The sequence below is a fragment of the Flavobacterium sp. UM26 genome (assembly GCF_057922445.1).
Window position 1 is genome coordinate 403700 of record NZ_JBVHCY010000002.1, and the last position, 57671, is coordinate 461370.

The 57671-nt window shown below is 35.0% G+C and carries 45 protein-coding genes (2 of these 45 running past the window's edge); 22 read left to right on the forward strand and 23 right to left on the reverse strand.

The genetic code is table 11. The annotated features are described in order from the left end of the window. Window positions 1–829 carry the 5' portion of a peptide chain release factor 1 gene (gene prfA, locus ACZ1AQ_RS04130; RefSeq protein WP_489631681.1) on the reverse strand. The gene continues 248 nt to the left of window position 1, outside the view, so only the first 829 of its 1077 coding nucleotides appear in the window; its start codon is at window positions 827–829; the stop codon falls past the left edge of the window. Window positions 830–1347: 518 nt separating this feature from the next. Between prfA and ACZ1AQ_RS04135 the strand changes: the two genes are divergently transcribed. From ACZ1AQ_RS04135 to ACZ1AQ_RS04175, 9 genes are all read left to right on the forward strand, one after another. Continuing rightward, on the forward strand, window positions 1348–2019 hold the full coding sequence (locus ACZ1AQ_RS04135; RefSeq protein ID WP_489631682.1) for a HEPN domain-containing protein: 672 nt from the start codon (window positions 1348–1350) through the stop codon (window positions 2017–2019). A 23-nt stretch (window positions 2020–2042) separates the two neighbouring features. Then, a complete protein-coding gene (locus ACZ1AQ_RS04140) occupies window positions 2043–2375 on the forward strand; it encodes a YegP family protein (protein ID WP_489631683.1) in 333 nt (110 codons plus the stop codon). A gap of 169 nt (window positions 2376–2544) precedes the next feature. Next, the gene (locus tag ACZ1AQ_RS04145) at window positions 2545–3150 is read left to right on the forward strand and encodes a hypothetical protein (protein ID WP_489631684.1); all 606 of its coding nucleotides are present in this window, start codon (window positions 2545–2547) and stop codon (window positions 3148–3150) included. A gap of 297 nt (window positions 3151–3447) precedes the next feature. Then, on the forward strand, window positions 3448–3924 hold the full coding sequence (locus ACZ1AQ_RS04150; protein WP_489631685.1) for a DUF6265 family protein: 477 nt from the start codon (window positions 3448–3450) through the stop codon (window positions 3922–3924). Between the two features lie 190 nt (window positions 3925–4114). Next, window positions 4115–5626 carry an ankyrin repeat domain-containing protein gene (locus ACZ1AQ_RS04155; RefSeq protein WP_489631686.1) on the forward strand — a complete coding sequence of 504 codons (1512 nt, stop codon included), beginning with the start codon at window positions 4115–4117 and terminating at the stop codon, window positions 5624–5626. 107 nt (window positions 5627–5733) lie between these two features. Further along, on the forward strand, window positions 5734–6213 hold the full coding sequence (locus ACZ1AQ_RS04160; RefSeq protein WP_315171575.1) for a DUF2271 domain-containing protein: 480 nt from the start codon (window positions 5734–5736) through the stop codon (window positions 6211–6213). A gap of 114 nt (window positions 6214–6327) precedes the next feature. After that, window positions 6328–8511, forward strand: a complete 2184-nt coding sequence (locus ACZ1AQ_RS04165) for a PepSY domain-containing protein (protein WP_489631687.1) — start codon at window positions 6328–6330, stop codon at window positions 8509–8511. A 401-nt stretch (window positions 8512–8912) separates the two neighbouring features. After that, window positions 8913–9905 carry an FAD:protein FMN transferase gene (locus ACZ1AQ_RS04170; protein WP_489631688.1) on the forward strand — a complete coding sequence of 331 codons (993 nt, stop codon included), beginning with the start codon at window positions 8913–8915 and terminating at the stop codon, window positions 9903–9905. A 230-nt stretch (window positions 9906–10135) separates the two neighbouring features. After that, entirely contained in the window at window positions 10136–12487 is a 2352-nt protein-coding gene (locus ACZ1AQ_RS04175) for a TonB-dependent siderophore receptor (protein ID WP_489631689.1), read from the forward strand. 73 nt (window positions 12488–12560) lie between these two features. On the opposite strand, the gene ACZ1AQ_RS04180 is transcribed toward ACZ1AQ_RS04175, so the two are convergent. Then, the gene (locus ACZ1AQ_RS04180) at window positions 12561–15194 is read right to left on the reverse strand and encodes a valine--tRNA ligase (RefSeq protein ID WP_489631690.1); all 2634 of its coding nucleotides are present in this window, start codon (window positions 15192–15194) and stop codon (window positions 12561–12563) included. Between the two features lie 217 nt (window positions 15195–15411). Here ACZ1AQ_RS04180 and ACZ1AQ_RS04185 point away from each other — a divergent pair, with 217 nt between their 5' ends. Then, entirely contained in the window at window positions 15412–15795 is a 384-nt protein-coding gene (locus ACZ1AQ_RS04185; protein WP_489631691.1) for a DUF1573 domain-containing protein, read from the forward strand. A gap of 6 nt (window positions 15796–15801) precedes the next feature. On the opposite strand, the gene ACZ1AQ_RS04190 is transcribed toward ACZ1AQ_RS04185, so the two are convergent. Continuing rightward, window positions 15802–17139, reverse strand: coding sequence for a retropepsin-like aspartic protease (locus ACZ1AQ_RS04190; protein WP_489631692.1), 1338 nt, complete (start codon window positions 17137–17139; stop codon window positions 15802–15804). A 126-nt stretch (window positions 17140–17265) separates the two neighbouring features. On the opposite strand from ACZ1AQ_RS04190, the gene ACZ1AQ_RS04195 reads away from it, so the two are divergent. From ACZ1AQ_RS04195 to lgt, 5 genes are all read left to right on the forward strand, one after another. Next, window positions 17266–18465, forward strand: coding sequence for a pyridoxal phosphate-dependent aminotransferase (locus ACZ1AQ_RS04195; protein WP_489631693.1), 1200 nt, complete (start codon window positions 17266–17268; stop codon window positions 18463–18465). 182 nt (window positions 18466–18647) lie between these two features. After that, window positions 18648–19319 (forward strand): GTP cyclohydrolase I FolE, encoded by a 672-nt coding sequence (gene folE, locus ACZ1AQ_RS04200; protein WP_489631694.1) that lies wholly within the window; start codon window positions 18648–18650, stop codon window positions 19317–19319. A 148-nt stretch (window positions 19320–19467) separates the two neighbouring features. Then, window positions 19468–20946 (forward strand): cysteine--tRNA ligase, encoded by a 1479-nt coding sequence (cysS, locus tag ACZ1AQ_RS04205; protein WP_489631695.1) that lies wholly within the window; start codon window positions 19468–19470, stop codon window positions 20944–20946. A 197-nt stretch (window positions 20947–21143) separates the two neighbouring features. Continuing rightward, the gene (gene yidD / locus ACZ1AQ_RS04210) at window positions 21144–21389 is read left to right on the forward strand and encodes a membrane protein insertion efficiency factor YidD (protein ID WP_159690806.1); all 246 of its coding nucleotides are present in this window, start codon (window positions 21144–21146) and stop codon (window positions 21387–21389) included. 58 nt (window positions 21390–21447) lie between these two features. Then, window positions 21448–22371 (forward strand): prolipoprotein diacylglyceryl transferase, encoded by a 924-nt coding sequence (lgt, locus tag ACZ1AQ_RS04215; RefSeq protein ID WP_489631696.1) that lies wholly within the window; start codon window positions 21448–21450, stop codon window positions 22369–22371. A 50-nt stretch (window positions 22372–22421) separates the two neighbouring features. On the opposite strand, the gene ACZ1AQ_RS04220 is transcribed toward lgt, so the two are convergent. The 7 genes from ACZ1AQ_RS04220 to ACZ1AQ_RS04250 form a co-directional block, all read right to left on the reverse strand. After that, on the reverse strand, window positions 22422–23030 hold the full coding sequence (locus ACZ1AQ_RS04220) for an acyloxyacyl hydrolase (protein ID WP_489631697.1): 609 nt from the start codon (window positions 23028–23030) through the stop codon (window positions 22422–22424). Window positions 23031–23106: 76 nt separating this feature from the next. Next, entirely contained in the window at window positions 23107–25215 is a 2109-nt protein-coding gene (locus ACZ1AQ_RS04225) for a prolyl oligopeptidase family serine peptidase (protein WP_489631698.1), read from the reverse strand. A gap of 300 nt (window positions 25216–25515) precedes the next feature. After that, window positions 25516–28494, reverse strand: a complete 2979-nt coding sequence (gene secDF / locus ACZ1AQ_RS04230) for a protein translocase subunit SecDF (protein ID WP_489631699.1) — start codon at window positions 28492–28494, stop codon at window positions 25516–25518. 227 nt (window positions 28495–28721) lie between these two features. After that, on the reverse strand, window positions 28722–29657 hold the full coding sequence (gene mdh, locus ACZ1AQ_RS04235) for a malate dehydrogenase (protein WP_489631700.1): 936 nt from the start codon (window positions 29655–29657) through the stop codon (window positions 28722–28724). Window positions 29658–29710: 53 nt separating this feature from the next. Then, a complete protein-coding gene (gene gyrB, locus ACZ1AQ_RS04240) occupies window positions 29711–31654 on the reverse strand; it encodes a DNA topoisomerase (ATP-hydrolyzing) subunit B (protein WP_489631701.1) in 1944 nt (647 codons plus the stop codon). A gap of 192 nt (window positions 31655–31846) precedes the next feature. Beyond that, on the reverse strand, window positions 31847–33523 hold the full coding sequence (asnB, locus tag ACZ1AQ_RS04245; protein WP_489631702.1) for an asparagine synthase B: 1677 nt from the start codon (window positions 33521–33523) through the stop codon (window positions 31847–31849). 196 nt (window positions 33524–33719) lie between these two features. Then, window positions 33720–35345, reverse strand: coding sequence for an amidohydrolase (locus ACZ1AQ_RS04250; protein WP_489631703.1), 1626 nt, complete (start codon window positions 35343–35345; stop codon window positions 33720–33722). Window positions 35346–35720: 375 nt separating this feature from the next. On the opposite strand from ACZ1AQ_RS04250, the gene ACZ1AQ_RS04255 reads away from it, so the two are divergent. Beyond that, window positions 35721–36257, forward strand: coding sequence for a hypothetical protein (locus ACZ1AQ_RS04255; RefSeq protein WP_489631704.1), 537 nt, complete (start codon window positions 35721–35723; stop codon window positions 36255–36257). 208 nt (window positions 36258–36465) lie between these two features. Here ACZ1AQ_RS04255 and ACZ1AQ_RS04260 read toward each other — a convergent pair whose 3' ends face one another. The 5 genes from ACZ1AQ_RS04260 to ACZ1AQ_RS04280 all read right to left on the reverse strand — a co-directional run bounded on the left by ACZ1AQ_RS04260 (window position 36466) and on the right by ACZ1AQ_RS04280 (window position 42790). Further along, window positions 36466–36786 (reverse strand): type II toxin-antitoxin system RelE/ParE family toxin, encoded by a 321-nt coding sequence (locus ACZ1AQ_RS04260; RefSeq protein WP_489631705.1) that lies wholly within the window; start codon window positions 36784–36786, stop codon window positions 36466–36468. Beyond that, the gene (locus ACZ1AQ_RS04265) at window positions 36771–36983 is read right to left on the reverse strand and encodes a hypothetical protein (RefSeq protein ID WP_489631706.1); all 213 of its coding nucleotides are present in this window, start codon (window positions 36981–36983) and stop codon (window positions 36771–36773) included. Before ACZ1AQ_RS04265 ends, ACZ1AQ_RS04260 begins: the two co-directional genes overlap by 16 nt. A gap of 203 nt (window positions 36984–37186) precedes the next feature. Then, window positions 37187–37636 carry a hypothetical protein gene (locus tag ACZ1AQ_RS04270; RefSeq protein ID WP_489631707.1) on the reverse strand — a complete coding sequence of 150 codons (450 nt, stop codon included), beginning with the start codon at window positions 37634–37636 and terminating at the stop codon, window positions 37187–37189. 237 nt (window positions 37637–37873) lie between these two features. Then, window positions 37874–39649, reverse strand: a complete 1776-nt coding sequence (locus ACZ1AQ_RS04275; protein ID WP_489631708.1) for a TonB-dependent receptor — start codon at window positions 39647–39649, stop codon at window positions 37874–37876. Between the two features lie 126 nt (window positions 39650–39775). Beyond that, window positions 39776–42790 carry a tetratricopeptide repeat protein gene (locus tag ACZ1AQ_RS04280; RefSeq protein WP_489631709.1) on the reverse strand — a complete coding sequence of 1005 codons (3015 nt, stop codon included), beginning with the start codon at window positions 42788–42790 and terminating at the stop codon, window positions 39776–39778. A gap of 392 nt (window positions 42791–43182) precedes the next feature. Between ACZ1AQ_RS04280 and ACZ1AQ_RS04285 the strand changes: the two genes are divergently transcribed. Further along, window positions 43183–43866, forward strand: a complete 684-nt coding sequence (locus tag ACZ1AQ_RS04285; RefSeq protein WP_489631710.1) for a cell division ATP-binding protein FtsE — start codon at window positions 43183–43185, stop codon at window positions 43864–43866. Next, entirely contained in the window at window positions 43866–44759 is an 894-nt protein-coding gene (locus tag ACZ1AQ_RS04290; protein ID WP_489631711.1) for a glycosyltransferase family 2 protein, read from the forward strand. The genes ACZ1AQ_RS04285 and ACZ1AQ_RS04290 overlap by 1 nt, the downstream gene beginning before the upstream one ends. On the opposite strand, the gene ACZ1AQ_RS04295 is transcribed toward ACZ1AQ_RS04290, so the two are convergent. Genes ACZ1AQ_RS04295 through ACZ1AQ_RS04305 form a run of 3 tightly spaced genes read right to left on the reverse strand, consistent with a single transcriptional unit; the run spans window position 44739 to window position 47336 of the window. Continuing rightward, window positions 44739–45833, reverse strand: a complete 1095-nt coding sequence (locus ACZ1AQ_RS04295; RefSeq protein WP_489631712.1) for a glycosyltransferase family 4 protein — start codon at window positions 45831–45833, stop codon at window positions 44739–44741. The two genes, ACZ1AQ_RS04290 and ACZ1AQ_RS04295, sit on opposite strands and share 21 nt — an antisense overlap. Further along, a complete protein-coding gene (locus ACZ1AQ_RS04300; protein ID WP_489631713.1) occupies window positions 45830–46228 on the reverse strand; it encodes a sugar 3,4-ketoisomerase in 399 nt (132 codons plus the stop codon). Before ACZ1AQ_RS04300 ends, ACZ1AQ_RS04295 begins: the two co-directional genes overlap by 4 nt. Next, window positions 46218–47336 (reverse strand): glycosyltransferase, encoded by a 1119-nt coding sequence (locus ACZ1AQ_RS04305; RefSeq protein WP_489631714.1) that lies wholly within the window; start codon window positions 47334–47336, stop codon window positions 46218–46220. Before ACZ1AQ_RS04305 ends, ACZ1AQ_RS04300 begins: the two co-directional genes overlap by 11 nt. 44 nt (window positions 47337–47380) lie before the next feature. Between ACZ1AQ_RS04305 and ACZ1AQ_RS04310 the strand changes: the two genes are divergently transcribed. Beyond that, a complete protein-coding gene (locus ACZ1AQ_RS04310; RefSeq protein ID WP_489631715.1) occupies window positions 47381–48283 on the forward strand; it encodes a glycosyltransferase family 2 protein in 903 nt (300 codons plus the stop codon). Between the two features lie 270 nt (window positions 48284–48553). On the opposite strand, the gene ACZ1AQ_RS04315 is transcribed toward ACZ1AQ_RS04310, so the two are convergent. Genes ACZ1AQ_RS04315 through ACZ1AQ_RS04335 form a run of 5 tightly spaced genes read right to left on the reverse strand, consistent with a single transcriptional unit; the run spans window position 48554 to window position 53061 of the window. Then, entirely contained in the window at window positions 48554–49768 is a 1215-nt protein-coding gene (locus ACZ1AQ_RS04315) for an O-antigen translocase (protein WP_489631716.1), read from the reverse strand. A 53-nt stretch (window positions 49769–49821) separates the two neighbouring features. Beyond that, a complete protein-coding gene (locus tag ACZ1AQ_RS04320) occupies window positions 49822–50394 on the reverse strand; it encodes an acyltransferase (protein WP_489631717.1) in 573 nt (190 codons plus the stop codon). After that, window positions 50394–51503 (reverse strand): DegT/DnrJ/EryC1/StrS family aminotransferase, encoded by a 1110-nt coding sequence (locus tag ACZ1AQ_RS04325; protein ID WP_489631718.1) that lies wholly within the window; start codon window positions 51501–51503, stop codon window positions 50394–50396. Before ACZ1AQ_RS04325 ends, ACZ1AQ_RS04320 begins: the two co-directional genes overlap by 1 nt. Further along, a complete protein-coding gene (locus ACZ1AQ_RS04330; RefSeq protein ID WP_489631719.1) occupies window positions 51500–52450 on the reverse strand; it encodes a FemAB family protein in 951 nt (316 codons plus the stop codon). The genes ACZ1AQ_RS04325 and ACZ1AQ_RS04330 overlap by 4 nt, the downstream gene beginning before the upstream one ends. 2 nt (window positions 52451–52452) lie before the next feature. Continuing rightward, the gene (locus ACZ1AQ_RS04335; RefSeq protein WP_489631720.1) at window positions 52453–53061 is read right to left on the reverse strand and encodes a trimeric intracellular cation channel family protein; all 609 of its coding nucleotides are present in this window, start codon (window positions 53059–53061) and stop codon (window positions 52453–52455) included. A 156-nt stretch (window positions 53062–53217) separates the two neighbouring features. Here ACZ1AQ_RS04335 and ACZ1AQ_RS04340 point away from each other — a divergent pair, with 156 nt between their 5' ends. From ACZ1AQ_RS04340 to ACZ1AQ_RS04350, 3 genes are all read left to right on the forward strand, one after another. After that, window positions 53218–54018, forward strand: a complete 801-nt coding sequence (locus ACZ1AQ_RS04340) for a TrmH family RNA methyltransferase (RefSeq protein ID WP_489631721.1) — start codon at window positions 53218–53220, stop codon at window positions 54016–54018. A 27-nt stretch (window positions 54019–54045) separates the two neighbouring features. Next, a complete protein-coding gene (locus tag ACZ1AQ_RS04345) occupies window positions 54046–55596 on the forward strand; it encodes a serine hydrolase (RefSeq protein ID WP_489631722.1) in 1551 nt (516 codons plus the stop codon). 156 nt (window positions 55597–55752) lie between these two features. Continuing rightward, on the forward strand, window positions 55753–57671 hold the 5' portion of the coding sequence (locus ACZ1AQ_RS04350) for a RelA/SpoT family protein (protein WP_489631723.1). It continues 304 nt past the right edge of the window; 1919 of the gene's 2223 nt are visible here — the first part of the coding sequence; the start codon lies at window positions 55753–55755; its stop codon lies beyond the right edge, outside the window.

Here is a 57671-nt window from a genome sequence, read left to right on the forward strand (position 1 = left end):
ACAAACGAGAACGTAAAACTTCTAAAGCTTTGTCTTTATTTTTATGTTGTGATTTTTGATCCTGACATTGCGCCACCAATCCGGTTGGAATATGCGTCAAACGAACAGCAGATTTAGTAGTATTTACAGATTGTCCCCCTGGCCCAGAAGAACAAAACAAATCAATTCGAACATCATTCATATCAATTTGTACGTCGAATTCTTCCGCTTCTGGAAGCACCATAACTGTTGCAGCCGAAGTATGCACACGTCCTTGTGTTTCTGTTTGAGGTACGCGTTGCACACGGTGTACACCAGCTTCGAATTTTAAAGTTCCGTAAACATCCTCTCCTGTAACCTCAAAAATAATCTCTTTGAAACCACCTGAAGTTCCTTCGTTCATATCCACAACAGAGGTTCTCCAGCCTTTGCTTTCACAATATTTAGTATACATACGGAACAAATCCCCTGCAAAAATACTCGCTTCATCACCACCTGTACCCGCACGAATCTCGACCATTACGTTTTTCGCGTCTTCAGGATCTTTCGGAATCAACATAAATTTGATTTCATCTTCTAGTTGTGGCAAACGCTCTTTAGCTTCCTCCAATTGCATTTTGGCCATTTCCACCATTTCGGCATCACTACCATCAGCGATGATTTCGTTAGCCTCGTCAATATTGGCTAAGACAATAATGTATTCTTCTCTTTTTTCAACCAAGGCTTTGATGCTTTTATATTCTTGGTTGAGTTGCACATATCGTTTTTGATCCGCGATAATATCGGGCTGAATAATCAAATCCGAAATCTCGTCGAAACGCTGTTTTACATATTGAAGTCTATCTAACATATTCTTGTCCTTATATTTTGGACGGCAAAATTACAAAAAAGAAAGCAATTTACAGAAACCCTTTTTCAGTTTTTTTAGGAGCTATTTCCTGCTGTCCACTATATCTGTGGCTCTGAACCCCAGAGCCACAGGATGCCGCTCCCATCAGGGCTAGAAACGGTAACACAACACGAATCGAAATTCTAAATTTTAAATTCCAATAAATAAGAATTTATTATAAAAAGCTCTAAAATTCGCGCAACGACTCCCCTCTTGAAATCGAAGATGCAACGACTCCAAAAAAAACATATGGAGTTATAGGGGTTGGGGGTGTGTTTTTTTTAACCCAAACTTCAGAAACAAACCAAAGACAAAAAATTTTGTAATGAAAATTGTATATATTTGAAAAGCTAATGCGCTATGAGACTTATCATGCCTATCTACCCAAAATTGGATGGCTTTGAATGATTTTGTCAGACCTGTAAGCTAGTTAGGCGTAATTCGACATTCGAAAACTAACAACTTTAAACAATTATTATATGCCTTCAAAAGCCTATTTAAATTTTCTACACATAAGAGTTGATGTTTTAAAACTTATTGAAACACACAGTTTCTATACCCAAAATAGGCCTGGTAGAAAAAATTTAGGCTTCCTCACAAGAAGTGCTGTCATAATGTTATGTGCCGCTTGGGAAAGGTATAACGAAGATTTATTATTAGAGTCTGTAATTTACTTATCTCAAACAACAACTGACATTAATAATTTAAATAAACATATCAAAAAAACAATAAGTGCAAAAGTAAGAAGTGATATAAATGAAATTAAACCTATAGAATTGGCTGGTATGGGATGGAAAGATGTTTGGTATAATTATGCAAAACTTGAAACAGAATTACTTCATACTCCTAAATCAAATAAATTAAAATTATTATTTAGGACTTATTTAGGAATCACTGACTATTCAAGTCTTTGGAAAACCACGAACCCAAGTCAAATAGATGAATTTGTTTCAGACAGAGGGGAAATTGCCCACAATGGAAACAAAGCTAAATATATCACTATGACAAAATTGAGGAAATATCAAGATTTAATTATCGATAATGTGATAGAAATAGACTCAAAAATGGCTCTAGAATTAAAGAATATGTCTGGTCAAGTTAATTTACCTTGGGTGCAAGATTACTTTACTGAAATTGAAAAATATAAATAACTTTGTAAAAAAGCAAGAAGGATATGGGTAAATTCATTATATCACTAAGAACAAATGGTTTATATCATTTTTTTCTCAAAGCTGAAAATGGTCAAGTCATTTTAGCAAGTGAAGGATATTCAAGTAAAGCTGGATGTATGAACGGTATAGAAGCAGTGAAAAAAAATGGCTCTGACGATTTTAAATTTGACAGAAAAACAACTTTAAATGGAAAATTCTATTTCAATCTTAAAGCTACAAATGGGCAGATTATTGGGACAAGTGAAATTTATGAAAGTGAAATTTCACGTAACAGAGGCATTGAATCTGTAAAACAAAACGTATTACAATCAACTATAATTGACCAAACTACGTAATCAAGAACTACGCCTAATACACGCTACAAGCAATTTGGGTATTAGGCTTAATTTGAAATTGGTTTTGTACTTGGAAAATTTGTGTTTAACCGAAAGAACTCGCATCTTTAATCCCAAACCTCATGTAGCGCGTGAACGTTAGCAGCAATTTTAAACAACTATCCTCTTTATGAGAAATTACAAAGCATTAATGTTATTGTTTTTGTTTTTCATTTTAAGCTGTAAAAACAACAGCAAAAATATTATTATTGAACAAAATTCTGATATCGCAAAAGTTATTGAATGTGTTATTATGGACGAAAGCTTGAATATCTTGAGGAGCGATTCATTGCCTATACCTTTGTCTAAAGAACTAAATAAACTGAAAGTTTATAGATTAAAAATGACAAATAACAAAAGACCGCCTAAACCAGAAAAGGGTATATATCTAGAAGATTTATTTTATTATCGCTTAGACAATAAGTTTATTCCTGAAAAAGATTCTTTATACCTTTTGAATCAAAACGAAAGTGTGAAAACATATGTGATTGAAAATACTTTTCAGAAAAAAATCAACTTGACAACATTTAAAGAACAAAAAGATAAACGCAAAGCGAATAAAAGTTCTGAATTCGTGTATTTAACCTTTCCAATATTTTCTTCAGACAACGCTAAAGCTTACCTAGAAATTGTAAACGTGTGTTTTGGAGATTGTGGCTCGGGGCAAGCTGTATATTTAGAAAAAAAGAATGGAAAATGGCAAATTGTTTATGAGCATCAATTGTGGGTTGGATAATCTAAAAAACAGCTGCTAACATCTACACCAGCTGTCCGAAGTGTTCTTATGTATGAATAAATTTCTTGTGTGTGCGGCGCGAATGTCTCAGACTTCGTGCCGTTTTAAACGATGTTGCAAACCATAAATGTGACAAAAGTCTCCTGAGTTTTTACGGGAATATGTATAGAATAAAACTGACTTCTTTTTTGAACAAAACAAAAAGACTTCTCCTTATTTTATCCCACCAATTTATTCCACTACTTTCCTTCCTTTTTCATAAATTAGCGCTTTCAATCCAAACAAAAAACTTGCATCATGTTTCAAAAAACGACACTTTTATTGGTCTTTGTAGCACTTGCGTCCTGTAACAACAACGCGAACAAAAATGAAAAAATCAAAGCTTCGCAATGGCTTTTGGGTACTTGGACCCAGCAATCTGAACAAGGAATTTTACAGGAAACATGGAAAGCTGTAAACGACAGCACTTTTGAAGGGACTTCTTATTTTATAAAAGGAAAAGACACTTTGCACAACGAAACCATTGTGTTGCAACAAAAAGATGAAAACCTCATCTACAAAGCTACTGTAATAGGAGAAAACAATGACGAAGCCGTATCGTTTCCCCTAACCTCTAGTACAGAAAAAAACTTAGTATTCGAAAACCCAAAACACAATTACCCACAAAAAATCAATTACAAATTAGCCGACGCCAATACATTAATTGCAAAAATCTCTGGAAAACAAGCTGGAAAAGTTACTTCAGAAACCTATACGCTTAAAAAAACGAAATAATTCAACATCAATACTATAACCTCGGTTTTTACTGAGGTTTTTTTATTTAATTATCCAAACGCATTAAACCTTTTTTACTTTTTTCAGTCTTACAAATACAAAAGCTATTGGAAAATTAGTTTTAATACTTACATTTGTATTATTTTTATTTATTCTAAATAAATGAAAATATTTTAATCCATTTCAAAATATGAAGAATATATTCTTAACCCTATCTCTTTTTACAACTGTTTGGTGCAGTGCCCAACAAAAAAATAGCTTACTCGACCAATCCTTTTGGAAAACTTTGCCAGATGTGGCTACTGTAAAAGCCGAAATCGAAAAAGGCAACAACCCATCTGCGGCAACACCCAATGCTTTTGATGTAACCGTAATGGCTATCAATAATGATGCGCCAGTTGCTACCATTAAATTCTTATTGGAACAACCCGGAAACGATGTAAACAAACTGACCCACGACAACCGAATCTACCTGCATTGGGCAGCTAACAAAGGGAATGTAGAAATTATAGAATACTTAATCGCTAAAGGTTCTGACATCAATTTGGAAGACAGTAAAGGAGAAACACCACTTACTTTTGCAGCCATTGGTGGACAATCGAATCCAAAATTATACGAGGCTTTTTTCAAAGCTGGCATTGATCCAAAGAAAAAATACAAAGACGGGATTAACCTGCAACTTATGACCATTGCAACGGATAAAAACTTAACTTTAAGTGATTATTTAGCTACAAAAGGCTTATCGCTAAAAGATGTAGATAACAACGGCAATACAGCATTTGATTATGCTGCAAAAACTGGCAATGTTGGTTTCTTGAAAACCCTTTTAGCAAAAGGAGTAAAATACACTAACAATGCGCTTCTTTTTGCCGCTCAAGGCACACGAAGAGAATCAAGCACACTTGAAACTTACAAATACTTGGTGGAAGAATTAAAAATTAAACCTACTACTAGCAGTAAATCTGGTGAAACAGTACTTCACTTTTTAGCAAATAAACCCAATCAAACAGAAATCATAACTTATTTCCTTTCTAAAGGTGTAGATGCTAACCAAGCTGACAAAGAAGGAAACACACCATTGATGCTTGCAGCTGCTGGTCGTGAAACTGCTACTTTGGAACAATTAATAGCGGTAACTAAAAACATTAATGCGCAAAACTCAAAAAAAGAGAGTGCCTTAACTTTTGCTGTTAAATCAGGAACACCAGAAGCAATCACGCAACTTTTAAATCATAAGGCTGATATAGCTGTAACCGATAAAGATGGTAACAATTTAGGCTACTATTTGATTCAATCGTATCGTCCTCAAACAGGCGGCGGACGTGGTCCTGAAGCATCCAACACGCCAAAACAAGATCCTTTTGAAGCTAAAATAAAGATCTTACAAGACAAAGGCTTTGTGCTCTCTACACCTCAAAAAGATGGAAACACACTGTATCATTTGGCGGTTATTAAAAACGATTTAAATTTGCTCAAAAAAATAGCCGATTTAAAAATAGATAGCAACGCCAAAAACAATGATGGCTTGACGGCTTTACACAAAGCGGCGATGATTGCAAAAGATGATGCTATTTTAAAGTATTTAATCTCTATTGGGGCACAAAAAGATGCTAAAACAGAATTTGACGAAACCCCATACACATTGGCTAAAGAAAACGAAACATTAACCAAAAAGAACGTCGATTTAGAGTTTTTGAAATAGTTGAGCTAGTTCTTAGTGATTAGTCCTTAGTAACTAGTGAATAGCCTACATAATTCAAAACTCATAACTCAAATCACATCACTTAAAATTCATAATTTATCCTCATAATGAAATCATTCTTAAAAATAAGCTTACTTACCCTTATCAGTTTTTTATCTTTTCAAGCGACTGCTCAAACAAGCAAATACAAATGTATGTTGCAAATGTCTAACTATGTAGGGGAAGGCGCCTATATTGTAGTGTCGTTAATCAATCCAAAAGGAGAATATGAGAAAACACTTTACGTAATGGGTGATGATAAAAAATGGTACAAAACCATCAAAGAGTGGCATAAATTCCAATCAAAAAAACAAGAAAACATTAGTGCCAAAACTGGAGCTTCTGTAACTGGTGGAGACCGCAGTATTACCACTATCGAGATAGAAGATGCCAAAATCAACAAAGGCTACAAACTCCGTTTTGAAAGTGCTGTAGAGGACAATAAATATTATGTTGCCGATGCCGAAATCCCATTAACCACAGAAGGATTGGCTGCCAAAACAGATGGCAAAGGATATATCCGCTACGTTCGATTCAATAAAATCTAAAACATCTTGTAAAAAATAGGCAAAGTCATTTAAGATTGAGGAAACACAACCTTTGTCTTATTTGACTTCGTTTTTTTCAATTTGTACATCATAAAAACTAAAAGTCCTTTTTCTATGACTCTTTCCTTTTGGCGCTACGCACATTTGGTTCTGGCGATTTTCTCTTCTCTTTTTTTAGTCCTAGCAGCCGTTACGGGGACCATTCTAGCGGTAGATGCCATTCAAGAAAAGATCCCTTCTTACCAAGTTAGTACTTTCGATAAAATAACGTTGTCAGAAACGCTTCCTGTTTTACGAAAAACCTATCCTGAAATAACAGCAGTGAGCGTGGATCACAATCAGTTTGTTTTACTTGAAGGAATAGATCAAGAAGGTAATGACGTAAATGCCTATGTGGATCCAACCAATGGTAAAATTCTAGGGAAACCAACCCCAAAAAGCGAATTCATTCAATGGACTACGGCTTTGCATCGCTCTTTGTTTTTAAAGGAAACCGGACGATTTATCGTTGGTTTTATTTCATTTTTATTGGCGCTCATTGCGCTTTCTGGCTTGGCGTTAATCATTAATCGTCAAAGAAGCATTCGAAGTGTATTTTCAAAAGTTGTAAAAGAAAACTTCGCCCAATATTATCACATCATTACTGGAAGATTAGCGCTGTTGCCTATACTCATCATTGCTCTTACTGGGGCTTATCTTACGCTAGAAAAATTTCATTTTTTTATAGAAAACGATGCTTCAACAACCGAAACGGTAGCCCAGCCTTCGTCCAAAAAACAAAAAACATCTTTTTTCAACACCACGCTTTTGGCTGATGTCACCAAAATAGAATTTCCTTTTTCGGATGATCCTGAAGAATACTTTATCATTCATCTAAAAGATAAAGAAATAGAAGTACATCAAATAACTGGAGCTGTAGTTACCGAAAAACCAACAGCAACCACCACACAATTGAAAGACCTAAGTCTCGATTTACACACTGGAAGAACCAGCATTTTATGGGCTGTAATTCTTGGTTTGGCTAGTATCAATCTGTTGTTCTTTATTTATTCTGGATTTGCGATGACGTTGCGACGCAGAGCCAGTCGCATCAAAAACAAGTTCAAGGCCAAAGACAGCGAAATCATTCTCCTCGTAGGTTCCGAAAACGGAAGTACCTTGCGATTTGCCAATGCAGTACAACAACAATTTATTGCTCTTGGCAAAAAAGCGTATCTCGCCGAAATGAATTCTTATACATTATTTCCAAAAGCAGAACAATTACTTGTTTTTGCCGCAACTCACGGTATGGGCGATGCTCCATCTAATGCGAATCAATTCATTGAATTACTGAGTAAAAGGGAACAAAAACAAAAAATCAAAACCGCAATTATTGGTTTTGGGTCTAAATCCTATGCGGATTTTTGTGGTTTTGCTTATGCTGTCGAAGCTGCATTAGCAAAACAAAATTGGAGCGAAACCATAGTGCCGTTACATACCATAAACGACAAATCAACAGAAGAATTTGTGGCTTGGATTCAGCTATGGAATTCCGCAACTTCCTTACCGCTTGCCACAACTCCATCGCTTTACAATGCCATTCCAAAAGGATTACAAACTTTTGAAGTAGTTGCAAAAACACAAGTATCCACAGACGAAGACACTTTTTTGGTGAGCTTCAGAACCCCTAGGTGGACCAAATTCCAATCGGGAGATTTGTTGGCTATTTATCCTGCTAACGATAGTAGAGAGCGTTTATACTCCATCGGTAAACACGACGGAAAACTACAATTGGTGGTCAAATTACACGAATACGGATTAGGTTCGGGTTATTTGAACCAACTTGAAATAGGGGTAAAAATAAAAGCCCGAGTAATAACGAATACTGCTTTTCACTTCCCGAAACAAGCGAACAAAGTTGCCTTAATTTCTAATGGAACTGGAATTGCGCCGTTCTTAGGAATGATTCAAGAATCGACGCCCAAAACGGAAACGCATTTGTATTGCGGTTTTAGAACCGAGACAAAAAGCGTAGGCAGTTATACAAAACTCGCGCAAGAAATGATGGACCAACAAAAGCTCCAAAGCTTTAATTTGGCCTTATCCAGAATACCTAACGGCTATCGTGTGACAGAGTTGATAGAGCGTGATGCCGCTTTTTTCAAATTGCTGTTGAATGAAAATGGCGTTATTATGATTTGTGGCTCTTTGGCGATGCAAAAAGATGTAGAAAAAGTGCTTGAAACCCTTTTAGAGGAATCCGATACAAGCGTCTCAGATTATAAAGCCAAAGGGCAAATTTTGACGGATTGTTATTAGAAAGCCTCATCCCGACCCTCTCAAAAGGAGCCAGAGAAGCAACTTAAAGATTAATCGTGATACAACAATTTCCTGCAAGGTTTTCAAAACCTTGTAGGTATATTTGTTAAATTCAAATACCTACAAGGTCAAAAAAAAGACCTTGCAGGAATACAAATCAGTAAATAGTTCGTAATACAAAAAACTAGAGCATCTATCAGAGTTTGTAGAGCTTTACATCGTCCCTTTTTTGCTATAATTCTAATGGTGAACAACTCGTTTTCTTTAGGAACGCTTGCGTGAGGGATGGCAGTGGAGCTCTCCCGATTTTTCATCGGGAAGCGGGAACGTACAGCCCGACCCGACCTTTTTCGGGAGGGGCACGCCCAAAATCAATATATTTACATTATACAACATACGTTATGTCAACCCAAAATCTTTTCCTATTGCTATTCGTTTGGAGTGTTTCGTGTCACAGTCAGGTGTTACGAAAAAAAACGACTTTGCTTATGGGTGGGCGTTTTGACATTACGATTGTAGCTCAAGATTCGGCCACGGCAAAAGAAAACATCGATGCTGTTGTTGCCGAAATCACTCGTATTGAGCATTTGATTTCGGACTGGAAACCCACTTCTCAAATTTCGGAAGTGAATCAAAATGCAGGTATTCGCCCTGTAAAAGTAGACAAAGAAGTATTTGAATTGACCCAAAGAGCGCTTGAGTTTTCTAGGATTACCAAAGGTGCGTTTGACATTAGCTTTGCGGCTATGGATAGGATTTGGAAATTTGACGGGTCGATGACCGAGATGCCAACGGCAGAAGCCATTAAAAAATCGGTTGAAAAAGTGGGCTATCAAAACATTATTTTAGACTCTGTTCAATCGACCATTTTCTTGAAAGTAAAAGGAATGAAAATTGGTTTTGGCGCTTTGGGCGAAGGCTACGCAACCGATAAATGTCGGGATATGATGCTGGCCAAAGGCATTCCCGCTGGAATAATTAATGGCTCTGGCGATATGAGTACGTGGGGAACACAGCCTAATGGCAAACCTTGGAATATTGGCATTACGAACCCTTTTCGACCCGAAAAAATTATGGCAATCGTTCCCTTAAGGCAAGAAGCCGTTACCACTTCTGGGAGTTATGAAAAATTTGTCATTTTTGATGGCAAACGCTATTCGCACATCATTAATCCCGCGACGGGTTATCCTGTGACGGGTTTGTGTAGTGTGAGCGTTTTTGGTCCCAACGCCGAAACCGCAAATGGTTTGAGTACCTCACTTATGGTTTTAGGACAACAACAAGGATTGCTTTTGCTCGAAAAATTCCCAGACTACAGCTGCGTCATGATTACAGATAACGGAAAAGTGATTCGGTCCAAAAACTTCAAAAAGAAATTGAAGGCTAAACTGTAGTCCTTTTTGCTTTCAATACACCTTAAAAAGTGACTTTCTTCTATAAAATTGGCACAATAAGACTTTTTGGGTCACGCATCACTCCTAAAAAAAGTATTCCAAATTACTGACAAACAAACACTTTTAAATTATTTGTTATTTTTATTAATATTTAATCTAAATAAGCTTTGTGGTTTCAAAAGAGGGTTTTATATTTGCATCGTTATTTTTAATTATTCCAAATAAACAAAATGAAATATATACTCCTCCCCGCTCTACTTTTAGCCTACTTCGGAAGTTTTGCCCAAGATAATCATCAAGCAAGCGCTGCTGCAAACGATAAAAAATCAACTATAGAATCCTTCGATTTTGAAATTGATACCGTAAAAAATAAAAAAGGTGCTGTTTTAAATGAAGTTATTGTCAAAGCACATAAACAAAGACAGCCAGTATCCGCCATACGTTCTGGTTTAAAACCAATGGACAATCCACAAACCGTTCAGGTTATTGGCGCACAAATCATCGAACAACAACAAGCTATTCGATTGAGTGATGTAATTAAAAACGCAAACGGAGTTTATGTAGGTTCTGCACGTGGTGGCGCGCAAGAATCATTCTGGTCTAGAGGTTACGATATGTCGGCTAATAATATGTTTAAAAATGGCTTTCGATATAATGCAGGTTCAATTCCGGAAGTTTCAGGTTTAGAAAAAGTAGAATTTCTTAAAGGAGGTTCAGCCCTTCTATATGGAAATGTTGCTCCAGGAGGAATTTTAAATTTGGTTACCAAAACGCCAAAATTTACTGACGGAGGAGAATTTTCAATCCAAATGGGAAGCTACAACTATTACAAACCTGCCTTTGATGTGTATGGTCCTTTGAATCAATCCATAGCCTATCGTTTTAATGGTTCATATGAAAAATCAGAAAGTTTTAGAGACTTTGTAACCAATGATAGAATTTATTTCAATCCTTCATTCTTATTTTTATTATCCGAAAAAACACAAATTACACTTCAAGGAGATTATTTAAGCGCTGATTGGACCCCTGACTTTGGTACAGGGATAGTTGGAAAAGAAATATTAGATTTACCAAGAAACCAATATTTTGGAGCTTTATGGTCTAACGGAAACACCAAATCCTCAAGTGCATCGGTTCAATTGCACCACGATTTTAATAGCAATTGGAAGTTGAATCTAAATAGTTCTTATCAAGCCTATAGAAGAACGCAACTATCTACAGCTCAAATGTCTGGTTTAGCATACACTACAAATGCAGCAGGAGTAAAAGAAGTAAACTGGAAACGCGGGCTAACTCGTTTAGACGCTTCTGAATATATTTTTGGTAATCAATTGAGTCTACAAGGAATTTTTAAAACCGGAAAAATCAAACACCAAATTTTTACTGGTGCTGATTTCGAAGATTCTATGGCACCAAATTATACCTTTGGATTCTTTAACCCTTCAAAACCTGCAGATTTAATAACAACGGAAGCTACAGCAATTAATATTTTAAATTACAACTATGCTACGCAAAGTAGAGACGTACCTTTTAGTAGTAGAATTACACAACTCGCTACAACAAACACACTACGTTTTGGAGTATATGCACAAGATTTAATTTCAATAAATGATTATATTAAAGTATTAGCTGGTATTCGTTGGTCGTGGCAAGAAAACTATATCACAACCACAAAAGAAACCATAGAAAAAATAAATAATGTAAATACAATTACAACTTCCTTTGAAAATGCCGAGGCTGTAGATGGTAGCAAAATAATAAACACTGCTTTTTCTCCAAAAGGTGGGATTGTTATTCAACCTAATAAAACTACAAGTTTATTCGCCAGTTACTCTAACTCATTTACAACAAATACAGGAACTACAGTAGATTTAAAACCACTTGAGCCATCTATTATTGACCAATATGAAGTAGGAATCAAAAAAGATTTTATGAAAGGATTAATTACCACAAATATCACTGCTTACATTATTGACAACAATAATTTAGCACAAACAGCTCCTTTTGCAGCTGATGGAGTTACTCCGAATGTTAATACTAATTTAAAAGAATTAGTGGGAGGTACTAGAGGAAAAGGGATTGAAATAGATGTCAATGCCAATCCAATTAAAGGCTTAAACATCTTGGCAGGTTATAGCTTTAATGAAACTAAAATCACCAAAACCTCGGGAACTAGTGGTAGTTTGGTAGAAGGAGACTTATTGGTTAGAACACCAAAACATACTGCCAACTTTAGTGTGTTTTACAAAATTCCAGAGGGGTTTTTCAAAGGAATTACAATTGGTGGTGTTGCTAATTATATAGGCGACCGAATTGGTGGTTGGAATGACCGTTATGTTTGGACAGAAAACAAGCCTACAACCAATCCAAAAACGTATACCATAACCATTGAAGACCGTGACATCCCATTAAAAGGATACACTACCGTTGATGTTTCTGTAGGATATGATTGGAAAAAAATCTCATTGTTATGCAAAGTTTCCAACATCACCAACGAGTTGAACTACACCGTACACGAAAATTATAGTGTAAACCCAATTGCGCCAACTCAAGTAATGGCGATCTTGAAATACAGATTGTAATCCATAATTATTAATCCATAAAAAAACCAATGTTGATCGCAACATTGGTTTTTTGTTTTATACTTTGTAGCAATTATTGCAATCCCGCTAAACTTTGCTCAATCGTAGCAATTTTAGCTAAAGCATCCGCTTCTTTTTTGCGTTCCATTTCAATTACTTTCTCAGGTGCACCAGCCACAAATTTTTCGTTAGCTAATTTCCCTTGAACGGATTTCAAAAAGCCTTTGGTGTAATTTAATTCTTCCGTCAGCTTAGCAATTTCGGCTGCTACATCAATATTTCCAGTGATTGGAATAAAATATTCGTTTGATTTTACACGGAAAGACAAGGCGCCATCCACTTTTTCTGAAACGTATGCTAATGAAGTTATATTCCCCAATTTAGTTACTATTGCATCGAAATACGTAGAAGCTTTATCATTGTTCACCACTTTCAATTCGATAGTATCTTTAAACGGAATATTCTTGTCTTTACGGATGGTTCTAATTCCAGAAATTACTTCGATTGTATTTTCAAAATCAGCTATTAATTGAGCGTTGAATGGCTTAATCTCTGGCCAAGTCGAAACAATTAAAGCCTCTTCTTTGGTTCTTTCCGCGATTAAATGCCAAATTTCCTCTGTCAAGAAAGGCATAAACGGATGCAATAATTTCATATTGTTTTCCAACATTTCGATGGCTTTATCAAACGTAGCTTTATCAATTGGTTGTTGGTAAGCAGGTTTGATCATTTCTAAGAACCAAGAACAGAAATCATCCCAAACCAATTTGTAAATTCCCATCAAAGCATCTGAAATTCTATATTTTTCAAAATTGTCTTCAATCTCAGCTAAGGCTTGTTGCAACTTGGCTTCATACCATTCAATGGCAACTTTTGAAGATTCGGGTTGTGGAATCGTTTCAGAAACTTCCCAACCTTTGATCAATTTGAAAGCGTTCCATATTTTATTAGAAAAACCTTTTCCTTGATTGCATAATTCTTCGTCAAACATAATGTCGTTTCCAGCAGAGGCACTCAAAAGCAATCCTACACGAACACCATCAGCACCAAACTTTTCAATTAATTCCAAAGGCTCTGGAGAATTCCCCAAAGACTTCGACATTTTGCGACGTTGTTTATCACGAACCAATCCCGTTAAATACACATTCGTAAATGGTTTTTCACCAGCATATTCATATCCTGCAATAATCATTCTAGCTACCCAAAAGAATAAAATATCTGGTCCTGTAACCAAATCATTGGTTGGATAATAGTATTTAAAATCTTCATTTTCTGGATCCATTATACCCCCAAAAACAGACATTGGCCATAACCAAGATGAGAACCAAGTATCAAGAGCATCAGGGTCCTGTTTCAAATCGTTTGTGGTTAATTGTTTGTTGTTAGTTGCTTGCTGTGCTAATTGCAGAGCTTCTTCAATGTTTTCAGCCACTACAAAATCTTCTTTCCCATCTCCATAGAAATACGCTGGAATTTGTTGTCCCCACCACAATTGGCGAGAAATATTCCAATCGCGAATGTTATTCAACCAATGCGCATACGTATTGTTAAAACGAGAAGGATGCAATTTAATATCTCCGTCTTCTAAAACTGATTTAATGGCTGGTTTTACTAAATCATCCATTTTCAAGAACCATTGGTCAGATAATCTTGGTTCGATTACGGCCTTAGTTCTTTCAGAAGTTCCTACTTTATTTAAATGAGTTTCGGTTTTAGCCAAAGCACCAATGGACTCTAATTCTTGAGCAATTTCGGCACGAACTACAAAACGATCTTTTCCTTGGTAATGCAATCCAAAACTATTCAAAGTCGCATCTTCGTTGAAAATATCAACAATCTCTAAATTATGCTTCTCACCCAAAGTTTTGTCATTCATATCGTGTGCTGGTGTCACTTTCAAACAACCCGTACCAAACTCCACATCTACATACTCATCCTCGATAATTGGAATCACACGCCCACAAATAGGTACAATCGCTTTCTTTCCTTTTAAATGTGCAAAGCGTTCATCATTTGGATTGATACAAATAGCGGTATCTCCAAAAATCGTTTCAGGACGTGTAGTCGCTACCGTCAAGAAATCTTCTGTTCCTTCAATTTTATATTTTAGAAAAAATAATTTCCCTTGTTGTTCTTCGTAAATTACCTCTTCATCAGATAATGTAGTTTTTGCTTCAGGATCCCAATTTACCATTCGGTAACCACGGTAAATCATACCTTTATTATACAAATCCACAAAAGATTTGATAACAGAAGCCGACATATCTTCATCCATTGTAAATTTGGTTCGGTCCCAATCACAAGAACAACCTAACTGTTTCAATTGTTCTAAAATGGTTCCACCGTATTTATCTGTCCAATCGTAGGCGTGTTTCAAAAATTCTTCACGAGTCAAATCGGCTTTATTAATTCCTTCCGATTTTAATTTAGCCACTACTTTAGCTTCAGTAGCAATCGATGCGTGGTCTGTACCAGGTACCCAACATGCATTAAACCCTTTCAAACGAGCTCTTCGAATTAAAACATCTTGAATCGTATTATTCAACATATGCCCCATATGCAAAACTCCAGTCACGTTTGGAGGTGGTATTACAATGGTATAAGGAGTTCTATGATCTGGTATTGAATGAAAGTACTTGTTTTTCATCCAATAGTCATACCATTTCGTTTCAATAGTTTTAGCGTCAAATTGTGCAGGAATACTCATTTTATAATAGATACGTTTTATTAGTAATTATACATTTTAGGCATTGAATATCAAACGCAAAGAAAGTAAACAATGAATCTTTATGGTTTTGGTTCGATATTTGTAAGTGTACCGTTGGCAAAAGTAATTAATAAAGTAGAGTATAAAAAGCGAATTAATAATTTGTACTCTAATTAAAACAAACTATATTTACTCAACCCAAACAAAGTCCAATTATATGAAAAATCTTATCATTGCAATAACCGCTTTACTCTTTTCTGTATCGATTTACAGCCAGAGTGGACCAAAAATTGAATTTTCGGCACCAGACAATACAATTGATTACGGCAAAATCAATAAAAATTCTGACAACGGGATTCGAACCTTTGAATTTAAAAATACTGGGGATGCTCCTCTACAAATCATCAATATTCTATCTACCAAAGAATGTATTATTTTGAGCAAGCCCACATCAGCAATTCCTCCGGGGCAAAATGGCAAAATAGAAGTAAAATACAATATGACTCCAGGACCAATCCGAAAAACCATCACTGTTGAAACTAATGCCGTAAATCAAGAAAATGGTAGAGTTGCCTTAAAAATCAAAGGAGAAGTTATATAAACCCAATTAAAGTTCGCTTTCTAACTTGAAAGCGAACTTTAATTTATTATTATCTCTTAGAACTACTATGGTGATATTTTTGTCCTCTTCCACCATAAAAAGATTATTAATTTTTTGAAGTGTATACTTATAAACAGGTGTTCCTCCAATAGACACAATCTCATCTCCTACTTTTAAACCACATTTTTCTGCAGCCGATTTTTTTCGGATATTAGCAATAACATAATTGGGTTTTAACTCGAATTTGTATTTATAATCGTTTCTGACAATTAACTTATTTGATTCTTGTGAACCAAAATCACTCGAACCTAAAATATTGTTTTCAAGTTTTATGTAATCTTCTACCCATTTCAAACCATTTTGCTCAATCTCAATACCACTTTTATTATACTTAAAATGAGATTTGAAATTTCCGTTTTTCTTAAGATATATCGTCCCTCTTTCATAATCAAAAACAACTCTGAATCTCCTAAAGATTTCGGCACCAATAGAACCTACTCTATTATCGACCATTTTAACATGCTTCAACGAACTCGAGTCAGGAAAAGCAACAATTGGAGTAGTAAACTTAAAATCGCCCATTTTCAATTCGCTTATTTTGGCTCTTTTTCCTTCAATATCTCCACTAAATCCTTTTCCTAAAAAATCATCAAAGTTTTTCTTAGGCACTGTAATCCCCACAGTATAGTTTTGAAAAACCCATATTGCATCGCTGTTACCAATATCAATCAACATTTTGGATTCAACATAAGTATCCTGCATTTTCAACTGAACCTTGAAGTAAGGTTTAGCTCTTTCAATTGAAATTGGAAAACTAGTAAATTTTTTATCCAATCTTTTCTGGTACTTAAAATTAGGTTTTGTGACGGTAATTTTTTTTTTCAAATAATCAATCTCAACCAAATTATTTTTAAAAAATTGTGTTCCTATAATTCCATTTACAGGAATCCCAATATGTGAAGAGAGATTGAACTTTTGGTCTAAAATGATGTAAAAACTTTGCTTAGATGAAACCAATCCTCTTACGAACATATAATTATTCGAAGACTTCAAACCCTCAATAGACTCATCACTTCCTAATCCTCGCAGTTGAATTTTATCAATATTGTATAAATTGAGCTCTTTTTTATCATCCAAACTGAATAACAAAGTTTCTTCTACTCCTGTATCCAATAAAAAATTAAGTTCAACACCGTTAACTGTAATCGGTATAAAAATCAGATTATTAATCAACTGAAATGGTATTTCGGTATGAGTTTGATTGCCCAAAAATTGAAATCCTTCTTGAGCTCGATTAGTATACTGTCCTAGAAAAAATAATAGAAAAAAAAGAGATACTCTCATTAAAAAAGGGTTTCGGTAATATTACAAAAAATCCAACATATTTGTTAGAATTTGATAACAAATAGGACTTAAATTTACATTTAATTTGGAAAAAAAATCGCAATTTTGCACCAAATTATTAAAAACATGCCTAGTATTTCAATCAGAGGTAAAAAAATGCCTGAATCGCCAATTCGAAAATTAGCCCCTTTTGCAGATTTGGCCAAATCAAAAGGACGTAAAGTCTATCATTTAAACATTGGTCAACCCGATATTAAAAGCCCCGAACTCGCTATTGAAGCTATCAAAAATATACAACTAGATATTATTGAATATGGACCATCTGCTGGTTATGAAAGCTATAGAAAAAAATTAGCCAAATTTTATCAAAATCAAAATGTTTCAGTAGCGACTGAAGACATTATGATTACAACTGGAGGTTCAGAAGCTTTACTTTTTGCCTTAGGAAGCATTATGGACCCCGAAGATGAAGTAATTATCCCTGAACCTTTTTATGCCAATTACAGTGCTTTTTCAGCTGAGTCAAGCGCACGAGTTGTTCCTGTAATTTCAAACATTGAAAGTGGTTTTACCCTTCCAACGATTGAAGAATTTGAAAAAGCTATTACCAGTAAAACGAAGGCAATATTAATATGCAACCCGAATAATCCAACGGGTTATCTCTACTCCGAATCTGAAATCAATCAGCTTGGTGCATTGGTTAAAAAATATGACCTTTTCCTTATTGCTGATGAAGTATATCGCGAGTTTATTTACGACGAAAGAGACCAACATTTCTCTGTAATGAACCTAAAAGGAATTGAACAAAATGTCATTATGATTGATTCAGTTTCCAAAAGATACAGTATGTGCGGCGCTAGAATAGGCTGCTTGGTAACCAAAAACAAAGAAGTTATTGCCGCTTCAATGAAATTTGCACAAGCTCGTTTGTGTCCTCCGACTATTGAACAAATTGCCTGTGAAGCAGCTATAGACACGCCAAAAAGTTATTTTGACGAAGTAATTGCTGAATATAAGGAAAGAAGAGACATTTTAATCCATGAACTTAAGAAAATAGATGGAGTAGTAGTAAAAAGTCCAAAAGCAGCTTTTTACTGTATCGCCCAACTCCCTATAGACAATGCCGACGATTTTGCACAATGGCTTTTAGAAACCTATGAATTTAATGGAGAAACGGTTATGGTAGCTCCCGCGGCTGGTTTTTATTCAACTCCAGGCGTGGGCTTAAATCAAGTTCGTATTGCCTATGTTTTAAGTAAAGAAGAACTCATTAAAGCGGTTCACATTCTAAAAGAAGCTATACAAGAATACAATCAACGTTCATAGAAATAAAAATAGATACTAAAAAGACAATAATTCAGAGGAGTTATTGTCTTTTTTTGTTAAAATTAAGCCCTAAATATTAAGAAAAACAAGGCAATTAATTCCCTCAAGCGATTGAATTTGTTACTATTTATTATTTATCTTTACCCCTTGAAAAAAACACATCCAACAAATAGTAATTTTTAATGACAAATAACGAAGAATTCCACGACGAAATAGGAAATAATCATATTAGTACCAACGCTAATAATCCGATAAGAGAAGATGCTTTTGCTATTTCGGATGAAGAAAAAATTGAGCGCATCAAGAAAGATGTAGAGAATATGTTGCTTACTTTGGGTATGGATTTAACAGACGACAGCTTAAAAGGTACTCCAAATCGTGTAGCAAAAATGTTCGTAAAAGAAATTTTTGGTGGTTTAAATCCAAATAAAAAACCAAAAGCCTCAACCTTTGACAATAACTACAAATATGGTGAAATGTTGGTTGAAAAAAACATCACCTTGTATTCTACCTGTGAACATCATTTGTTACCCATTATAGGAAGAGCTCACGTGGCTTACATTTCTAATGGAACGGTAATTGGCTTGTCTAAAATGAATAGAATTGTTGAATATTATGCAAAAAGACCTCAAGTACAAGAGCGTTTGACGATGCAAATTGTTCAAGAACTTCAAAGAGCATTAGGAACCGAAGATGTAGCTTGTGTAATAGATGCCAAACATCTTTGCGTGAATTCTAGAGGAATTAAAGATATCGAAAGTAGTACAGTAACCTCTGAATTTGGCGGAAAATTCAAAGAAGCTCAAACCAAAAGAGAATTCTTGGATTACATTAAACTAGAAACAAAATTCTAAGAGTTTATGATTTGTTGTTCTATCGGTTAAATAGTTAATTGATAGACAACAGATTGTTGACTTTTCAAATAAGCAATCACCATTCACAAGTTTGTAATCAATAATTCAACGTTAAACATTAAACCGTTAAACTGTTAAACAAAAAGAAATGCCTTTATACAACCATCAACCCCTAAAAATATACAATTCTCTATCTGGAGAAAAAGAACCATTTGTACCCGTTCACGAAGGAAATGTAGGAATGTATGTTTGTGGTCCCACAGTTTACAGTAATGTTCACTTGGGGAACGTGAGAACTTTTATGTCGTTTGATGTAATATTCAGGTATTTATTGCATTTGGAATACAAAGTTCGTTATGTGCGTAACATTACCGATGTAGGCCATATCGTGGATGATGTTGATGAAGGAGAAGATAAAATTGCTAAAAAAGCAAGATTAGAGCAACTAGAACCGATGGAGGTAGTACAGCGTTATACGGTTGATTTTCACCGTATTTTGAGTGCTTTTAATTTTTTACCTCCAAGTATTGAACCTACGGCTACTGGACATATTATTGAGCAAATTGAAATTATAAAGAAAATAATAGACAATGGTTTTGCATATGAAGCCAATGGTTCTATTTATTTTGATGTGGTAAAATTTAATGAAGATCATCATTATGGTATCTTGAGTGGTAGAAATATCGAAGATATGCTGGCCAATACTAGAGACCTAGACGGTCAATCCGACAAACGAAATCCTCAAGATTTTGCTTTATGGAAAAAAGCAGAGCCGCAACATATTATGCGTTGGCCTTCGCCGTGGAGTGATGGATTCCCAGGTTGGCATTTAGAATGCACTGCAATGAGCACCAAATACTTAGGCAATCATTTTGATATTCACGGTGGCGGAATGGATTTGAAATTCCCACATCACGAATGTGAAATCGCTCAAAATGAAGCTTGCACAGGACACACACCTGTGAATTTTTGGATGCATGCCAATATGCTTACTTTGAATGGTAAGAAAATGGCAAAATCGACTGGGAATAATATTTTACCAGGAGAAATTTTGACTGGAGACAACACTATTTTGAGTAAACCTTTCTCTGCTTCAGTTACTCGTTTCTTTATGCTACAGGCACATTATAGAAGTATTCTTGATTTTTCGGATGATGCTATAGTGGCGGCCGAAAAAGGATACAAACGATTAATGGAAGCCCTTTCGTTATTGAAAGACTTACCTACAAGCGCTCAATCGTCTGTTTCTATTGAAGATTGGAAACAATTGTGTTATGACGCAATGAATGACGATTTTAATACACCAATTTTGATTGCGCATTTATTTGAAGGCGTTCGTTATATTAATGTTATCAAAGATGGTAAAGAAACTATAACAGCAGAAGATTTGGCAACATTTACAACTGCTATAGAAGCTTTTGTGTTTGAGGTTTTGGGTCTTGAAAATGAAAAAATTGCCGATAGCAGCAACGATAAACTAGAAGGTACCATTCAGTTGTTGATTGAAATGAGAAAGCAAGCCAGAGAAAACAAAAACTTTGCGCTTTCTGACCAAATTAGAGACCAATTATTGGCTTTGGGTATTCAATTGAAGGACGGGAAAGAAGGAACTACCTTTAGTTTATAAAACAGAAATTAGAGGTTAGAAATTAGAAGTTTAAAGTTTCCAAAAAAACAAATTCTATCCTTTTAGCCCCGATGGGAGTGGCATCCTTCGCCTTTTTTCTTTAAAAAGGCAAAGATATAACGGACAGCGGGAACTATGATTACTGAAAAAACACCTTTGTTTACTGCTCCTAATGATTAATTGACTAACAAAAGATGATGTTAAATAAAATTTTTACCTACCCATTAATTCTTTTGGTACGCTTTTATCAAGGAGCCATCTCCCCTTTTACACCAGCCGCTTGCAGGTACGAGCCCACTTGCTCGAGCTATATGATAGAAGCATTGCAGAAACACGGCTTTTTGTTTGGCACTTATTTGGGTTTGAAACGCATTTTGAGTTGTCATCCTTGGGGAGGAAAAGGCTACGACCCTGTTCCTGAAAAAAAATGCACGCACAAATAGTAATTAAACGTTCTCAATTTGATTACATTTAAAGTTTATATTTACAAAAAAATTACACATGACACACGCTTTAAACTTGGTTTGGAATCCATCTGAAGGATTAGATTTAGGCTTTTTTATGATTCGATATTACAGTCTAATGTTTGTAGTAGCTTTTGGATTGGGTTGGTACATCATGAAACATATTTTTGAACGCGAAGGAGAATCGATAGACAAATTGGATTCGCTTTTTATATGGACTGTTCTAGCCACTTTACTTGGTGCTCGCTTAGGACATGTTTTATTTTATGATTGGGAATATTACCGCAATCACTTGCTTGAAATCGTACTTCCTTTCCGTTTCGAACCAAAATTTGAGTTCACTGGTTTTCAAGGATTAGCCAGTCATGGTGCGGCTATTTCAATAATTATTGCTATGTATTTCTACAGCAAAAACATATTGAAACGCCCACAATTATGGATTTTGGATCGTGTAGTTATTCCTGTGGCTAGTGGCGCTATTTTTGTACGTTTGGGTAACTTTTTCAATTCCGAAATTATCGGAAAAGAAACCACTTCTTCTTTTGGAATTCGCTTTTTGAGAGATCAATTTAGTCCAAGAGATGCTGTGAATGCAACAGGAATCACAAATCCAAACGAAGCATATACAGCGATTGCAACAGACCCTAAATTTGCCAATTTATTAGCTCAAGTTCCTGCTAAACACCCAACTCAGTTGTATGAGGCATTTTGCTATATCTTCGTTTTTGCTATTTTGTTTTTCTTGTATTGGAAAACAGAAGCGAGAAAGAAATCAGGCTTTTTGTTCGGATTGTTTCTAGTACTTTTATTTACCGTTCGTATCATTGTTGAGTCGGTAAAAGAAAGTCAAGGTGGTTTTGAAAGTAGTCTTGGCAACATTCTTTCTACAGGACAATGGTTGAGTATTCCTTTTATCGTAATAGGTTTATTCTTTGTCTTTAGGGCCAAAAAAGAAGCTTAAAACATTCTGGTTATATACTTATCAAGCGTTACTTTCTAGTAGCGCTTTTTTTATAGTGCAAAAACAATTCCTAGTTCTATATTTTTAGTATTAAAACCAGCGTTGGATGCATTCAAACCTGCATTGGAAGTGTGTCGAAAACTTGGTCGTACATCTAATGCAAAATACTTCAAATCTAAAGTATACCCTAGGGCTAGAATATCACAAAAAGCAAATCCTTTTGACAAGCGTTCTGTTTCTGTATCCGTAAGCATTGGACTTATACTTCCCAAAACGTAAATTGCACTTCGCTTACTAATCTTTTTCTGAACCGTCATTCCTAGATGCAAAACACCTTCATTAATGGTTTTTAATTGCATAAAAGCGTCTCGTTTGGCCTCGTAATTTGGTGTGTCAGGCTTCACAAAATAATAATTCAGCAATTGATGAGAGGCGTGATTGTATTCGGGACCAAAGAAAAAAGTAAAATCTATTTTCTTGTAAGTCCGCCATTTTTTATAAAACAGTACTTTGTAACTGGAATTGGTATATGTATAATCCGCATTTTTAAATGCATTTCCAGTTCCATAAGAAAAACCTACTTTCCAGCTATCCTTACTCGATTGACACCAAATAAGATGACTACAAAGGAGGAATAAAAAAGAAATAAATAATCGCATGCGCTTGATTGGGTTAAACAAAAAAAGCACTCCTATGAATCTAGGAATGCTTTCAAAAGTAAACTAAAAATTTGTATTATTTAGGAAGGGACTTAAATCCCATATTGAACAAAGTAAACGCTTGAATATCGGCAGCTTCTTCAATGGTTTTAGAAACTGGTTTTCCAGCACCATGTCCGGCATTGGTCTCAATTCTAATTAAAACAGGATTACTACCTGTTTGTTTTTCTTGCAATTCGGCCGCAAACTTAAAACTGTGCGCCGGAACTACACGATCATCATGATCTCCTGTGGTTACTAATGTAGCAGGATATTTTACCCCTGATTTTACATTATGCACAGGCGAGTAGCCTTTTAAATAGGCAAACATTTCTTTAGAATCTTCAGCTGTACCATAATCATACGCCCAACCTGCACCAGCAGTAAATGTATGATAACGTAACATGTCCAAAACACCAACCGCAGGAAGTGCTACCTTCATCAAGTCGGGTCTTTGTGTCATCACAGCGCCAACCAATAATCCGCCGTTAGAACCACCGCGAATGGCTAAGAAATCAGAAGAAGTATATTTTTGAGCAATTAAATATTCACCTGCTGCAATGAAATCATCAAATACGTTTTGTTTTTGCATTTTGGTACCAGCATCGTGCCATTTTTTACCGTATTCACCACCTCCACGCATATTGGCAACAGCATAAATTCCGCCCATTTCTAACCAAACCGCATTGGCAATACTAAAACTTGGTGTTAAACTCACATTAAATCCACCATAACCGTACAAAATAGTTGGATTCTTTCCGTTCAATTGCAATCCTTTCTTATGGGTAATAATCATCGGTACTTTAGTTCCGTCTTTTGAAGTAAAAAATACTTGTTTAGATTCATAATTTTCAGAAACAAAATCAACTTTAGGCTTAACATAAACCGAAGATTTACCACTTTCTGGGAAGAAAGTATAGGTAGTACCTGGAGTAACATAGTTGGTAAATGAGAAATACAACTCTCTATCTTTGGCTTTACCACCAAAACCTGAAGCTGTTCCAACACCTGGCAAGGCAATGGTGCGAATTAATTTTCCTTTATAATCAAATTGTTTCACCACAGAAACAGCATCTTTCATATAATTAGCAAAAATATACCCTGAACCCGTTGATGGATTCAATACTTGCTCCGTTTCAGGAATCAAATCCTTCCAATTTTCAACACCTGGATTTGCAACATCAACAGTAACTATTCTTTTGTTAGGTGCTTTCAAATTGGTCACTATAAAAAGTGTAGTACCAACATTATCCAAAACGTCGACATCATACTCAAATCCTTTATGAATAGCCACAATAGGGCTATTGGGTATAGATAAATCTTTTAAGTACAATTCATTTCCTGAGGTAGAATTGGCAGCAGAAATAAACAAATATCGATTATCATCGGATACATAGCCACCGACATATCTTCGCTTTTCTTGATCACCAAAAATTATTGGATCATCTGATTGTTTGGTTCCAAGCTTGTGAAAAAATAATCGGTGTTGGTCTGTTTTAGCTGATAGTTCACTTCCTTTTGGTTTTTCATAACTTGAATAAAAAATCCCTTCATTTCCTTTCCAAGACAAACCGCTAAATTTCACATCCACTAAAGGTTCACCGATACTTTTTTTAGTTTTAGCATCAATAAAAATTACCTTTCTCCAATCACTACCCGCTTCTGAGATAGAATAGGCCACTAAAGAACCGTCTTTAGAAAAACTTACACCATCCAATGAAGTTGTAGCGTCTTTAGAAAAAGTATTTGGGTCTAAAAACAACTCTTCAGTTCCTTTAGCGTCTTTTCTATACATAACCGATTGATTTTGCAATCCATTATTTTTATAATAGTACGTATAGTCTCCTTCTTTAAAAGGTGCTGAGACTTTTTCGTAGTTCCAAAGTTTTTCCATACGAGCTTTGATTGTATTTCGAAACGGAATCGCTGCTAAATAATCAAAGGTAACTTTGTTTTGTTCTTTTACCCATTCGGCAGTCTCGGCTGAACGGTCATCCTCCAACCATCTGTAAGGGTCAGGTATAGAATTACCAAAATACACATCTACTTTATCAATCTTTTTAGTGGCAGGATACTTTATCGTGGATTGCCCAAACGAAAGCAAAGAAGAAGAAATAATCATAGTACTTAAAATTACTTTTTTCATAGTTGAGAAATTAACTTAAATTGATAGACCTTTTGATAAATAAATATCAAAAACAAATCTAACAAATCACACTTAAAGTAAACATAAACAAAAGTTATTTTTGGGCGTGCCCCTCCATAAAAATTCCGGGTCGGGCTGTACGTTCCCGCTTCCCGATGAAAAATCGGGAGAGCTCCACTGCCATCCCTCACGCAATTCATCAAAAATCTCTATTTTAATAAGCACAACTATAAACCTAAATAGCTAAACAAAAAAAGGGCGCATCATACAATGCGCCCTTTGTTATAAACAGACTATAACTTATTTGTTCTCGTTATGTCTTTCTTCAATTAATTTTTTATCTGCAATTGAAATAGTATCAACTAACACAGGTGTTGCGATAAATAGTGAAGAATATGTTCCTACTATAATACCAATCAACATAGCAAAGATAAATCCTCTGATAGACTCTCCACCAAAGATGAACATGATTAATAACACCACAATCATCGTCAATGAAGTATTGATAGTTCTTGACATAGTTGAGTTAATAGAGTTATTTACTATTTCACTAAAGTTACCTTTAGTCTTACCATCCAAGAATTCACGAACTCTATCAAATACAATTACTGTATCGTTCATAGAATACCCAATAACTGTAAGGATTGCTGCAATAAAGTGTTGGTCTATTTCCATTCCGAATGGCATGAATTTGTAGCATAATGAATAAATACCCAATACAAAAATCACGTCATGCGCTACAGCAGCAAGAGCTCCTAAACTATATTGCCATTTTCTGAAACTGATAACCAAATACAATCCTACGATTATCATTGCACCTAAAACAGCCCAATAAGCATTGGTTTTAATATCTTCAGCTACAGTTGGACCAACTTTTGAAGCTTGAAGAATACCTACATTTTTACCATCATAAGCATTAACAAACTTGTCATAAGTTACACCTGCAGAAAAATGTTTCTTCAAGTTTTCATACAACATTTTGTTTACTTCTTCGTCTACTTCACTACCACTTTCTTGAACTTTGTATTTGGTTGTAATTTTTAATTGATTGTCATTACCAAACACTTTAGCCTCAGCACTTCCAAATACTTTAGTCAATTCTTCTTTAACTTCTTCTGCTTGTACTGGTTTTTCAAAACGAACTTGGAATGTTCTACCTCCAACAAAATCTACGCCTTGATCAAATCCATTTGTTGCTATAGAAATAATAGACACTACAGTTACAATAGCTGAAAAAACATAAGACCATTTTTTAATCCCTAAGAAATTAAAGTGGAAATTAGTAAAGAAATTTTTAGAGAAACTAGTAACAAATGATAAATCATTTTTACCTGCAATATTTCTATCAATAAAAATTCTAGCAATAAAAATCGAAGTAAATAAAGAGGTCACAATACCAATTAACAAGGTTGTTGCAAAACCTTTAATTGGTCCTGATCCAAAAATAAACAATACCGCACCAGTCAAAATGTGAGTTACGTTAGCATCTACGATAGAACGCATTGCACCTTTCCAGCTATAAGAAGCAATAACTGCTTCATTTAATGTTTTACCGGCACGTAATTCTTCTTTGGCTCTTTCATAGATAATAATGTTTGCATCTACAGCAGTACCCATTGTCAATACAATACCAGCAATACCTGGCAAAGTCAATACCGCACCCAAACTAGCTAAAATTCCAAACAAGAACAATAAGTTTACTGCCAAAGCCAAGTTAGCATACCAACCTGCTTTACCATAATATACCATCATCCAAAGTGAAACCAATAATAATCCAACAATTGCAGATGTTGTACCGTTATCGATAGCCTCTTGACCTAAAGATGGCCCTACCACTTCAGATTGAACAATATCAGCAGATGCAGGTAATTTACCCGCTCTTAAAACGTTAGCTAAATCTTTAGTTTCAGTGATATCAAAATTACCAGAAATTTCAGATCTACCTCCAGCAATTGGTCCACTAGATACTCCAGGAGCAGAATAAACCACATTATCTAAAACAATAGCAATATATCCTTTTGAAGTATAAGCTCTTCCTGTTAATTCTTCCCATTCTTTAGCACCTTTGCTATTCATTTGCATAGAAACTGCAGGTTTACCCATTTGATCAAAAGTATCCATAGCATCCGTAACTACACCACCAGCCATAGAAGGGGCATCATTACGGTTTCCTTTCAATGCATATAATTCAACTGCATCTACTTTTTTATCTTTAGCTTTTAAATCAGCAATAGTTGTTGGTTTACCCCAAACAAATTTTGCATAACGCTGCTCACCAGCCAATAAAATCTTAACATCTGGTCTTTTCAAATAACCATTAATAACAGCTGTATCTTTTGGAGAGAACATTCCTAAAACAGGTCCCCCACCTTGAGCAATAATTTTATCGAACAAAGGATTTTTTCCAGCTTTAGTAGCTGTAGAATCTTTTTCATCCGTCAATAAGGCACTTAAAGTATCTTTTACTACTTTTTTAGTTTCTACTTTTGTTACTTCAGTTTTCTTTAAAACATCATTAGCAGCTACTAAGAAATTACCAATTTCCTCAATTTTATAAGTCTCCCAGAATTGCAATTCTGCTTTTCCTTGTAATAATCTTTTGATTCTATCTACATCTTTTGCTCCTGGCAATTCAACAAGAATTCTACCAGTCTCACCTATTTTTTGAATGTTTGGTTGCGTAACTCCAAATTTATCTATACGCTCTCTCAATACACCGAAAGCACTTTCTACAGATTCATTAACTTTTCTTTTAATAACTTTTTGAACTTGCGCATCAGTCATTTGAAAATCAACTCCTCCTTCACCTTGTAAGCTTCTGTTTGCAAAAATTTCAGGAGAGGCTAACTTTGTAGTTCCATTAGCATTCGCTTCAAAAGCTTCAAAAAAAGCATCCAAATAGGTTTGATTTCCTCTTTGATTTTTGGTAGCATCAGCTAATGACTTATTAAAAACAGGATTTTTTGAATTATTTGATAATCCTTTCAAAATGTCTTTAACAGAAATTTGAAGAATTACGTTAATTCCTCCCTCTAAGTCAAGACCTTTATTAATTTGTTTGTCTTTAACCTCATTATAGGTAAAATCAGTAAACCCAAGATTAAACACTTTTTCTTTCCCTATGGAATCTAAATATTTTACTTCTTTTTCAGTGTTTCCACCAGCGAAAGATTTAGCATCACTTTGAATCTTATTAGATACAAATGTGAAAGAAAGTTGGTAAATACTTACCAATGCAAATAGAATTGCGAAAAATTTAATAAGTCCTTTATTCTGCATTATTACTAAAAATTAATTATTTTTTAATTACTCTTTTTGTTTTAAACCTCAATAAAATAAGCTTTGACATCGTTTTTTTAAAACAAAAAAATCAATCGTGCATTATGTCATTTTTTTTAAACCGAGCAAATATATCATTAACGAAAAGATAAACCAATTTTTTTATTAATTAATCTCAAAAAAAAAACTGCAAATCTGCAGTCTTTTTTTTGAGTTAATAAAAAACGTTATGCTAATACCGTTTTCAAATCAGCATTCATACTTCTAACTGCATCTGCACTTTTAGCAAATGCTGCTTTTTCAGCTTCATTCAAGTTGATATCAATGATTTGTTCTACACCGTTTTTACCAATAATACATGGTACACCTATGCAAATATCGTTTTGTCCATATTCTCCTTCTAGGAAAACTGAGCAAGCAATCATTTTCTTTTGATCATTCAAAATACTATCTACTAAATAAGCCACTGAAGCTCCTGGTGCATACCAAGCTGATGTACCTAATAATCCTGTTAGAGTCGCACCACCTACCATCGTATCAGCAGCAACTTTATCTAATACTTCTTGTGAGGCAAATTGTGACACTGGAATACCATTATAAGAAGCCAAACGAGTTAATGGAATCATAGTAGTATCTCCATGTCCTCCGATAACCATTGCTGAAATATCATTAGAAGGCACATCCAAAGCTTTTGATAAATAATATCTAAAACGTGAGCTATCTAAAGCACCTCCCATTCCAATGATTCTGTTTTTTGGTAAACCAGTAGCTTTTAAAGCTAAATATGTCATAGTATCCATAGGGTTTGAAACCACTACTACAATACAATTTGGCGAATGAGCTAAAACATTTTCAGCAACAGTTTTTACAATCCCTGCATTGATGCCGATCAATTCCTCTCTAGTCATTCCTGGTTTTCTAGGAATACCTGAGGTAATTACTACCACATCGCTATTGGCAGTTTTGGTGTAATCATTTGTACTACCTGAAACTTTTGTATTAAATCCTGTATTAGTAGCACATTGAGAAATATCCATTGCCTTTCCTTCGGCAAATCCTTCTCTAATGTCCAATAATACTACTTCACTTGCAATTCCTCTATAAGCAATTACATCTGCGCAGGTTGCTCCAACATTTCCTGCTCCTACAATGGTAACTTTCATTTTTTCTAATTTTATTTATATGTAAAATTGATTCTTATAATCAATCCACTAATTTACGCATCTATTTTGGCATATACAGCATTTTTTTCAATAAATTCTCTACGAGGTGGCACTTCATCACCCATCAACATAGAGAAGATACGATCTGCCTCAACCAAGCTATCAATATTCACTTGACGTAGCGTTCTAAAATTAGGATCCATAGTCGTTTCCCATAATTGTTCAGCGTTCATTTCACCCAGACCTTTATATCTTTGAATAGAGGCACTACCTCCCATTCGCTCATTAGCCTGATCTCTTTGAAGATCGGTCCAAGCATACTCTTTTTTATTTCCTTTTTTTACCAAGTATAACGGTGGTGCTGCGATGTAAACGTGACCTTCTTCAATTAATTCTTTCATGAAACGGAAGAAGAAGGTTAATATTAAGGTAGCAATGTGACTACCATCGACATCGGCATCACACATAATGATTACTTTATGATAACGTAGTTTAGAAATATTAAGCGCTTTACTATCTTCTTCTGTCCCTACAGTTACACCAAGTGCTGTGAAAATATTTCGAATTTCCTCGTTTTCAAAAACTTTGTGATGCATAGCTTTCTCGACATTCAAAATTTTACCTCTCAAAGGCAAAATAGCTTGAAATGCACGATCACGACCTTGTTTTGCAGTTCCACCTGCCGAATCTCCCTCGACAAGATACACTTCACATCTTGCAGGATCTTGTTCTGAACAATCGGATAGTTTACCTGGCAAACCTCCACCGCCCATAACGGTTTTACGTTGTACCATTTCACGAGCTTTTTTGGCCGCGTGACGAGCCTGAGCCGCTAAAATTACTTTTTGAATAATAACTCTAGCATCATTTGGATTCTCTTCCAAATAATTTTCTAACATTTCTCCTACCGCTTGACTTACAGGAGAAACTACTTCTCTATTCCCTAATTTGGTTTTTGTTTGACCCTCAAATTGTGGCTCGGCTACTTTTACAGAAATAATCGCAGTTAACCCCTCACGGAAATCATCTCCAGTAATTTCGAACTTTAATTTATCCAACATTCCAGAAGCGTCAGCATACTTTTTAAGGGTTCTTGTCAAACCACTTCTAAAACCTTGCAAATGCGTTCCACCTTCGTGCGTATTGATATTATTTACATACGAAAATATGTTTTCAGAATAACTGGTGTTATAAATTAAGGCTACTTCAACAGGAATTTCTCCTTTTTCGTGATCCATAGAAATTACGTGTCCGATAATAGGTTCACGGTTTCCATCTAAATAACGAATATATTCTTTTAAACCTTCGGTAGAATGAAATACTTCTCCAAGGAAATTACCATCTTTATCGACTTCTCTTTTATCAGTAAAATTAATCGTAATCCCTTTATTCAAAAAAGACAATTCACGCATACGCGCAGATAGTGTATCGTATGAATACTCTATTGTTTGGGTAAATATGGTAGGATCTGGATAAAACGTTACTATTGTACCTCTTTTGGTTGTATCCCCAATTTGTTTTACTGGATATAACGCTTTTCCTCTTTCGTACTCTTGTTCATATATTTTACCATCACTACTATGAACGGTTGCTCTTAAGTGAGAAGATAAAGCATTCACACAAGATACTCCAACACCGTGTAAACCTCCAGATACTTTATAAGAATCTTTATCAAATTTTCCTCCAGCTCCAATCTTGGTCATTACTACCTCAAGTGCTGAAACGCCTTCTTTTTTATGAATCCCTACTGGAATTCCACGACCGTTGTCTTCAACTGTAATAGAACCATCTTCATTAATAGTTACGCCAATGGTATCACAATGGCCTCCCATTGCTTCATCGATAGAGTTATCTACCACCTCATACACTAAATGATGCAAACCACGGACACCTACATCTCCAATATACATTGATGGACGCATTCTTACGTGCTCCATTCCTTCTAATGCCTGAATACTGTCTGCTGAATAATTGTTCTTATTGATTTCCTCGCTCATATATATTTATTCTAAAAATGTATTTTTTGTATAACACGCAAATATACAAAAGCAGAAAGGAATTTAGTCCAAAAAAGCCTTTTTAAGGACTCAAGTTATCAACATTTATGGTTTATATCCCAACAAAAAAAACACGCCCTAAAAAGAGCGTGTTTTCAACATTACAACTAATAATCTAATTCAAATAATAAATTATGCTTTTACATAGGCATCGTCGTGAACATTGGCCACGGCTCTACCTGATGGATCGTTTAAATTTTTAAATGCTTCGTCCCACTCTAAAGCGATTTTAGTACTACAAGCCACACTTGCTTCTTGTGGTACGCATAATGCTGCAGCATCACTTGGAAAATGTTCTGCAAAAATTGAGCGGTAGTAATACTCCTCTTTTGAAGTTGGTGTTTGCAACGGGAATTTATATTTGGCATTCGCCAATTGTTCATCAGTTACTTCTTCAGCAACAACAGCTTTCAAGGTATCAATCCAACTATACCCCACTCCGTCACTGAATTGCTCTTTTTGTCTCCAAGCAACACTTTCAGGCAACATATCCTCAAAAGCTTTACGAACTACCCATTTTTCCATTGGATGCTCTTTGTTGATCATTTTATCTTGTGGATTGATACGCATCGCAACATCCATAAATTCTTTGTCCAAAAATGGTACACGCCCTTCAATTCCCCAAGCAGCTAAGCTTTTGTTCGCTCTCAAACAATCATACATATGTAGTTTCCCTAATTTACGAACGTTCTCTTCGTGAAATTCTCTAGCATTCGGTGCTTTATGGAAATACAAATACCCTCCAAATAACTCATCGGCACCTTCACCAGACAATACCATTTTAATTCCCATTGATTTAATAACTCTTGCCATTAACCACATAGGAGTTGATGCTCTTACAGTAGTAACATCATAAGTTTCTAGGTTATAAATCACATCACGAACAGCATCTAATCCTTCTTGAATAGTAAATTTAATTTCGTGGTGAATTGTTCCAATATGATCTGCCACTTTTTGTGCAGCGGCTAAATCTGGCGAACCTTCTAATCCTACAGAAAACGAGTGCAATTGTGGGTACCAAGCATCTACTTGATCATCTGACTCAATACGTTTTTGAGCGTATTTTTTAGCTACCGCCGAAGTAATTGACGAATCTAATCCTCCTGAAAGTAATACTCCATAAGGTACATCACTCATTAATTGTCTGTGAACCGCAGCTTCTAAAGCTTCTTTGATTGCAGGAATACTGGTTTCATTATCTTTTACTGCTTCATAGTCCGTCCAATCTCTTTTATACCATTGTACAAACTCCCCATCTTTACTTGACAAATAATGTCCTGGAGGAAACAACTCTATTTTTGTACAATAGCCTTCTAATGCTTTCAATTCAGAAGCTACATAAAAAGTACCGTGTTGATCCCAACCTATATATAAAGGAATAATTCCCATATGATCACGAGCCACGAAATATTCGTCTTTAGCCACATCATAAATAGCAAATCCGAAGATTCCATTCATTTCATCAATAAAATCCACTCCTTTTTCTTTGTATAAAGCCAAAATTACTTCGCAGTCACTTTCGGTTTTAAACTGATATTTACCTTCAAATTGTTTGCGTAAATCGCGGTGGTTATAAATTTCGCCATTGGCAGCCAAAATCAAATTCCCATCTTCACTCAACAATGGTTGTTTCCCTGAAGCTGGATCTACAATGGCCAAACGTTCGTGAGACAAAATCGCTTTTTCATTACTAAAGATTCCACTCCAATCTGGTCCACGGTGGCGGATAATTTTTGACATTTCTAAGACTTGAGGTCTTAGGGTTTCTGATTTCTGTTTTAGATCAAAGGCACATACAATTCCGCACATAACTATATTTTTATTCTGATTATTTAATTTGATGAAGCAAAGATGGTACAACAGATATAAATAGAAAACACAAAATCGATTTTTAGTTATAAATTATAACTAAAAATCGATTTTTAAATAAAATATGAAATACAAAACAGAGACAATTAGAAGAATCGCTTAAAATCTGTAAATCGAGGGCTATTTGCAATTGCAATTACTTTTGTTTCGCTCCTTTAATAAAAGTACTTGAAGGCTTCATCTTAACAATATGACTAGCTTCTACTTGCATTAAATCGGCATCAAAAATCACAAAATCTGCCCATTTGCCCACTTCCAAACTTCCTTTCTCTTTTTCTTCGAAATTAGAGTAAGCTGCCCAAATCGTCATTCCTTTTAAGGTTTCTTCGCGAGACAAAGCATTTTCGATTTGGAAACCATTTTTAGGAAATCCTTTTACATCTTGACGTGCTACTGCAGCGTGAAACGTAAGCATAGGATTGACTTCTTCCACAGGAAAATCAGTTCCTAGGGCTATTATACCTGCTTTTTGAAGTAGCTTTTTATACGCATAGGCATTTTTCAAACGGTCTTTCCCTAAACGATCTCCCGCCCAATACATATCGGAAGTGGCGTGTGTAGGCTGAACGGAAGGAATGATTCCGAGTTTGAAATAATCAAAATCGGATTCCTGAATTACTTGTGCGTGCTCAATTTTCCAGCGGCGGTCTTTTTTGCCTGTTAATACTTCTTTGTAGATTTTAAGCAAAACGGTGTTGGCCGAATCTCCGATGGCGTGCGTATTGAGTTGAAAAGGCGAATTGGCAATTTGTTGAGCTACTGCTTTCAATTGAGGCACTGGAGACAACAACGCTCCAAATTGTTTCGGACTATCCGAATACGGTTTGTGCATACAAGCACCTCTGGACCCCAAAGCGCCATCACCATACATTTTGAATGAGCGCACATTCAATTGGTTGGTTTTGTAGATTCCTTTTTTGAAATACAAATCCATATTTTTTTGATTGGCTGTAATCATCGCATAAACGTTGATTTTCATTTTACCCGCTTGTTGCAAACTGTCGATCAAATGAATAATATCAGGATCTAATCCTGCGTCGTTTACTGTTGTCAAGCCATAATCAAACATTACTCTTTCGGCATCCAAGAGCGCGGCGATTTGTGTTTTGCGGCTGGGTTTTGGGATGATTTTAAACACCAATTCGATAGGATTGTCGATCAGAATTCCAGTTGGTTCTCCATTTACGAGTTCAATTTGTCCGCCATCCGCTTTTGTTTTGGCGCTAATTCCAGCCATTTTTAGCACTTTGGAATTGACCACAATAGCGTGTCCATCAATACGGTTGAGCACCACAGGAATATTTGGAAAAGCGGCATCGAGTGCTGTTTTCGATGGAAATTTCTTCACCGCCCAATCGTTTTGGTCCCAGCCATTACCAACAATAAATGTTGGATTTTTTGCTTTTTGAAACGCTTTTAGGCGAGTGATTATTTCTTCGAAGCTTTTCGTACCTCTTAAATCTACTTCTTGTAAGGTTAGTCCATAGCCATAAAAATGACAATGCGCATCTATTAATCCAGGATAGATAAATTTTCCTTTGAAATCTAAAATAGTCTTGGAAGTATATTTTTTTAGAAGCGAGTCCGTATTACCGATGGCTAGAATTTTTCCATCCTTAATTGCCATAGCAGAAGCTTTTTCGAAGGCAGCGTTTACGGTATAAATAGTGGCATTGGTCACAAGCGTATCCACTTCTGTCTGTGTGTTAGACGTACAAGAAAACAGGAATAGGGATACAAAAAACAGAGAAAATGATTTCATATATGTAAATTTTGTTTTTTAGAGGTCATATATGGTATCGCCTTTTACTTATCGGTGTTTGTTTTCAACAAACTTGTTGTTAATGGCGATTTCATATTTTTGAAATTGGGTTTGGTCTTGCTAAGATAAGGAAAAGTAAAGTTTAAAATGCTTTTAGACTGATTGCTAAAAATGGAGTTGTTGACTATAATGAGGATTTCATAGATCGAGTAGTTTCGTAATTAAAAACTAGAAATCGCCTAAAATTCTAAAGGCATTCACGGAAAAAGTTAAGAGTCTTTTATTAGATTTACTGCTTTAAATTAAGATTTAAAAAAGTTCAGGAGACTTCGTAGTCAGGGACTTCGCAGAGGTTAAACTTAAACAATAATTAAAATGAAAGATATAAGTAACTTAAATAACCACACTATTATATTTATTATTGCAATGTTACTATTTGCAATTTGTACAAGCTACTATTTGTATAGAAATTTCCAGAATACAAATAATGAGTTAAAAGTAATTCTATTTCTTTTAATCTTTGGAGCATTTTTTTTATCCTATTACAATTATCAAGAGAATATATCTTTTAATGCTTTAAGTGCAAATTATTCGCTTTCTAAAGGAAAAATTACTAATTATTTTATATCTAATAAATTTTCACTGAGAGGAGGTACTGGTTCTAATGATGTAAAATATGTTTTTCTAGCAAACAATGAAGAATTTGAAAATAAATATTCAGAAAGCAGCTATATAGATACTCCAGATTTAAAACCTGATTTAAATATTGAATATTTGGTACTTTATCAAAAAAACAATCCTAAGAATAGTTTTATTCTTTTGAATTATCCAATAAAAAGTAAAGATGACTTTAATAAATATGTTGCTATTTTTACTGAAGGAATTCCAAAAGATGTATTCAAAAGAGATTAATAAATTGACTTCTTGAATTTGTTTCTTGAATATTATTAATTTTTATAGATGACATATCTCGATTATGCGGATATATGGTCTTACTAAGATAAGAAAAAGTCCCCTTCATCTGATCGTTCAAGAATCACATCACCTTAACCCCTTGTCAAATCTCGATTAACACCTCTTAAATGAGGCACAAAAAAAACCGTTACTTTCAAACGGTTTTCTATTTGTTTTTATTTGGATTTTGTCTAGTATCAAATATACGAACTACATATATTTTACTTTTATTTTTCCGATAGGTTATCTTATAATGACTTGTTATTAATTTACGATAATCATATTTTAAATGAACAAAATCTTCATCTATCGCACCAATTTCCGTAAAATCTACATCAGGATTTTCTAAAATTTCGATGGTTTCAAAAATTGTATTGATAATTTCTTTTGACTTGGAAACACCATAAAGCAAATCATTAAAACCTCTAACTTTTTGCATGTCTTTTAGGGCTCTTGACGTTAATTGAACAATTATTTGGGTTCCCATTTATCCATAATTTCTTTAGCTTCTTTAAGGCTATACAAACGACCGTTTTTAATGTCTTCTTCTCCTTCGGCAATCATTTTGTCCTTTCTTCTTTGAATCCTGTAAGACTGTACCATTTGGTATAACATTTCCACAGTTTTATCATCTTCCTGATCTATAAAACTATGCAATTCTCTCTTTAACTCAATAGCGTTCATCTTTTTATGTTTTAAAAATCAAAAATACAAATTTTGTTTCAACTCCTTTGACCCATCTTCCCAAAAAATCCAAAATAATCCCTTCTAGCCCCGGGAGGAGCGGCATCCTTTGCTGCAGGGGTTCGGCAGCAAAGATATAGCGGATCACGGGACGATGATAACAAGAAGGCCTTTTGCTTCCCGCTCCTATTCCAACTTTTAAATTACAAAATTTCTTGAATGGTGTATTTGGTGGTGTTGATTTCGAATTCGAAACCTACTTTGTTACCCATTAATTTACTACCCAAAGGCGATTGGGGCGAAAGCGCGATGATGTTGGTGCCATCGATGGTGATTTTGGGCAAGGCCAAACTGAGGTACAGGTAAATGCCGTTGGCTACGACCAAACTCCCCACGACTATGGTTTCGGGAACGATGGTAGGATCGATTTTGTCTAAAACGGCTTTTTGAGCCAAGACTTCTTGTAGTTTGTGATTGAATTTTTCTTGCTCGAGATGCATCATCGAAAGTGCGGTTTCGTGCTTGTCGCCTGCGGATCCTTTGGCATCATTTTTTGAATCTTCGGTCAATGCAGTAATCATATCGCGAAAGGCATCGATGCGGTCTTGCACTAATTGCAGGTAGTAGGCGTGTATTTTTTGTTTGAATGTCATTTTTATTTACCGCTAAGGCGCTATGCCGCTAAGAAATTATTATTTATAAAAAATTGAATCTTTATGGTCTTCTCTTTACTTCCCAAATATTTTACCGCTAAGGCGCTATGCCGCTAAGAAATTATTATTTGTAAAAAATTGAATCTTTATGGTCTTCTCTTTACTTCCTAAATATTTTACCGCTTACGCTATGTTACTGGATTTTTTTTTGCGCCATCGCGTCATTGCGGTATACCATTAAAAATCAAATTTATAACTCGCTCCAGCTACAATTTGAAATCCTTGAACGGGAAAATTGAGCCATTTTTGATAGGCTTGATTAGCAATATTGTTGGCTTTTAAAAAAGCGGTAATGCGTTCGCTGTATTTATAACCTACATTTAAGTTTACATCAAAATAGGAAGGCAAAGTAATACTAGTAGAATTGGTAACCAAATCGGTATTGAATTGATTCTCTTTTCGCTCGCCTACAAAAAAGACTTTGGCACCTGCAAACCATTTATCGGTAATGACAACATCTAATGTCGAATTGATTTTCATAGAGGGTAAATTCCACGCTTCGGCTTGCACATCTGTCGTATAGGTATTTAAAGTAGCATTGATTCCGAAGGCCACGTTTCTTGAAAAATCGGCTTTTAATTCTGCAAAAAGACTCATCGTTTTTACATCATCATAGACTATCCCTAATGAATTTCCGAAAGCGTATGGCTCATTGGCACTGTTTTCTGTATAATTATTTGCCTTGAACAAGGCTTTGTTCCCTTCATTCAAATAAGACGCACTAACATTGTAACTCACTGAATTTGCCAATTTTCCTTTTAATCCAACAAAAAGATTGTACTTGGTATCCGTTGGTTGTACCAACAAAGTTGGAGAAAGAAATGGATTTTCATTCGCAAAATCCATATAGGTATTCTGTTTTAAACTACCATCGGCACCTAAATAAAAAATCATCAAATCATCCACCACTTTGTACGATGCTTTGAAATTTGGATAGAAATACAATTTGCTTTTACTCGCTTGGGTATCTAAACTATATAACAAACTCGCTCCTATTTGCAAGGTCCAATCGTCCTCTGCAATGGCAAATCGAGGTGCTAATCCAAAATTTATGAAGCGATACGCAATAGCCTCTGTATTAGTTTTAGTGTAATTATTCTCAAAGGAACCTCCCAAATAATCCAAAACAACAGAGGTGGTGACTGCTTCATTCCAAAGATCCATTCCAAAAATTGATTGCGCTAACAAACGATTTTCAGAAGATCCAAAAGCATCTGAAAAATGATGAAATTTTATTTTGGATTCGTCTAACATACTTTCATCCATAGTGAGATTACCTGATAACGTAATGGCATTGTATTTTTGTTCAGAATCAATTCCTTTGATTAAATCGTTACGCTCACTTGGGGTCAAAGAACTTCCAAAATCAGCAGGTAATCCATACCAATTATAGGTTTGACTTTGAAAACCACCGGCAATATCCCAAGAATAATCACTTTCTTTTACTCCATAAAACAAATCTAATTTGGTGTCATAAAAATGGTCATCGAGTAGCACATCATTTATACCACCTTGAGAGGAATGATGCTGAAAGCTTGCCCCTATAAAATCTCTGGCTTGTAATTTTTTATACACAAACAACGAACCTTGAAGCGTTCCATAATTCCCAATACCCAATGACGCATAATTTTCGAACAAACGTTGTGCTTTGGCTTTTTCCACACTAGCAGCTACTCCCTTTGCAGGAGTAAAAGTAGACGCTACAGGAAAAGGCAAAACTGTATATTTTACTGTTTCTTTTTGGGCATTTCCTTTATCATCAAGCAGCGGGGTCTCTTTAATCTTGAAGGCATCCGATACGGTAGGCGAAAAAGATTTCACAACATTTACCTCTTCTGCCCCAATGGCACCTTTCTTTTCTTGAGCAGTTCCCAAAGAGAAAACAAAAAGCATTGTAATGATACTAGTGATGCTATTGGAGGAAAAAGACTTTACTTTATCTTGTATATTCATATTATTTTACTCTTTTATACTAGTGTTTAGTATGATTTTATAGGAATCTTTACAACTCCATAGTTGCTTTTGATATAATTTTTCGACTAATAAAAGTGATAGAAAGCAAATGTTTTTTGATTGCCTTTATTTTGAAATAGAAGAGTTCGTCTTAGCTTCTTCTTTTTTAATGGTATCCAATTCAGTTTGCGCCGCAGTAACAACATCTTTATAATCGGTGAAATTTTTGATGACACTTTCTAATATGTAAGTCGCTTGAAAACTGTCTTTCAAACCATAAAAATTATTAGCCATCACGACCAATCCTTTGGCTCCCAAATAACGATAGCTGGAATAATTTTTGGCTAATTTTTGAACTGCTTCGTTTGAAGCTTCAAATTTCCCTTCTTTATTTTTAAAATAGGCATCATAAAATATCGCTTCGGCGGCTAATTCCCCTTTAGCAATAGGCAATAATCTCGCATAAGCTTCTTTTGCTTTTGTTTCGTTTCCAGCTTGAATAGCGCTTCGTGCAATAATTATTTGCGCATCGCTTTTTACCATTTCGTCAATCTTGGCTTCAGCTAAAACTTTTTCTGCATAAACAACTGCTTTTGGGTATTCTTTTGTATTATAATACAACTTCATCAAATTAGAGAGTGCAAAAAACTTATTTTGTGCAATATCCGATTCGGTTTCTAAACGCAACAATACAGGAATGGCATAATCGGCTCTTTTATCTTTCAAGTGAATTTGAGCCAAGCGAACCAACGATTGCTCTGTGTACTCGGAACGTGCTTGTTGTACTACAAAATCAAAATGTGGAATCGATTTACCTGCAGCACCTTCATCATAATAGGCTTGTGCCAACTGATAATTGGCTTTCAAAGCGTGAACGCCATTAGGGAAAGAGGTCACATAGGCATTAAGCCCAGCTATAGCTTGCTTTGTATTGCCTTGCTGCCATTGTTTTTCGGCAGCTTCATAACTGTCATTATCCAATTCTACATCGGTTACAGATACAAATGACAACGTACGTACCCAAGTAGCATATTCATTTACTTTTCCGCTATCCACATAAATCAAACGCGCCGAAGCCACTGCTTCTAAAGCTTCTGGGGTTTTAGGAAAATCGGTTGCTATTTTTTTGAATTTGGTTAAAGCCAAATCATCTTTATCCTCATTGTAATACACTAAACCTTGTCTTAATAAAGCTTTTGAAGTAAAGGTTCCTTCTGGGAATTCGGTTATTAACTGGTTGTAAGTCGTTATTGCTAATTCGTCTTTCTTGTCAGCCACGTAAGTATTTCCCAATTCGAACAGCACATCATCTCTATAAACAGATTGTTTGTAACGCTCCAAGAATGCTTTCAACTCCACTATTTTTTTATCATTTTTGGCTAAAAAACCATAACAAAGTGCCTTTTGAAAATAGGCATAATCAGCATCTACACTTTTTAGCTCAATAGCTTTTACATAATTATCAATGGCTGGCCAATATTTTGACCCGACAAATCTGCAATCTGCCAAACGTAAGTAAGCGTCTGCCAAACGAGCTCTATCCTCTGTATTAGTATCGATTTGTTTTTGAAAATAACTCGCTGCCGACTCGTAGTCTTTTAATTTAAAACAAGAATAGCCCAAATTATAATTGCTGTTTTTAAACTCCACTGTAGTTGCTGCACTGGGCAAAACAGCAAATTGTTTGAATCCTGCCAAAGCCGATTTAAAATCTTCTAAAATAAAATCAGATTCGGCTTTCCAGAAAGTAGCTCTTGCGGTGATATTCGCATCTTTAGATTCATTTATTGCTCGATTAAATAATTTGTTAGCAGTTGCGTAATCGGCAGCAGTAAAAGACTCTAGTCCGCTATAAAACAACACTTTTTGATAAGCCAGTTTATTCTCAGCCGTTTTATTTCTTTCTAACAAAACCAGTGCTTCTTTATAATTCTTAGAGGAGATATAAGAATCTATCAACAAACGCTCCACCTCAGCCACATTTGGATTACGAGGGTATTTATCTAAAAAAGCCAACAAAATAGAAGGTACACTTTCGTATGAATTTCCAATTTCATAACTCAATTTGGCATAATTAAGCGTAGCGTCTTCCTGAAGCTCGGTATTAAAATCCATTTCAGAGGCATTCTTAAACGCGTTCAATGCCTGTGTTTTTTGGCCTAAATCCAAATACGATTCTCCCAAATGATAATAGGCATTTTGAGCCACAAAATCTTTTCCGTCGATGATTTTATTAAACTGAGCAATGGCATTTTCATATTGCTTTTGTTGGTAATACGCATATCCCAATTGATAAAAATCGGTATTGTTCCACTTGCCTTTTTTCCCTTTGTATTCGGACAAATACGGAATCGCTTTCTCGTAATTTTTTAAGTTGAAATAACTCTCACCAATAATTTTATTCAATTCAGACAGCTCCATTTCATTCGATTGTGCCATCGCTTTCACACCCAAATCAATCGCTTTTTGGAAATTGCCCAACTTAAAATTCATATCTGCCTGAAAATACGACAACTTCTCTTTGTATTTTTCTTCCCCAGAAACCTCATCAAAATATTTGGTTGCCGCTTTGTAATCATCGCCTTCATAGGCCATAAAACCCAGATAATATTTGGCCTGAGCACCATATTCTGGGGAGTTCAAAACCATATTCAAATATTTTGTAGCTTCTTTTTTCTTTCTCGTGGTGTAATAGCTATACCCTTTTTGAAAATTAAACCGCTCCAATTCTTGTTTTGTCAATTCGTCAGCCTCCACTTTATCAAACCAATACAAGGCTTTCGGGTAATTATTTTGTTCAAAATAGTAATGTGCTGCTTCAACATAAGCCTGATTGCGTTTAGAACTAGTAGGATATTTTTTTACGAACAATGCCACCAAATCCTCAGCATTATTGGCATTAGTTCGGATAGCACAATTAGCAATGTAGTACGCACAATCCCCTTTGATATCCTCATTAGAAACATTTTGCTGCACTTTTTCAAAAAGAACTTGAGCGCTAGCATATTGCTTATTCGTATACAAGTCCATTGCCGTATCAAAACGCTGCAAATCGTGAGTATAAACAGTAGATTTTTGTGCAAAAACACCAGAAAAACAAAGTAAAAAAGGTAGAGACAGGAGCCAATAAAAGGTACGCATTGTGCTATTTTTTTGATGATTCAAATATATCATATTTATCGTATTACAAACGAGAAGAAACAACATTTTATTATCTCACTCCTTTCAAGAATCGTAATTAGGAACAGAAAAATACGGCATTCTTGAACACATCGTCCTGCTCTACACTATATCTTTTGTTACGCTATCGCTTCACAAAAGGATGCCGTTTCGATCAGGGTTAAAAGCCAACATTAGTGCTTTTTTGGAAGCATAAAAATTCAACTTAAACGTACCTACTTAAGTTTGTGCAACAAAACAAAGCCTACAGCACTAAATCAACAATCAAACTGATGATTTTAGCGCATAAGCTTCGAATTTATTTTGAATACAAAGGCTAACTTCTTACTTTTACGCAATAAATCACTTCAATCATGTCACAAACCGTATTAGCTTTACACAACGTAACCATTTATCAAGAAGGAAGAACCATTTTATCCGATGTTAATTTAGAAGTAAAACATGGTGAATTCATCTACTTAATAGGAAAAACAGGTTCAGGAAAAAGTAGTTTACTCAAAACCTTATACGGTGACTTGCCTTTAACAGAAGGCACGGGACACATTGTAGATTTTAGTCTAGAAACCCTAAAAGAAGATGAAATCCCATTTTTGAGACGTAAAATCGGAATCGTTTTTCAAGATTTCAAACTCTTACCCGACCGTTCGATAAATGACAATATGTTGTTTGTACTCAAAGCAACGGGTTGGACAGATTTGAACGATATGAATACCAAAATCGAAGAAGTGCTTACCAAAGTAGGGATGCAAGATTTTGGCAACAAAATGCCACACCAACTTTCTGGAGGAGAACAACAAAGAGTTGCTATTGCAAGAGCTTTGCTTAACGATCCTGAATTCATTCTTGCCGATGAACCTACAGGAAACTTAGACCCACAAACCAGTGCCGAAGTACTTGAGGTACTAAAAACCATCAATGCTCTTGGCAAAACCATCATTATGGCCACTCACGATTATGCGTTGTTAATGAAATACCCTTCTAAGACCTTAAAATGTGAAGACACCAAAATTTTTGAGGTAGTTCAGCGCACGGTATAATGCTTTCTATTCTTATTCCGGTATACAATTATGCGGTATTTCCATTAGTTCTGGAAGTACACAAACAATGTATTGCCGCCGGAATACCATTCGAAATCCTTTGCCAAGACGATTGTTCTTCCTCATTTATCGAAGAAAATCGTACTGTTGAACAATTATCGAATTGTACGTTTTCACAAAACACAGTCAATTTAGGTAGAGGAAACAATAGAAATTTACTGATTCAAAAAGCACAGTTTGATTGGTTACTGCTTTTGGATTGCGATATGTTTCCAAAAGATTCATTTTTTATCAAAAACTATCTTTCGTTTATACAAAAACCAATGTCGAATTTGGTCTTTGGAGGCATTATATATCATCCCAAAAAGCCTCATCACTCACAATTGTTACGCTGGGTATATGGTCAAAAAAGAGAAGCTTTGTCTTGCGAATTCAGGAATAAAAAACCCAATAGCCGCGCACTTACTTCGAATTTAGTCATTCGAAAAGAAATCGCACTGAGCCATCCATTTCCTGAATCGGTAAGCGATTATGGGTATGAAGACTTGTCCTTTCTATCGAATTTGGGGCAGCAGAACATTACTGTTTTTCATATTGACAATCCTACTTTTCATCTTAATTTAGAAACCTCCGCTCAGTTTTTGGCTAAAACAGAAATCGCATTGCAAAACTTAGTCCTGTTGATTCAAACGAAAACAATAAAGCCCAATGAAAGTAAAATAATCGCAACTTTTTTATGGGTCAAAAAACTACATTTGGTTCAATTGACGGCTTGGCTTTTTCAACAAACCAAAACAGTTACTACAAAAAATCTATTGTCTGACAATCCTTCGTTGCTACTTTTTGACTGGTACAAGTTGGGCTATCTTTGTCTATTGCAAACGCTCAAATAAGGCCTTCCACTGCAACATAATCGCATCCAAATCATATTTCGAAACACTTTGCCGAGCGTTGGCTCCCAGCTTTTTTCTTAAATCTTTATCCTCAAAAAGCAAGGCTAATTTCTCTGCAAAAGCGATTGCGTTGCCATCCTCAACCAAAAAACCATTTACACCATCCGTTATAATTGACCTTGGACCTATTGGGCAATCGTACGCCACACAAGGCAAACCCGAAGCCATAGCCTCAAGCAACACCAAACCCAATCCTTCTGAACGAGAAGTCATCACCAACACCGAAGCGTTTGCATATAGCGTAACAACTTCCGAAACTGGAGGATAAAAACGAACGGAAGAAGCAATTCCTAAAGCATTTGCCATCGGAATCAGATTTTCTTCAGGAGAAAGCGTTCCATAAATATCCAGTTTCCAATCAGGATGCTTTTGAAATACTAAAGACCAAATCTCCAATAATCTATCGAGTCCTTTTTCATAGGAATTACGGCTAACAGCTAGTACTTTTTTAGCATCTAACAGAGCTGGTTCTTCTGATTTAAAAGACAATGGATTAGTAATAATCATACTATTTTTACTATTCCATTCTTGGGCACTTTCTATATTCAATACCACAAAAGCATCAAAAGTTTTAGCACCCCATTTTTTAACAGAAACCCCTATTCGAAACCATAATCGAGAAAAAAAAGGAAATGCAAAAGGTCTTTCATTTACATACTTTGAACCATGACATTCAAAAACCACAGGTAAGTGCTTACCAATTAACAAGGGAACCAAGTAACCTTTCAATCCATTATCCGCCACAATAATACTATCGGGTTGAACTTGTGATATAATCGTTTGCAATTGTTTTTTGTAGGCATAAATCGCACTCAAAAAATAACCTTTCCGTTCAATATCATGCCAAACAATTTGCGCATTAAATTCAAAAAAAGGAGTCTCGTAGCCTTTATTCTGGGTCACGATATGTACTTCGTACCCGAAATTTTGAATGAAATAGTCGGTTTTGGTAGCCAGCACTTTTGCTACCCCACCCGCTTGATTGACCGAAGGAACTAAATACAGTAATTTCATTTTTTAGTTTCCAAAAATTGTGGATAGTCTCGAATATAATCCGATTCTTCAAAAACATCCGAAGCCAAAACCAAGCATAACGCACCAGAAGAAAAATTCTGTAATTCTCTCCAAATCCCTGTCGGAATTAGTAATCCCAGCGAAGGTTTATTGAGCAAAATTGTTTTTTTCTCAAAACCGTCATCCAAAACTACCTCAAAGCTTCCGCTGAGAGCAATCAAGACTTCTTGTTGTTCAATATGAGCGTGTCCACCCCTAAAAGCACTACTAGGCACATCAAACAAGTAATACACTCGCTTAAAATCGAAGGTTAGGATATCATTTTGAATAAATCCTAAATTCCCACGGGTGTCTTCTACTACTGGGATTTTTATAAACTCATATTTATTTGGCATGTTCTTTTATTCTAGCAATTAACAATTCCCATTGTGGACCAATTTTACTAATATCAAATTTTTTAATACTTTCAAAAGCATTTTTTTTACAGTGAAGATAAAAATCATTTTCTCCTTCCATTTTATTTATTGCTTTAACTAATTCATTAAAATTCTGGTTCTCAACCAAAATTCCATTTTCTCCATTAACGATAATCTCATCAGGGCCTGAAAAACAATCGAATGCAACTACTGGTGTTTCACAACATAATGATTCTAGAATTACCATTGGAAAACCTTCAAACAAACTTGATTGTACTAAAAATTTTGCGTGTTTAACAATCTTATAAGGATAAGCAATTTGCCCCATAAAATGGATTAATTCAGAAACTGACTTTTTTTTGACTAGATTTTGCAATCGTTCTAATTCAGGTCCAGAACCCACAATTACTAAATGAATATTTTTAATTGGTAGCACAGATAAACAATAAGCCTCTATAAGTTTATCAAACTGTTTCGTATCAGCTAATCTACCAACAGCAACAATATAATCAAAATCGTAAGTTTCTATTTTTTCAGAAAAGCACTTTTCTTTTATAAAATCAATATCTATGGGATTATAAATTGTTTGAACATTAGTAAAATTCAAATCCGAATTAATCTTTTTTTCCAATCTTTTTGAAACCGTAATGATTTTATCAAATTTTTTAAAAAAATAATTAGACAAGAACTTGTACTTAAACAAATAACTATGATAACTTCCACTATGAACAGTTTGAATTCTTGGAGTTTTGTATATGAATTTATAAATAAAAAACTCTTGGAAATAAACCACTCTAAAGCGAAAATCAATTAAAATATCAAATTCATTATTCTCAATATACTTTTTAAACTTATAAAATCGTCTAATTTTATTTAGCAAATTATTAGATTTATTTCTAAGAGCCCCAACATTAAATAATTCTCCTCCATATGAATAAGTAATTTCATCTATCATTATGATTATATGCACATCATAATGATTATTGTGAAGATATTGAGACAAAGTAGACAAAACTCTCTCTGCGCCTCCATTACTTAACATATATCCAACTAATGCTATTTTATATTTATTTGGAGAAACATTCATCGCATTTAGTTATTTTTGGCCAAATTTAATAAAAGTATATAGATTTGAATTCAGAAAAACCTTTAGTCAGCATTATATGTCATTGTTATAATCATTCTAAATTTATTTTAGAGACTTTAAAATCAGCTCTAAATCAAACCTATAATAACATTGAAATTATTGTAGTAGATGATTTCAGTACCGATAACTCTGCTGATGTTATTTCTTCTTTTATAGTAAAACATCCTGAAATTAAATTTATTCAAAATCAGCGCAATTTAGGAATTACAAAATCATTTAATAGAACTCTTAAAAAAACTAAAGGAAAATACATCATTGATTTAGCAGCAGATGATCTTTTACTACCAAATTGTGTAATGCAACAAGTTCATTGTTTTCAGAATTCAAACTATCAAAATCTTGGAATAGTTTATGGAAATGCCGAATTAATTTCTGAAAACGGCAATTTTGAAGATTATTTTTTTGAAGTAAACTCGAATAAAAAAGTGATTAAAAAGCGACCAACAGGAAGAATATATGAAAGTATTATAACATCTGGAAAGACTTTTTGTTCAGTATCTGGAATGGTCAAGAAAGAAGTTTTTGATTCTTTGAATGGATATGATGAATTTTTAGAATACGAAGATTTTGATTTTTGGATTCGTGCATCAAGAAATTTTGCCATTGACTTTATTGATGCACCATTAATTCAAAAAAGAAATGTTGCAAATTCATTAGGAAGTAATTTTTTCAAAAAAACAGACTCTCGTGCTAAAAGAATGAATCATTCCACCTTTTTAATTTTGAAAAAAGCATTGGCTCTTAACCAAACAAAAGACGAAGATTTGGCTTTACAAAAAAGGATAAATTATGAAATTGTACATACTTTTAAAATGAATGATTTCAAACTATTTTTCAAAAATCTAGGATTACGTATAGTACTTTTTAAAAGAAGGTTGATTCACTAATAGATTTTAAATTCTTTCAACCAGAAACCCATTCTATTTAGGTATTCTTACTCTTATTAAACCGTTTATAATTAAACCTTCAACAACAAATAAATGTGCTATAATTGAATACGTATTTGAAACATCAACTAAAGGATTACTAATCAATTAAGATTTTCATATAAATTGAATTGAACCTAAGATATTACTATGCTATAAAAGTATCGCTCATTTTTTTAAACAAACAGTATCACATAAAATCGCCCAAAAGTACCTAGCCGCTTGGAAGCTTTAAATCTTTGGTAAAAACAATTTCCTAAACACTATTAAAACTAAGATAAAACCTAAAACACTAGCGCAGCAATACGCTTGAATCGCTCCCTCATATCCCTGAGTTTTTATCCAATACAGTGATAGTAGTAAATAGCTTAGATTAAAAGTTATTTCAAGAAAAAAATAAACTTTGAGTCGGGCTTTGACCAAAATTTGGTACCCAAAAGCTAAGGTTAGTATTTTAAAAAAATCGCCTAAAAATTGCCAAATCAAAACCGATTTAATTTTCAAGAATTCAGCTGTAAAAATTAGTTCTAAAACCCACTCTTTTACAAAAAACAAAACGAGTAACATTATCAAAAACAAAGGAACAAAGGTCGAAAAATACCCCATAAGTTCTTGCTTAAATTCGGATTCGGTTTCTAAAGAAGCTAGTTTTGGCATATAATACAATGACAATCCAGCGTTAAAAAAATGCATATAAAAACTCGATAATTTTGTAGTAGCCTCCCATAAACCAGCTTCAGGTAACGAATATCCAGCTGTAATGTTATCACGAATTAAAAGCAAAGTTAATGGAACTATTATAGCCGACAGCAAAGCCATTGCCGAAAACTTTTGAATAGAAATTAGATATTCTTTTTTTATTAAAAACCGAAAATTAAATTGAAAAAAGCGTTTGTCTTTTACGACAAAAACAAAAGTAGCAAGCACCATCAGTAGTTCACTTAAAGCAATCGCCCAAATCGCACCATCAATGGAATGACAATAAATTAAACTTATGGTTACTGTAAAAACCAAAACAGAAGAGACCAATTGTATTAAAACAATAGTTTTGAATTGTTCCAAACCATTATAAATGGCTAACCAAAATGTAGTAAGCAATACCAAAGGCAAAGACAAACCCACTATTCGGATTGGAGTTGTCCATTGGTTGGAATCAAACAAAAGCTGTCCGATAGCCTCCGCAAAACAGAAAACCCCAATGGCTAAAAAAGAAGAAATAATAATAAAAACAGAAAGAAAAGTAGCATACAATTCCGAAAGTGCTGTCTTATTTTCTTTGTTTTCAGCCACCAATTTGACAAGTGAAGTGCTAATCCCAAGCGTTGCAACGGATTTTAACATTGCGCCCAAGTTTCTAAAATTGCCTAGTATAGCCATACCGGAAGGTCCTAAAAAAACAGCAACCACCTTATTCGAGATAAATCCCAATACAAAAGTTACTCCCATTGAAAAGGAATTTAGAGTTAATACTCTAAGCAACGTATTTTCTCTTAGGATTTTCAATGTGGTAACATTCTAATTATTCGAGCAGGATTACCCGCAACAATTGCATTTTTTGGTACATCCCGAGTCACTACAGTTCCATTTCCTATTACTGCATTTTCTCCCACAGTTACTCCTTTAAGAATGGTTACATTCGAACCAATAAAAACATTATTTTCTATGACAACAGCTTGTCCAGAAGGCGGCTGATTTCTATTATTAAATGCTAGCTCATGCCCATCATTATCCATAATAGAACAATTGACACCAATTAGTACATCATTACCAATAGTAACTTTAGCATAAGTCACTATCGAGAACCCATTGTTTATGGCAACATTTGAGCCGATTACAATCTCTGATTCTTTGTATCTGGCTTCTAAGTAGGTGTAATGAGAATAAAAATGAGGAGAAGAAATTACCCCAATTTGTACATTTTCACCGAAGGAAATCTTTCCTTCGCCTTTTAGCAATAAAGGATGATGCATTACAGGGCTTCCTGAAACTTTTTTACAATCCGATAACAATTTGTACTTTATGATGCGTAAGTTCACAAAACAAAATACTTTTATTTTAGAAAAAATACTCATTAATATTGGTTTAATGCATTAATAATAGCACTAACTTCTTCATCCTCTAGAGCTTGATGTAGCGGAATACTCAAAACCTCCTCGTGTATCTTCTCGGTGATGGGAAAAGAGAGCTCATTCATTTGTGTCAAAGCCTTTTGCTTATGCGGCGGAATGGGATAATGAATCGCTGTTTCGATGCCGTGTTGTTGCAAATAGAATTGTAATTCAGCCCTTCTTGAAGTTCGAATCACAAACAAATGGAAAACGTGATTATTAGAAAAATCCCAAAATGGTAAGATAATCTTATCGTTTTTAATTTCGGTCAAATAGCGTTTGGCAATAGTTCTTCGCTTTTCGTTATCTGCATATAAGTTGGATAATTTCAGGTTCAAAAAAGCGGCTTGAATTTCGTCTAATCTCGAATTAACACCAACAAACTCATTCTGATATTTTGTTTCGGAACCATAATTTCGGAGGGATTGTATCACTTTCGCCAATGGAGCATCATTAGTAACAACTGCTCCTCCATCACCCAAAGCTCCTAAATTTTTACTCGGATAAAAACTGTACGCACGAGCCCATAGTTCGGTTTTGGAATTTGGAATTTCAAAATTAGAATTTCTTTCTATTCCGTGAGCCTGAGCTGCATCTTCGATAACTAATAAATCATTTTGTTCAGCAATTGTGTGAATACGCTCCATCTCTGCTAACTGTCCGTATAAATGAACCGCCAAAATAGCTTTTGTCTTTGAAGTTATCTTTTCTGGAATCAAATCAGGGTTAATGTTGTAAGTTTCCAATTTGGGTTCAACTAAAACAGGAACCAAATCAGCAGCTAGAATAGCCAAAATACTAGCGATATAAGTATTGGCTGGTACAATAACTTCATCCCCTTTTTGCAATTTTCCTAATTGAATATAGGCTTTAAAAATCAAAGTCAAAGCATCCAAACCATTGCCCACACCCACACAATGTTCCGACTTACAATAGTTTGCAAAATTATTTTCGAAGGTTTCGACTTCTTTACCTAAAATATACCAGCCGCTTTCTAAAACCGACTTCAATTTATCTTTAAATGCCGTTTCATAGCGTTCGTTTATCTTTTTTAAGTCTAGAAATCGTATCATACTAACTTGATTTTATAAAAATCCTGATTCCATACGGTGCAACCCAATTCTTCTTTTTGCTGTAATAAACCACTATGAAATCCTTTTTCGCCAGAGTCATTTACAATTCCCATATCAAAAAAATGTTTGCCTCTTTTTTGAAAAATATCCAAAAGGGAAATAAATAAAAAATCCAAAGCACGGTATTTTTCACCTTTTTTGGAAGTGGCACCGTACTGCGATTTTACTCCGTTTTCAAATTCAAAAATGGTGATTCCTGCAATAATTTTATCTCCTAAATATGCAGAAAATTGTTTGATATTTTGAGGAAATTTTTCGTGAAGCAACTGAATTTCAGCCAGACTGTGAACTGGTTTTGCATCATATTTTTCACCTAATCTTGGCTCCAAAATTTTTTCCCAAAAAGGTTGAAAATTGGTTTCTTCTACCACTCGCAATCCCAATACTTCTGTTCGTCTAAAATGTTTCAATTTACTTTTAGAAATTGGAACTTCTTGATGCAAATGCGCTACCATATTCATTTCTTTTCGGTATAGTTGCGCTCCTTTTTTCATCAAAAAAAAGTCAATTGCTGCGTTACCTTGTCCTAAGTAAAATGAAGGAATTGGATGCAAATAAAAATGTTCTATACGCTTACTTTTGAAAAAATCAAACAACAAATTTAGAATCAATTCTATCCTTTCTATTTTTAACTTGGAAGTATAAACCAATCCACCGTAAGTTAATCCTTGATGCGAATAAACCTTATTTTCTATTCTATTGGCTGGCAAGACTGCGACCAATTTAACTTTATCAAATACTAACAGTGAAAAATCTTCAAACCGTTCTTTATGGTACTCCATAAAGTCCCTATGAAACAAAAATGTAGCATTTTTAGAGGCACTCACAAAGGTGTTCCAAAGCTCGTAATCGCTTTCTTGATAAGGCCTTATGCTATATTTTTTCACGTTTATTTTAATTTTAAATCCAATGTAGGCAACGACCAATTGAATTTGACCACCAACAACCGAACAATGATAATTACCAAAGATGTTACTAACTGAATTAATTCATCTGGAAAGTTGCCTTTTTTTAGCATAAAAAAAACAATACCTCCCAAAATACAAATCGTAGCGTATATCTCTTTTCTGAAAATAACTGGAATTTCATTACACAAAATATCCCGAATGACCCCTCCAAAGCAAGCGGTCATGGTTCCCAAAGCGGTACAAATGATAGGATGCAAACCAATGCTAATTCCTTTTTCTAAACCAATAAGCGTAAAGACTCCTAAACCAATAGTATCAAAAAGGAACAATGATTTACGCAACTTATCGAATCTTTTTCTGAAAAGAATCGCCAAAATATAGCCAATGAAAATTACATAAACATAGTTGAGATTGAGCATCCAACCCACGGGAGTTCTACCAATAAGAACATCTCTCAGCGTTCCCCCACCTACCGCCGTGACAAAGGCAATAATCAATATCCCAAAAGGGTCCAATCTTTTGTTCATTGCCGTAAGTGCTCCCGATAAAGCAAAAGCCATAGTCCCAATAATATCTAATAAATAAAACATGTTGCTCTTATTCGTTTACTCTTAAACAATGTTGTTTCTTTTTGAAGAAAACAAAATTAAAGAAATACTTATTAAATAAATGCAGTATTCTTTAAATATCCCAATTCAAGTTTAATCTAAGTAATACTCTGTGTATATTTGTCATTAAAAAAAAGCTTGAAACAAATTACTTCCATACAGAATCCGTATATCAAATCCTTGGTTTTATTACAGGAAAAAGCCAAAGCTCGAAAACAAACCGGCACTTTCTTGATTGAAGGACAACGAGAAATTAGCATTGCCATAAAAGGAGGCTACGAAATTGAAACCTTATTATTTGTTCCCGAAATTTGTGCTGAAAGTCAAACCAAACAATTGGCTCCAAATGCTGAACTAATAGAAATTACTTCGGGCGTTTATGAAAAGCTAGCCTATAGAGATTCTACAGAAGGTGTCTTGGCTGTAGCCAAAACCAAATCGACATTGTTATCGGATTTAAAACTTTCCGAAAACCCATTGATTCTAGTAACAGAAGCTCCTGAAAAACCTGGTAACATTGGCGCCTTATTGCGAACTGCGGACGCAGCTAATTTGGATGCCGTAATCATTGCCAACCCAAAAAGTGATTTGTACAACCCAAACATCGTTCGTTCGAGCGTCGGTTGCTTATTTACCAACCAAATCGCCACTGGAAGTACGGCGGAAATTATTGCTTTTTTGAAAGCAAAAAATATTAGTTTCTATTGTGCTACTTTACAAAACTCCAATAGCTATCATCTTGAGGATTATACCACGCCAACTGCTTTAGTTGTTGGAACAGAAGCTACAGGATTGACGCAAGAATGGCGCGATGCGGCCACACAAAATATTATCATCCCGATGCAAGGCGAAATTGATTCGATGAACGTTTCGGTTGCTGCGGCTATTTTGATTTTCGAAGCCAAAAGACAAAGAGGATTTAAAAAAAATATTGATTGATTATTGAACAACACAACACTTAAAAACATGAAAAAATATTATTTTTCGCTGCTCTTACTTTCTGTATTTAGTTTCAGCACTTTTGCCCAAATTACTCCAGAGCAAATCGACCAAGTAACCGAGAAAGCCATTCAAACTTTTAATGTTCCTGGAATTGCCGTAGCAGTCGTAAAAGATGGCAAAGTAATTCATTCCAAAGGATATGGCGTAAAATCGATTTTAACGAAAGAAAAAGTGGATGGCAACACCTTATTTGGAATTGCTTCCAATAGTAAAGCCTTTACTACAGCTGCATTATCGATGCTTATTGAAGAAGGAAAGCTACAATGGGACGATAAAGTAATTCAGTATTTGCCCAATTTCAAAATGTACAACGACTATGTTACCAACGAATTTACCATTCGAGATTTAGTAACCCACCGAAGCGGTTTAGGACTTGGAGCAGGCGATTTAATGATTTGGCCTGACGGAAGCGATTTCACTTCAAAAGATATCATCGAAAATCTACAGTACTTAAAACCTGTTTCTGGCTTTAGAACCAAATTTGATTACGACAATCTTTTATACATCGTCGCTGGTGAGATTGTTCACAAAGTAAGTCAACTGAGTTGGGCTGATTTTGTTGAACAACGCATGATGAAACCACTTGAGATGAACTATAGTGTAGCTTCATACAAAAGGTTAAAAGATACTACAAACGTCATTGCTCCACACGTTCCTGTAAAAGGTCAATTAAAAGTAATCAAGCCATACACCAATCAGCTTTTTGATGGGGCAGCGGGTATTTATTCTAGCGTAAATGACTTGAGTAAATGGGTGCTTTTGCAACTCAACAAAGGAAAATACGGCCCCGAAAACAAAGCTTTATTCTCTGAAGCGCAGCAAAATGAAATGTGGCAATTGCAAACCATCATTCCAGTTGCCACTCGCCCACCTTACAACACTCACTTCAATGGTTACGGATTAGGCTGGTTTTTGAATGATGTTAAAGGATATAAGCAAGTTTCGCATACCGGAGGTTTAGAAGGCAATGTCACTCAAGTAACACTACTTCCTGAGCTACAATTAGGGATAATTGTTCTGACCAATCAACAAGAAGGGGCAGCTTTTACAGCGATAACCAATACGATTAAGGATAGCTATTTAGGTATTCCTGCTCAAGATTATGTAACGCTGTATCATAATCGCATCAAAGCCAATGTTGCTACTGCCGACAAAGTGACCGAAGAAGTTTGGACTACTGTAGCCAAAAACAAAAAAGACAAAGTAAAAACCGATTGGAAATCTATTGTTGGAACATACAAAGACAATTGGTTTGGTACCATTGAACTTTCAGAAAAGAAAGGAAAAATTTACTTTCAATCGAAACGTTCTCCGCAATTAGCTGGCGAAGTTTTCTTTTACAAATCTGGCAATCTGGTAGTAAAATGGAACAATGCCTTTTTTAATGCTGATGCCCATTTATTTCTAGAAAATGATGCTTCAGGAAAAACGATTGGCATCAAAATGAAACCAATTTCAGACTTAACCGATTTTAGTTACGATTTTCAAGACTTAGACTTCAAAAGAGTCAATTAGTCGCCAACAAATATTTTATTTTTGTCCGATAAAAATGATTGTACTTTTTTTATCGGACAAGTTACTTTTAAAAGCTTTTAAATAAACTTTATTAGTCAATTTCGCCTTGCAAAAATGGGATTTATTGCTTAGTTTTAGAAATTGAACCATGCCGTTATGACAGAATTAGAAATAGAGAAAGAAAACAAAGCGATTGCGCAAGAATACAAAGAATTGTTGCGCATTAGTTATCAAACTTTAACACCTACCGACAAAAAACTGATTCGAAAAGCCTTTGATGTAGCAGTTGATGCCCACAAAGACCAAAGAAGAAAATCAGGTGAAGCTTATATTTTTCATCCCATTGCTGTGGCGAAAATCGTTGCTTCTGAAATTGGTTTAGGTGCAACTTCGATTGCTGCTGCATTGTTGCATGATGTTGTAGAGGATACTCCCATTACGGTAGAAGACATTGAAAGACTTTTCAATCCAAAAGTAGCGCAATTGGTTGAAGGACTCACCAAAATTTCAATGGTTCAAAAAGACCTCAATGCCTCCATTCAAGCTGAGAATTTTAGAAAAATGATTCTTACTTTGAATGATGATGTCCGAGTAATCTTGATTAAACTTGCGGATCGCTTGCACAACATGCAAACTATGGACTCGATGCGCGAGGATAAACAAACCAAAATCGCTTCTGAAACACTCTATATTTATGCACCCTTAGCTCATCGATTAGGACTATACAATATCAAAACCAAGTTAGAAGATTTGGGTTTAAAATATACCGAACCCGAGATTTACAATGAAATTGTTAGTAAAATAAAAGAAACCAAAGAAGAGCAAGATGCCTATATTAAAGACATCTCAGATGTTTTAAAAGATTCCTTAGATAAAGAAGGAATCGATTATATCATCAAAGGCAGACCAAAATCTATTTATTCTATTCGTAGAAAAATGCGTGCGCAAAACGTAAGTTTTGATGAAGTCTATGACAAATTTGCACTCAGAATCGTATACAAATCAGAGCCCAATGAAGAAAAATTTCTGGCTTGGAAAATCTATTCTATTGTTACTGACCACTACAGACCAAGTCCAAGTCGATTGAGAGATTGGATTTCGTCCCCTAAATCTACAGGTTATGAAGCCTTGCACATTACGGTTATGGGACCAAGAGGACGCTGGGTTGAAGTGCAAGTGCGTAGTGAAAGGATGGACGAAATTGCAGAAAAAGGGTATGCAGCACATTACAAATACAAAAACGGCGCTACCGAAGAAAGCGGTTTAGACGTTTGGTTGAATTTACTAAGAGAAGCTTTAGAAAATTCTGAAACAAATGCAGTAGATTTTGTCGAAGATTTCAAAATGAATCTCTATTCTAAAGAAATTTTTGTGTTTACCCCAAAAGGAGAAATCAAATCATTGCCAAAAGGTGCTACTTCGTTAGATTTTGCCTTTAGTATTCACTCTGAACTAGGAATTAGAACCCGAGGAACACGCGTCAACGGAAAGTTAGTGCCTTTGAATTACGAACTCAAAAGTGGGGACCAAATTGAAGTTATCACCTCTCAATACCAAAAACCAACTGCCAACTGGCTGGACTATGTGACCACTTCGAGAGCCAAAACAAAAATTAAAAACGTTCTCAACGAAAACACTAAAAAAATTGGCGAAGAAGGAAAAGAAATTCTTACCCGTAAGCTAAAGCACCTCAAAATCAATCTGAACGAATCCGTTACGAATGAATTGGTGAATTTCTTTAAGCTGAAAACGAGTTTGGATTTGTATTACAGAGTTGGAATTGGTGCGATTGAAAATCAGCAATTGAAAGATTTTGCGGCGAAGAAAAGTAATACCATCATCAATTTCTTCAAGAACAAAATCAAACGCAATCAAAAAAACACCGCCGATATTGATATCCACAAACCTGAGATTAACAACAATTATGATTTACTGGTTTTTGGAACAGAACATGACAAACTAGACTATAAACTAGCACCGTGTTGCAACCCAATTCCTGGTGACGATGTTTTTGGTTTTGTTACGATTAATGAAGGTATTAAAGTACACAAAAAAGATTGCCCTAATGCTATTGG

Bases quoted from the DNA above. Each gene is read 5' to 3' on its own strand.
- ACZ1AQ_RS04135 (WP_489631682.1), top strand. From the start codon at position 1,348: ATGCCTTCAAAAGCCTATTTAAATTTTCTACACATAAGAGTTGATGTT.
- ACZ1AQ_RS04140 (WP_489631683.1), top strand. From the start codon at position 2,043: ATGGGTAAATTCATTATATCACTAAGAACAAATGGTTTATATCATTTT.
- ACZ1AQ_RS04145 (WP_489631684.1), top strand. From the start codon at position 2,545: ATGAGAAATTACAAAGCATTAATGTTATTGTTTTTGTTTTTCATTTTA.
- ACZ1AQ_RS04150 (WP_489631685.1), top strand. From the start codon at position 3,448: ATGTTTCAAAAAACGACACTTTTATTGGTCTTTGTAGCACTTGCGTCC.
- ACZ1AQ_RS04155 (WP_489631686.1), top strand. From the start codon at position 4,115: ATGAAGAATATATTCTTAACCCTATCTCTTTTTACAACTGTTTGGTGC.
- ACZ1AQ_RS04160 (WP_315171575.1), top strand. From the start codon at position 5,734: ATGAAATCATTCTTAAAAATAAGCTTACTTACCCTTATCAGTTTTTTA.
- ACZ1AQ_RS04165 (WP_489631687.1), top strand. From the start codon at position 6,328: ATGACTCTTTCCTTTTGGCGCTACGCACATTTGGTTCTGGCGATTTTC.
- ACZ1AQ_RS04170 (WP_489631688.1), top strand. From the start codon at position 8,913: ATGTCAACCCAAAATCTTTTCCTATTGCTATTCGTTTGGAGTGTTTCG.
- ACZ1AQ_RS04175 (WP_489631689.1), top strand. From the start codon at position 10,136: ATGAAATATATACTCCTCCCCGCTCTACTTTTAGCCTACTTCGGAAGT.
- ACZ1AQ_RS04180 (WP_489631690.1), bottom strand. From the start codon at position 15,194: ATGAGTATTCCTGCACAATTTGACGCTAAAACTATTGAAACGAAATGG.
- ACZ1AQ_RS04185 (WP_489631691.1), top strand. From the start codon at position 15,412: ATGAAAAATCTTATCATTGCAATAACCGCTTTACTCTTTTCTGTATCG.
- ACZ1AQ_RS04190 (WP_489631692.1), bottom strand. From the start codon at position 17,139: ATGAGAGTATCTCTTTTTTTTCTATTATTTTTTCTAGGACAGTATACT.
- ACZ1AQ_RS04195 (WP_489631693.1), top strand. From the start codon at position 17,266: ATGCCTAGTATTTCAATCAGAGGTAAAAAAATGCCTGAATCGCCAATT.
- folE (WP_489631694.1), top strand. From the start codon at position 18,648: ATGACAAATAACGAAGAATTCCACGACGAAATAGGAAATAATCATATT.
- cysS (WP_489631695.1), top strand. From the start codon at position 19,468: ATGCCTTTATACAACCATCAACCCCTAAAAATATACAATTCTCTATCT.
- yidD (WP_159690806.1), top strand. From the start codon at position 21,144: ATGTTAAATAAAATTTTTACCTACCCATTAATTCTTTTGGTACGCTTT.
- lgt (WP_489631696.1), top strand. From the start codon at position 21,448: ATGACACACGCTTTAAACTTGGTTTGGAATCCATCTGAAGGATTAGAT.
- ACZ1AQ_RS04220 (WP_489631697.1), bottom strand. From the start codon at position 23,030: ATGCGATTATTTATTTCTTTTTTATTCCTCCTTTGTAGTCATCTTATT.
- ACZ1AQ_RS04225 (WP_489631698.1), bottom strand. From the start codon at position 25,215: ATGAAAAAAGTAATTTTAAGTACTATGATTATTTCTTCTTCTTTGCTT.
- secDF (WP_489631699.1), bottom strand. From the start codon at position 28,494: ATGCAGAATAAAGGACTTATTAAATTTTTCGCAATTCTATTTGCATTG.
- mdh (WP_489631700.1), bottom strand. From the start codon at position 29,657: ATGAAAGTTACCATTGTAGGAGCAGGAAATGTTGGAGCAACCTGCGCA.
- gyrB (WP_489631701.1), bottom strand. From the start codon at position 31,654: ATGAGCGAGGAAATCAATAAGAACAATTATTCAGCAGACAGTATTCAG.
- asnB (WP_489631702.1), bottom strand. From the start codon at position 33,523: ATGTGCGGAATTGTATGTGCCTTTGATCTAAAACAGAAATCAGAAACC.
- ACZ1AQ_RS04250 (WP_489631703.1), bottom strand. From the start codon at position 35,345: ATGAAATCATTTTCTCTGTTTTTTGTATCCCTATTCCTGTTTTCTTGT.
- ACZ1AQ_RS04255 (WP_489631704.1), top strand. From the start codon at position 35,721: ATGAAAGATATAAGTAACTTAAATAACCACACTATTATATTTATTATT.
- ACZ1AQ_RS04260 (WP_489631705.1), bottom strand. From the start codon at position 36,786: ATGGGAACCCAAATAATTGTTCAATTAACGTCAAGAGCCCTAAAAGAC.
- ACZ1AQ_RS04265 (WP_489631706.1), bottom strand. From the start codon at position 36,983: ATGAACGCTATTGAGTTAAAGAGAGAATTGCATAGTTTTATAGATCAG.
- ACZ1AQ_RS04270 (WP_489631707.1), bottom strand. From the start codon at position 37,636: ATGACATTCAAACAAAAAATACACGCCTACTACCTGCAATTAGTGCAA.
- ACZ1AQ_RS04275 (WP_489631708.1), bottom strand. From the start codon at position 39,649: ATGAATATACAAGATAAAGTAAAGTCTTTTTCCTCCAATAGCATCACT.
- ACZ1AQ_RS04280 (WP_489631709.1), bottom strand. From the start codon at position 42,790: ATGCGTACCTTTTATTGGCTCCTGTCTCTACCTTTTTTACTTTGTTTT.
- ACZ1AQ_RS04285 (WP_489631710.1), top strand. From the start codon at position 43,183: ATGTCACAAACCGTATTAGCTTTACACAACGTAACCATTTATCAAGAA.
- ACZ1AQ_RS04290 (WP_489631711.1), top strand. From the start codon at position 43,866: ATGCTTTCTATTCTTATTCCGGTATACAATTATGCGGTATTTCCATTA.
- ACZ1AQ_RS04295 (WP_489631712.1), bottom strand. From the start codon at position 45,833: ATGAAATTACTGTATTTAGTTCCTTCGGTCAATCAAGCGGGTGGGGTA.
- ACZ1AQ_RS04300 (WP_489631713.1), bottom strand. From the start codon at position 46,228: ATGCCAAATAAATATGAGTTTATAAAAATCCCAGTAGTAGAAGACACC.
- ACZ1AQ_RS04305 (WP_489631714.1), bottom strand. From the start codon at position 47,336: ATGAATGTTTCTCCAAATAAATATAAAATAGCATTAGTTGGATATATG.
- ACZ1AQ_RS04315 (WP_489631716.1), bottom strand. From the start codon at position 49,768: ATGGGAGTAACTTTTGTATTGGGATTTATCTCGAATAAGGTGGTTGCT.
- ACZ1AQ_RS04320 (WP_489631717.1), bottom strand. From the start codon at position 50,394: ATGAGTATTTTTTCTAAAATAAAAGTATTTTGTTTTGTGAACTTACGC.
- ACZ1AQ_RS04325 (WP_489631718.1), bottom strand. From the start codon at position 51,503: ATGATACGATTTCTAGACTTAAAAAAGATAAACGAACGCTATGAAACG.
- ACZ1AQ_RS04335 (WP_489631720.1), bottom strand. From the start codon at position 53,061: ATGTTTTATTTATTAGATATTATTGGGACTATGGCTTTTGCTTTATCG.
- ACZ1AQ_RS04345 (WP_489631722.1), top strand. From the start codon at position 54,046: ATGAAAAAATATTATTTTTCGCTGCTCTTACTTTCTGTATTTAGTTTC.